The sequence below is a fragment of the Limosilactobacillus rudii genome (assembly GCF_014145455.1).
Lineage (GTDB): Bacteria > Bacillota > Bacilli > Lactobacillales > Lactobacillaceae > Limosilactobacillus > Limosilactobacillus rudii.
The window spans coordinates 57,672-115,342 of the sequence record NZ_JACIVB010000029.1; the positions used below are offsets into that span (position 1 = coordinate 57,672).

Annotated in this window: 57 protein-coding genes and 1 tRNA gene (2 of these 58 cut by a window edge); 53 read left to right on the plus strand and 5 right to left on the minus strand. The window is 37.7% G+C overall.

The features are described 5' to 3' along the window. The 9 genes from H5S39_RS01585 to holA all read left to right on the plus strand — a co-directional run. Positions 1-805, plus strand: the 3' portion of a protein-coding gene (locus H5S39_RS01585; protein WP_182595970.1) for an FtsW/RodA/SpoVE family cell cycle protein. The gene continues 419 nt to the left of window position 1, outside the view; only the last 805 of its 1,224 coding nucleotides appear in the window; its start codon lies beyond the left edge, outside the window; it ends in the stop codon at positions 803-805. Beyond that, a complete protein-coding gene (locus tag H5S39_RS01590) occupies positions 798-1,082 on the plus strand; it encodes a YlbG family protein (protein WP_182595971.1) in 285 nt (94 codons plus the stop codon). Before H5S39_RS01585 ends, H5S39_RS01590 begins: the two co-directional genes overlap by 8 nt. Beyond that, the gene (rsmD, locus tag H5S39_RS01595) at positions 1,079-1,636 is read left to right on the plus strand and encodes a 16S rRNA (guanine(966)-N(2))-methyltransferase RsmD (protein WP_182595972.1); all 558 of its coding nucleotides are present in this window, start codon (positions 1,079-1,081) and stop codon (positions 1,634-1,636) included. The genes H5S39_RS01590 and rsmD overlap by 4 nt, the downstream gene beginning before the upstream one ends. A 4-nt stretch (positions 1,637-1,640) precedes the next feature. Then, positions 1,641-2,162 carry a pantetheine-phosphate adenylyltransferase gene (gene coaD, locus H5S39_RS01600; protein ID WP_153930586.1) on the plus strand — a complete coding sequence of 174 codons (522 nt, stop codon included), beginning with the start codon at positions 1,641-1,643 and terminating at the stop codon, positions 2,160-2,162. Then, positions 2,146-3,195, plus strand: coding sequence for a SepM family pheromone-processing serine protease (locus tag H5S39_RS01605; protein WP_182595973.1), 1,050 nt, complete (start codon positions 2,146-2,148; stop codon positions 3,193-3,195). Before coaD ends, H5S39_RS01605 begins: the two co-directional genes overlap by 17 nt. Positions 3,196-3,333: 138 nt before the next feature. Beyond that, positions 3,334-3,975, plus strand: coding sequence for a helix-hairpin-helix domain-containing protein (locus H5S39_RS01610; RefSeq protein ID WP_182595974.1), 642 nt, complete (start codon positions 3,334-3,336; stop codon positions 3,973-3,975). Positions 3,976-4,034: 59 nt separating this feature from the next. After that, complete coding sequence (locus tag H5S39_RS01615) at positions 4,035-4,520, plus strand: ComE operon protein 2 (protein WP_182595975.1); 486 nt, start codon at positions 4,035-4,037, stop codon at positions 4,518-4,520. A gap of 42 nt (positions 4,521-4,562) precedes the next feature. Beyond that, entirely contained in the window at positions 4,563-6,800 is a 2,238-nt protein-coding gene (locus tag H5S39_RS01620; RefSeq protein ID WP_325064742.1) for a DNA internalization-related competence protein ComEC/Rec2, read from the plus strand. Then, the gene (gene holA / locus H5S39_RS01625) at positions 6,770-7,804 is read left to right on the plus strand and encodes a DNA polymerase III subunit delta (RefSeq protein ID WP_182595976.1); all 1,035 of its coding nucleotides are present in this window, start codon (positions 6,770-6,772) and stop codon (positions 7,802-7,804) included. The genes H5S39_RS01620 and holA overlap by 31 nt, the downstream gene beginning before the upstream one ends. A 127-nt stretch (positions 7,805-7,931) precedes the next feature. Here the strand turns inward: holA and rpsT are convergent, their stop codons facing one another. After that, the gene (rpsT, locus tag H5S39_RS01630) at positions 7,932-8,186 is read right to left on the minus strand and encodes a 30S ribosomal protein S20 (protein ID WP_003666832.1); all 255 of its coding nucleotides are present in this window, start codon (positions 8,184-8,186) and stop codon (positions 7,932-7,934) included. A gap of 262 nt (positions 8,187-8,448) precedes the next feature. Between rpsT and rpsO the strand changes: the two genes are divergently transcribed. From rpsO to H5S39_RS01670, 8 genes are all read left to right on the plus strand, one after another. Next, entirely contained in the window at positions 8,449-8,718 is a 270-nt protein-coding gene (gene rpsO, locus H5S39_RS01635; RefSeq protein ID WP_003666833.1) for a 30S ribosomal protein S15, read from the plus strand. A 295-nt stretch (positions 8,719-9,013) separates the two neighbouring features. Then, positions 9,014-10,795: a ribonuclease J gene (locus H5S39_RS01640; protein ID WP_182595977.1), complete on the plus strand. Its 1,782-nt coding sequence runs from the start codon at positions 9,014-9,016 to the stop codon at positions 10,793-10,795. A gap of 126 nt (positions 10,796-10,921) precedes the next feature. Beyond that, positions 10,922-11,827 (plus strand): hypothetical protein, encoded by a 906-nt coding sequence (locus H5S39_RS01645; protein WP_182595978.1) that lies wholly within the window; start codon positions 10,922-10,924, stop codon positions 11,825-11,827. A 178-nt stretch (positions 11,828-12,005) separates the two neighbouring features. After that, entirely contained in the window at positions 12,006-13,196 is a 1,191-nt protein-coding gene (gene tuf / locus H5S39_RS01650) for an elongation factor Tu (RefSeq protein WP_182595979.1), read from the plus strand. A 199-nt stretch (positions 13,197-13,395) separates the two neighbouring features. Further along, positions 13,396-14,706, plus strand: a complete 1,311-nt coding sequence (gene tig / locus H5S39_RS01655; RefSeq protein ID WP_182595980.1) for a trigger factor — start codon at positions 13,396-13,398, stop codon at positions 14,704-14,706. A 153-nt stretch (positions 14,707-14,859) separates the two neighbouring features. Next, on the plus strand, positions 14,860-16,110 hold the full coding sequence (gene clpX, locus H5S39_RS01660; RefSeq protein WP_182595981.1) for an ATP-dependent Clp protease ATP-binding subunit ClpX: 1,251 nt from the start codon (positions 14,860-14,862) through the stop codon (positions 16,108-16,110). Between the two features lie 26 nt (positions 16,111-16,136). Further along, entirely contained in the window at positions 16,137-16,727 is a 591-nt protein-coding gene (gene yihA, locus H5S39_RS01665; protein ID WP_182595982.1) for a ribosome biogenesis GTP-binding protein YihA/YsxC, read from the plus strand. Between the two features lies 1 nt (position 16,728). Further along, the gene (locus H5S39_RS01670; protein WP_182596021.1) at positions 16,729-17,028 is read left to right on the plus strand and encodes a nucleoside triphosphate pyrophosphohydrolase family protein; all 300 of its coding nucleotides are present in this window, start codon (positions 16,729-16,731) and stop codon (positions 17,026-17,028) included. 245 nt (positions 17,029-17,273) lie between these two features. Here H5S39_RS01670 and H5S39_RS01675 read toward each other — a convergent pair whose 3' ends face one another. Next, a complete protein-coding gene (locus H5S39_RS01675; RefSeq protein ID WP_182595983.1) occupies positions 17,274-17,414 on the minus strand; it encodes an SPJ_0845 family protein in 141 nt (46 codons plus the stop codon). A gap of 146 nt (positions 17,415-17,560) precedes the next feature. Between H5S39_RS01675 and uvrC the strand changes: the two genes are divergently transcribed. From uvrC to H5S39_RS01725, 10 genes are all read left to right on the plus strand, one after another. Continuing rightward, a complete protein-coding gene (gene uvrC, locus H5S39_RS01680; RefSeq protein WP_182595984.1) occupies positions 17,561-19,372 on the plus strand; it encodes an excinuclease ABC subunit UvrC in 1,812 nt (603 codons plus the stop codon). A 64-nt stretch (positions 19,373-19,436) separates the two neighbouring features. Continuing rightward, the gene (obgE, locus tag H5S39_RS01685) at positions 19,437-20,753 is read left to right on the plus strand and encodes a GTPase ObgE (protein ID WP_182595985.1); all 1,317 of its coding nucleotides are present in this window, start codon (positions 19,437-19,439) and stop codon (positions 20,751-20,753) included. Positions 20,754-20,785: 32 nt separating this feature from the next. Continuing rightward, positions 20,786-21,715 carry a ribonuclease Z gene (gene rnz, locus H5S39_RS01690; protein ID WP_182595986.1) on the plus strand — a complete coding sequence of 310 codons (930 nt, stop codon included), beginning with the start codon at positions 20,786-20,788 and terminating at the stop codon, positions 21,713-21,715. Between the two features lie 15 nt (positions 21,716-21,730). Beyond that, a complete protein-coding gene (locus H5S39_RS01695) occupies positions 21,731-22,564 on the plus strand; it encodes an SDR family NAD(P)-dependent oxidoreductase (protein WP_182595987.1) in 834 nt (277 codons plus the stop codon). A gap of 82 nt (positions 22,565-22,646) precedes the next feature. Continuing rightward, on the plus strand, positions 22,647-24,971 hold the full coding sequence (gene recJ / locus H5S39_RS01700; RefSeq protein ID WP_182595988.1) for a single-stranded-DNA-specific exonuclease RecJ: 2,325 nt from the start codon (positions 22,647-22,649) through the stop codon (positions 24,969-24,971). A 17-nt stretch (positions 24,972-24,988) separates the two neighbouring features. Beyond that, entirely contained in the window at positions 24,989-25,507 is a 519-nt protein-coding gene (locus H5S39_RS01705; RefSeq protein ID WP_182595989.1) for an adenine phosphoribosyltransferase, read from the plus strand. A gap of 102 nt (positions 25,508-25,609) precedes the next feature. After that, positions 25,610-26,227, plus strand: a complete 618-nt coding sequence (locus H5S39_RS01710; protein ID WP_182595990.1) for a DUF308 domain-containing protein — start codon at positions 25,610-25,612, stop codon at positions 26,225-26,227. A 336-nt stretch (positions 26,228-26,563) separates the two neighbouring features. Beyond that, positions 26,564-26,651 (plus strand) — tRNA-Ser (locus tag H5S39_RS01715). A gap of 93 nt (positions 26,652-26,744) precedes the next feature. Next, positions 26,745-27,422, plus strand: a complete 678-nt coding sequence (locus tag H5S39_RS01720) for a ribonuclease H family protein (protein ID WP_182595991.1) — start codon at positions 26,745-26,747, stop codon at positions 27,420-27,422. Between the two features lie 32 nt (positions 27,423-27,454). After that, positions 27,455-28,618: a hydroxymethylglutaryl-CoA synthase gene (locus tag H5S39_RS01725; protein ID WP_182595992.1), complete on the plus strand. Its 1,164-nt coding sequence runs from the start codon at positions 27,455-27,457 to the stop codon at positions 28,616-28,618. A gap of 32 nt (positions 28,619-28,650) precedes the next feature. On the opposite strand, the gene lexA is transcribed toward H5S39_RS01725, so the two are convergent. Beyond that, a complete protein-coding gene (gene lexA / locus H5S39_RS01730; RefSeq protein ID WP_182595993.1) occupies positions 28,651-29,277 on the minus strand; it encodes a transcriptional repressor LexA in 627 nt (208 codons plus the stop codon). Between the two features lie 128 nt (positions 29,278-29,405). Between lexA and H5S39_RS01735 the strand changes: the two genes are divergently transcribed. Continuing rightward, the gene (locus tag H5S39_RS01735; RefSeq protein WP_182595994.1) at positions 29,406-29,657 is read left to right on the plus strand and encodes a DUF896 domain-containing protein; all 252 of its coding nucleotides are present in this window, start codon (positions 29,406-29,408) and stop codon (positions 29,655-29,657) included. 74 nt (positions 29,658-29,731) lie between these two features. Then, a complete protein-coding gene (locus H5S39_RS01740) occupies positions 29,732-29,959 on the plus strand; it encodes a YneF family protein (RefSeq protein WP_003666855.1) in 228 nt (75 codons plus the stop codon). 49 nt (positions 29,960-30,008) lie between these two features. On the opposite strand, the gene H5S39_RS01745 is transcribed toward H5S39_RS01740, so the two are convergent. Continuing rightward, positions 30,009-30,647: a lysophospholipid acyltransferase family protein gene (locus tag H5S39_RS01745; protein ID WP_182595995.1), complete on the minus strand. Its 639-nt coding sequence runs from the start codon at positions 30,645-30,647 to the stop codon at positions 30,009-30,011. Positions 30,648-30,737: 90 nt separating this feature from the next. Between H5S39_RS01745 and H5S39_RS01750 the strand changes: the two genes are divergently transcribed. The 20 genes from H5S39_RS01750 to ribF all read left to right on the plus strand — a co-directional run bounded on the left by H5S39_RS01750 (position 30,738) and on the right by ribF (position 52,646). Continuing rightward, positions 30,738-31,493, plus strand: a complete 756-nt coding sequence (locus tag H5S39_RS01750; RefSeq protein WP_182595996.1) for a tRNA1(Val) (adenine(37)-N6)-methyltransferase — start codon at positions 30,738-30,740, stop codon at positions 31,491-31,493. After that, positions 31,483-31,782 (plus strand): GIY-YIG nuclease family protein, encoded by a 300-nt coding sequence (locus H5S39_RS01755; RefSeq protein ID WP_182595997.1) that lies wholly within the window; start codon positions 31,483-31,485, stop codon positions 31,780-31,782. Before H5S39_RS01750 ends, H5S39_RS01755 begins: the two co-directional genes overlap by 11 nt. Beyond that, positions 31,779-32,771, plus strand: coding sequence for a D-2-hydroxyacid dehydrogenase (locus H5S39_RS01760; RefSeq protein WP_182595998.1), 993 nt, complete (start codon positions 31,779-31,781; stop codon positions 32,769-32,771). The genes H5S39_RS01755 and H5S39_RS01760 overlap by 4 nt, the downstream gene beginning before the upstream one ends. A 168-nt stretch (positions 32,772-32,939) precedes the next feature. Then, positions 32,940-33,731, plus strand: coding sequence for a 30S ribosomal protein S2 (gene rpsB, locus H5S39_RS01765; protein WP_182595999.1), 792 nt, complete (start codon positions 32,940-32,942; stop codon positions 33,729-33,731). A 99-nt stretch (positions 33,732-33,830) separates the two neighbouring features. Further along, complete coding sequence (tsf, locus tag H5S39_RS01770) at positions 33,831-34,706, plus strand: translation elongation factor Ts (protein WP_182596000.1); 876 nt, start codon at positions 33,831-33,833, stop codon at positions 34,704-34,706. 81 nt (positions 34,707-34,787) lie between these two features. Further along, a complete protein-coding gene (gene pyrH / locus H5S39_RS01775) occupies positions 34,788-35,510 on the plus strand; it encodes a UMP kinase (RefSeq protein ID WP_182596001.1) in 723 nt (240 codons plus the stop codon). Between the two features lie 4 nt (positions 35,511-35,514). After that, entirely contained in the window at positions 35,515-36,078 is a 564-nt protein-coding gene (gene frr, locus H5S39_RS01780; protein ID WP_182596002.1) for a ribosome recycling factor, read from the plus strand. Between the two features lie 217 nt (positions 36,079-36,295). Then, positions 36,296-37,075, plus strand: coding sequence for an undecaprenyl pyrophosphate synthase (uppS, locus tag H5S39_RS01785; RefSeq protein ID WP_182596022.1), 780 nt, complete (start codon positions 36,296-36,298; stop codon positions 37,073-37,075). A gap of 17 nt (positions 37,076-37,092) precedes the next feature. Next, positions 37,093-37,878: a phosphatidate cytidylyltransferase gene (locus tag H5S39_RS01790; protein WP_182596003.1), complete on the plus strand. Its 786-nt coding sequence runs from the start codon at positions 37,093-37,095 to the stop codon at positions 37,876-37,878. Positions 37,879-37,900: 22 nt separating this feature from the next. Next, on the plus strand, positions 37,901-39,175 hold the full coding sequence (rseP, locus tag H5S39_RS01795) for an RIP metalloprotease RseP (protein WP_182596004.1): 1,275 nt from the start codon (positions 37,901-37,903) through the stop codon (positions 39,173-39,175). A 15-nt stretch (positions 39,176-39,190) separates the two neighbouring features. Further along, positions 39,191-40,921 carry a proline--tRNA ligase gene (locus H5S39_RS01800; protein ID WP_182596005.1) on the plus strand — a complete coding sequence of 577 codons (1,731 nt, stop codon included), beginning with the start codon at positions 39,191-39,193 and terminating at the stop codon, positions 40,919-40,921. 74 nt (positions 40,922-40,995) lie between these two features. Beyond that, entirely contained in the window at positions 40,996-45,321 is a 4,326-nt protein-coding gene (locus tag H5S39_RS01805) for a PolC-type DNA polymerase III (protein ID WP_182596006.1), read from the plus strand. Between the two features lie 154 nt (positions 45,322-45,475). Next, positions 45,476-45,949 (plus strand): ribosome maturation factor RimP, encoded by a 474-nt coding sequence (gene rimP / locus H5S39_RS01810; protein WP_182596007.1) that lies wholly within the window; start codon positions 45,476-45,478, stop codon positions 45,947-45,949. Between the two features lie 20 nt (positions 45,950-45,969). Next, on the plus strand, positions 45,970-47,169 hold the full coding sequence (gene nusA / locus H5S39_RS01815; protein WP_182596008.1) for a transcription termination factor NusA: 1,200 nt from the start codon (positions 45,970-45,972) through the stop codon (positions 47,167-47,169). A gap of 23 nt (positions 47,170-47,192) precedes the next feature. After that, the gene (gene rnpM / locus H5S39_RS01820; protein ID WP_182596023.1) at positions 47,193-47,492 is read left to right on the plus strand and encodes an RNase P modulator RnpM; all 300 of its coding nucleotides are present in this window, start codon (positions 47,193-47,195) and stop codon (positions 47,490-47,492) included. Next, positions 47,482-47,793: a YlxQ-related RNA-binding protein gene (locus H5S39_RS01825; RefSeq protein WP_182596009.1), complete on the plus strand. Its 312-nt coding sequence runs from the start codon at positions 47,482-47,484 to the stop codon at positions 47,791-47,793. Before rnpM ends, H5S39_RS01825 begins: the two co-directional genes overlap by 11 nt. Positions 47,794-47,806: 13 nt before the next feature. After that, a complete protein-coding gene (infB, locus tag H5S39_RS01830) occupies positions 47,807-50,068 on the plus strand; it encodes a translation initiation factor IF-2 (RefSeq protein ID WP_182596010.1) in 2,262 nt (753 codons plus the stop codon). Positions 50,069-50,086: 18 nt separating this feature from the next. Continuing rightward, positions 50,087-50,446: a 30S ribosome-binding factor RbfA gene (gene rbfA, locus H5S39_RS01835; RefSeq protein ID WP_182596011.1), complete on the plus strand. Its 360-nt coding sequence runs from the start codon at positions 50,087-50,089 to the stop codon at positions 50,444-50,446. 169 nt (positions 50,447-50,615) lie between these two features. Beyond that, on the plus strand, positions 50,616-51,521 hold the full coding sequence (gene truB / locus H5S39_RS01840; RefSeq protein ID WP_182596012.1) for a tRNA pseudouridine(55) synthase TruB: 906 nt from the start codon (positions 50,616-50,618) through the stop codon (positions 51,519-51,521). A 165-nt stretch (positions 51,522-51,686) separates the two neighbouring features. Beyond that, positions 51,687-52,646: a riboflavin biosynthesis protein RibF gene (ribF, locus tag H5S39_RS01845; protein ID WP_182596013.1), complete on the plus strand. Its 960-nt coding sequence runs from the start codon at positions 51,687-51,689 to the stop codon at positions 52,644-52,646. Between the two features lie 35 nt (positions 52,647-52,681). On the opposite strand, the gene H5S39_RS01850 is transcribed toward ribF, so the two are convergent. Then, the gene (locus tag H5S39_RS01850) at positions 52,682-53,053 is read right to left on the minus strand and encodes a hypothetical protein (protein WP_182596014.1); all 372 of its coding nucleotides are present in this window, start codon (positions 53,051-53,053) and stop codon (positions 52,682-52,684) included. A gap of 119 nt (positions 53,054-53,172) precedes the next feature. On the opposite strand from H5S39_RS01850, the gene hrcA reads away from it, so the two are divergent. The 4 genes from hrcA to dnaJ form a co-directional block, all read left to right on the plus strand. Next, positions 53,173-54,225 carry a heat-inducible transcriptional repressor HrcA gene (hrcA, locus tag H5S39_RS01855; RefSeq protein ID WP_182596015.1) on the plus strand — a complete coding sequence of 351 codons (1,053 nt, stop codon included), beginning with the start codon at positions 53,173-53,175 and terminating at the stop codon, positions 54,223-54,225. A 12-nt stretch (positions 54,226-54,237) separates the two neighbouring features. Further along, positions 54,238-54,804, plus strand: coding sequence for a nucleotide exchange factor GrpE (gene grpE, locus H5S39_RS01860; protein WP_182596016.1), 567 nt, complete (start codon positions 54,238-54,240; stop codon positions 54,802-54,804). Between the two features lie 23 nt (positions 54,805-54,827). Then, entirely contained in the window at positions 54,828-56,690 is a 1,863-nt protein-coding gene (dnaK, locus tag H5S39_RS01865) for a molecular chaperone DnaK (RefSeq protein ID WP_182596017.1), read from the plus strand. 128 nt (positions 56,691-56,818) lie between these two features. Beyond that, positions 56,819-57,671 carry the 5' portion of a molecular chaperone DnaJ gene (gene dnaJ, locus H5S39_RS01870; protein WP_182596018.1) on the plus strand. The gene runs 293 nt beyond the window's last position, so 853 of the gene's 1,146 nt are visible here — the first part of the coding sequence; it begins with the start codon at positions 56,819-56,821; its stop codon lies beyond the right edge, outside the window.

A 57,671-nucleotide genomic window follows, 5' to 3' on the forward strand; every position in this document is an offset into this window, starting at 1 on the left:
TGATCGAATGGATAAAATTAGGCAGCGAGGACAGCATTTTACTACTGATGCTAAGGGACCCTGGCTTATTATAATTGTTTTTCTTGGTTTAATTATGATTCAACCGGATATTGGAGGAATGGCAATCAACGCGGCTATTATTGCAATTATGTTATTAGCCGCTGATTATAAGTGGGGGGTAGGTTTAGGTATTATCCTTGTCTTACCTGCTCTTGGATATTTTGGATTAGAACGACTGGTAGAAAGTGGTATGTTACAAGGAGGAGGATACCAGGTTGCTCGGTTTGTTGCCTTTCTAAATCCGTTTGGAAATGCCAGTGGCTCAGGTAGTCAACTTGTTAATTCTTACTATGCAATTAGTAATGGCGGTGTATTTGGTGTTGGCTTAGGTAACAGTATTCAAAAAATGGGATATCTTCCAGAACCAAATACTGACTTTATAATGTCAATTACTAGTGAAGAATTAGGATTAGTTGGTGTGACACTCATTCTTGTGACATTATTAGTATTGATTTGTCGAATGATTCAAGTGGGAGTGCGAGCGAATAGTTTATATCAAACATTAATTTGTTATGGAGCAGCCACCTTCTTTTCAATTGAAACACTTTTTAATATTGGTGGTGTATTAGGATTACTGCCAATTACCGGAGTTACTTTCCCGTTTATTAGTTATGGTGGGTCGAGTATGTTAATTCTTTCAGCAACAGTTGGTATTGTGATGAATATTAGTATGCTGCAGAACCGTGAACGGCTTGTTATGGGAAGTCCATTTGTTCCAGAAAGTGGGGATCAGAAAAATGTTTGAATTAACGCCACGAAGGTCATTAGTTGTGTATACTAATGGCAATCGAGTAATTCGGGCTTTACGTCATTATGGTCAAATTGAGTATATTTCGCGACGAATGCATTACGTTATTTTATATGTTAACCAAAATGATATTGAAAAAGTAAGCGAAAAGATTGGTCACTTACGGGCGGTACGAAAGGTAGATATTTCGGCGCGACCAGACTTGGATCCGACTTTGGCCGATCTCGAATTAACTGGAGTATATCAATTACATGATGAGGATGAGAAGAAATGAGAATTGTTGCAGGAAAATTTGGTGGTCGTAAACTTAGTGCGGTTCCGGGGATGACTACAAGACCAACAACAGATAAAGTAAAAGAAGCGCTGTTTAATATAATCGGGCCATATTTTGATGGTGGTACAAGCCTTGATTTATATGCGGGAAGCGGTGGCTTGAGTATTGAAGCTGTTTCTCGTGGAATTAACCGTGCTGTACTTGTTGATCGTCAATACCAGGCAATCAAAACGATAAGAAAAAACATTGCTGTAACAAAGCATGAAGAACAGTTTGATGTCTACAAAATGGATGCACGTAAAGCGCTTAACCTTTTTCAGAAAAATGGCGAGAAGTTTAAGCTTGTTTTTTTAGACCCACCATATGCTAAGCAGCAAATTGTAAGTGACCTTGGTAAAATGGTTGAAAATGATTTGCTTTTGGATGGGGCGATTATTGTTGCAGAAACGAATCAAGAAGCAAAGTTACCGGAAAATTTAGCAGGTTTTAATTTCATTAAACGTCAAGAATATGGAATCACTGTTTTAACAATTTATCAACGCGAAAGGAAGTAGAAAAATGAAAGTTGCAGTTTTCCCAGGATCGTTTGACCCATTGACATTAGGACATTTAGATCTAATTAAAAGAGGCAGTGCGCTCTTTGATCAATTAGCAGTTGCTGTAATGACTAATTCAAGCAAGAATCCGTTATTCACTGTTGAAGAACGAGTAGCACAGATTAAAGAGGCAGTTAGTGGCTTGGATAATGTATCTGTTATTACAACAGATGGTTTAACAGTCAACTTAATGAATCGAATTGGTGCGGATTACCTAATGCGAGGTCTTCGAAATACAACGGATTTTCAATATGAACGTGATATTGCAGCAATGAATAATTTCTTAGATGACCAGTGTGAAACGGTATTTTTCCTTGCTAAGCCAGAATACCAGCATTTATCAAGTAGCTTACTAAAGGAAGTAACCTCTGCTGGTGGTGATATTTCTGCCTATTTGCCAGCCAATATTAATGAAGCATTGAAAAAGCGATTAGCTGAACGTGAATTATTACGGGTTAAGGAAGATAATGAAGAAGCAAGATAATATAATATTACGTCGAATTGGAATAGTTCTAGGGCTTGTCTTATTATTAGGGTGCTTTTTATTTTGGCCCTTAAATTCTTATATTGAAAGTCCGGGGACGGCTGCTGACCTTCAATCCTTTGTAAAGGTTAAGGGCCACCCAGATCGTTATAAAGGAAGTTTTATGTTAACATCTGTCGCAATTCAGCGTGCTCATCCTGCAACTTATTTGTACGCAAAGATGGTGCCTTATATGTCGATTGAGAGTGCCACTGATGTAACTGGAGGTCAGAATAGCGCAACGTTTGATCGTGTCCAAAAGTTTTACATGGATAGTTCAATCAATGAAGCAATTGCGGTTGCTTATAAGGCTGCTCACCAAGAGGTTACTCGTCGTTATCTTGGAATTTATGTTTTACAGGTACAACCTAATTCTAAGTTTAAACGCGATATTCATGTTGGCGATACAATTACTAAAGTGGATGGTCGCCATTTTAATACTGCGCAAGGATTCCAAAAATATATTGCTGCTAAAAAAGTGGGTACACCATTAGCAGTTACATATACAAGAGATGGTAAAACGAAAACAGTAACTCATCCTTTAGTTAAGATTGCTAGTACTAATAAAACAGGAATTGGAATAATTTTAACCAATAATATGCAGGTAAATACCAAGATTCCTGTAAAAGTTGATGCTGGTCAATATGGTGGGCCATCAGGCGGATTAATGTTTAGTTTGCAAATCTATCAACAAATTAGTGGTAAGGATCTCCAAAAGGGTCGTAAAATTGCTGGAACTGGAACAATTAGTTCGGATGGATCAGTTGGTGAGATCGGTGGAATTGATAAGAAAGTGATTGCAGCACATCGAGCGGGAGCAAAGATATTTTTTGCACCGTATATAAAGCCAACTAAAGAAATCCTAAAATATGAAGAAGGGCATATGACTAATTATCAGATGGCGAAAAAGGCTGCTAAAAAATATGCGCCAGGAATGAAAGTTGTGCCAGTAACTTCTTTTGATGAAGCGGTAAAGTATTTACAAACCAATTAATATAAAGAATTAACTATTTTTTAAATCAGTTAAGTATGAAAATCCAAGGCTTAAATTAGTCTTGGATTTTTACTTTTTACGCAAAAAGAAAGTGCAATTCTTATTTTTTTACGTATTTATATTAATAGGGGGGATGATATGCAACAATTAATGGAAATATGGAATAAGTATCGTATCTACCTACTTATCTTAGCTATAATTATAGTTATTACTGGCTATTTATTTATCGGTAAAGAGCAAAAAGACCGTTTGCCAATTTCAAATACCAATGCTGTTGTTGCTAGCAGCGTTAGTGAAAGTAATGGTGAGAGTTCAAGTATAAATTTGAATACTAAAGGAGTCGTTGCAATTGATATTAAGGGTGCTGTACAAAAGCCAGGTGTTTATCAACTAAAAGCAGATTCGAGAGTTAATGAAGCATTGACAGCAGCGGGCGGCCCATTAGTAAATGCAGATTTACGTCAGGTTAACTTGGCTAAACAGTTGACAGATCAACAGATGATTTACATTCCGACAATTGGGGAAGTGCCACCGATATCATCTTCAGCAGCGGATACGCTATCGAGCAATAGTGGCAATAGTAATTCGCCGATGGTAAATATAAATACTGCTACTAAAGAACAATTGTGTCAGATAACGGGAATTGGAGATAAAAAAGCCGATTTAATTTTACAGTATCGTCAAGAACATGGACAATTCAAAAGTGTCGATGAGCTTAAAGAAATAAATGGCTTCGGTGAAAAAACAGTTGCTAAGTTAAAAGACCATCTAACAGTCTAATTTTTAGTTTGATGAAATTATTTGCTATACTATATTTCAAATAAAGAGGAGTGACGAAAATGAAACAACGAATTGGTTGGGATCAGTATTTTATGATTCAAGCGGCTTTACTAGCTTCACGGAGTACTTGCAATCGACTTTCAGTGGGAGCAGTTTTAGTTCGTGATAAACGGATAATTGCTGGAGGATATAATGGTTCAGTTGCTGGGGATGATCATTGTATTGATGAAGGATGTTTTTTGCGTGATGGTCACTGTGTTCGGACTATTCATGCTGAAATGAATGCTTTATTACAGTGTGCAAAATTTGGTATTTCTGCTGATGGTGCTAGCCTTTATGTTACGGATTTTCCGTGTCTGCAATGTACCAAAAGTTTATTGCAAACGGGAATTAAAGAAATAAATTATATTCGTAATTATCACAATGATGATTACGCAATGAAGCTAATTCGATTAAAAAAAGTAGCACTTCATCAAATTCAATTAGACAGTGATATTTTAGAACAGGTAAATCTGGATCAATATATCAATCCAGATCAAAGATAACTTATCCAACATTTTTGGATTTTTCCAGCTTTAGGTGCTGGAGTGGTAACTGTTAGTTTTTTTGGTATACATTGGTTAGCATTATGCTTGCCCTTCTTACTTTGGCGACTTATTAGTTTGAAAAGACCGTCTGTATTAGTAACGGGAATATTAGCGTGTTTATTAGCATTTTGTCTATGCTTATGGACACAAAAAAGTTGGTTAAACACAACGGTAACAAGACAAGCAAATATTAAGCAAACGGTCCTGATTCTCCCTGATGAGATAAAAATAACGGGGAATACTATGACTGGAAAAGCAAGGGATATCAACACAGGGCAGCGCGAAATATTTATTTATCCGCTAACGCCTGAAAAAGCAAGTGATCCGGTGATGAGTAATCTCTCAATGCCGATGTTGTGGACAATTGAAGGACAGATCCAGCCAATTCTTCCTCGGACAAATGATAATCAATTCGACAATCAGCGCTATAATTACCATCAGCATATCTGTAATCAAATGCGAATAAAAAAGGTGGATCAAATGGTTGTACAGCGAGGCAGGGGAATAGTGATTTGCCATATTATACGTAAAAGATTATCCTTGTATTTTGCTCGTCTGCCACGCCCGCTTAGTACTTATTGTCAACAATTGATAATTGGTAGCAGTGATGATAATACAACAGAATTAATGGTAAGTGTAAAAAAGTTAGGTTTGTTACATTTGTTTTGCATATCGGGAATGCATATTGTCCTTTTGACTGTGATGGTTCGTTATCTTTTAGTCTACTTGTGGTGGTATCGGGAAAATATCGATATATTTTTGATAATTCTTTTACCATTTTACCTTATTATTGGAGGTGGCTCGGTTAGCTTGTTAAGGGCAACGATTATGGCAGAGATAGGGTTACTTCATAAGTACTTTCACCTTGATTCCCTTGATGGCTGGGCGATTAGTTTACTAATTGGCCTGATGATTGATCCCTTGGCATTACTGACTTTGGGTGGACAGTTAAGTTACCTATTATCATTTATGCTTCAGGTATTTCCGGTAACCCTTAGTAATTTAAAACAATCATTTTTTCTTAACTTGGTAAGTCTTCCATCAATGTTAAGTTATGTCTATGAGGTTCATATTCTTAGTTTTATTGTTAGTTACTTAGTAATTCCCTTTTTTTCAGTCATCATTTTTCCAAGTGTGCTTATTGGAGCAATTAGTTTTCGGTTAGTACCTACAGTGACTTATATAATTAATGCGGGATTAAAATATTTTCAATTATTACTAGATTGGCTATCCTTACTTCCGGGAACCATTCATTTTGGGAAACCACCGTTGATATTGGCGGTTGTTTTATTTATAGGAACATTAGTAATGGTCTATCGACAATTAGATTTGCGGGGATGGCTACTACTGGCATTAATATATGTTCTGACATTTTTAACGATTCATTTTCCAATAAATGGGGAAGTAACTTTTATTGATATTGGGCAGGGAGATTCAATTCTTATTCGTGAGCCGTTTAATAAAAAGGTGATAATGATTGATACTGGTGGTAAGCTTGTTTTTAATCAATTTCGTTGTGAACAAAAAAGACAACAAGATGATGCACAACGGGTAACTATTAATTACCTAAAAAGTAAGGGAATAAACCAAATTGATGTAATCTTCTTAAGTCATCACGATGCTGACCATATTGGGTATTTACCAACGATTTTGAGTAATATTCGGGTGAAACAAATTGTTGTTCCGGCAGGGATGGAAAATCAGCCGGCCTTTTTGAAAAAGTTTCATGGTGTGGCTAAATCTCAAGTCCCGCTTATAATTCCCGTAACGGATAATGATGATTTAAATAGATTCCCTTTACAGGTTCTTCATCCTTTTACAGCGGGTCAAGGGAAAAATGAGGATTCACTAGTTCTAGCAGGGACTTTTGGAGGCAAAAGATTTGTTTTTACGGGTGATTTAGATCAACAAAATGAGAAGAAGGTTATTCAAAAGTATCCACAATTAAAAGCAGATATTTTAAAAATTGGTCATCATGGTAGTAAGACAGCTAGTAATCCTGAATTTTTACAAGCCCTTGCCCCACAGTACGCAATTATTTCTGCGGGACGGTTTAATCGATATCATCATCCGGATGAGGTTACAATTAATACGTTACGGCAATTGAGTATAAATTATTTATCAACGCAACAGTTTGGAATGATAAAATATGTATATTATGGTGAACATGGAAAAATAAAGACAACATTGAAGGGAGATGAAACTAGATGGACATTACCCAACTATCTAATCAACTAAAAACGAAAACACCGGCAATGATATACCTTGTTTTAGGCACACAACAGGTTCTTCAGCAGCAAGCAATTGACGAGTTTGTTAGCTTGATTCCGGCTAATGAACAGGTGATGAATGTTGGCCGATATGATATGGAAGCGACCCCATTAGCCGTGGCTCTAGATGATGCAATGGCGGCCCCTTTTTTTGGAGAACGGCGGTTAGTCCTTATAAATAAACCATACTTTTTAACAGGTGAGAAAAAGCATTCAAAAATTGAGCATGACTTAAATAGTTTAAAAAAGTATTTAGAGCATCCAGAACCATCGACTATTCTAGTTTTTACGGCTCCCTACGAAAAACTAGACGGACGAAAAGCAATTGTAAAGCTTTTGAAAAAAAGTGCTGTTTTAGTTGATGCAGCACCGTTAAATGAACAACAAGCACGTCAAAAAATTATCCAGCAGTTGGCAACTGATGATTTTGAACTAGCGCCAGCTGCATTAGATGAATTGGTTCAACGAACAAACGCAGACTACGGAATGATGGCTGCTAATTTAACTAAATTAAAGATACTTGCATATCAAGAAAAAAAGATTAGTCAAAAAATGGTCCAAGCACTGGTTCCACAATCATTAGATGAGAATGTTTTTGACCTAGTGACAGCAGTGCTTCAACGTGATCAAGTTAGAGCATTAGACCTTTATCGTCAATTGTTAGTGGGTCAGCAACCTCCATTAAGGATTAATGCGGTGTTGGTTAGTCAGTTTCGTTTATTAATTCAAATCAAAGTTTTAAGCAAACGTGGCCTTAGTCAGGGAAGTTTAGCTAGTCAACTGAATGTTCACCCTTATCGAATTAAGATAGGCTTGAAAACAACACGCGGGTTTTCGCTGAAAGCACTTGAAGATGCATATTTAGGATTATTGCGGATAGAGCAGTCATTAAAAACAACTCAACGGGACCCAGCCTTACTTTTCCAATTGTTTATGCTGCAATATTCGCAACAAAATAGAAAAAGAGCATAATGATATTCTCATAAGTAAATAGGGCTTCGGAACTCGGCATTACCGGTCACTGAAGCCCTATTTTATAGTGCGATAGGTATTTTTGTATCAAAAAAGCAACTAGCAAAAAAATGCCAGTTGCTTTTTATTACTTAGCGTAACGTGCTGAAAGGCGTGACTTGTCACGTGCAGCCTTGTTAGCCTTGATAAGGCCCTTAGAGTGGGCACGGTCAATTGCTGAGATAGCAGCCTTGTATAAGTCATCAAGGTTATCTGCGCCAGCAAGCTTTGCCTTATCGAACTTCTTGATAGCAGTTCGCATTTGGCTTAATTGTGAAGCATTACGTGCTTCAGCTTTTTCACTAGTCCGAACACGTTCAATTGCTGATTTGATAATTGGCATGAGTTTCACCTCCGTTACCCGATTTTCAGTTGACCAGAATTTTCAACATTTGTCATTATACAAAAGACTGGCTAGCATTGCAATAGTTAACACGGATCAAGTCAAAAATTTCACTAATTTGGTTGCAACATCTAGAAATATTTTGTATATTTGTATAGGTTACTTAGTTAAAGTAGCTAATGCCTCTTCTCAGTTTAGCGATCCTCACCGACGCTATACTTAGAACTTAGGCGGATAGATAAAAGAAAGGTGGGAAAATAGCATGGCTATTTCAAAAGAACGTAAAGATCAAATTATCAAAGAATTTGCAACACACGAAGGAGACACTGGTTCTACACAAGTTCAAGTTGCTGTATTAACTGCAGATATTAACGAACTTAACGATCACCTTCGTACACACAAGCATGATTACCACTCACAACGTGGGTTAATGAAGAAGATCGGTCACCGTCGTAACTTGTTAGCTTACTTACGTCGTACTGATTTACCTGCTTATCGTGAACTTATCCAAAAGTTAGGTTTACGTCGGTAATATCTTTTTTAAGAGTGAGTGGAAATATTCTTTGGCATGGCAGTTTAGTACAAGATGGACTTATCTTTCGTACTTGGCTAGTCCTTGGAATCTATTTTGCGGCATCTTAATAAGAGTTTTGAAGTTAAAAGAACTAGTGAGGAATATAGCTTTCCGCTAGTTCTTTTTTCTATTCCATAATTATCATTGATTGTGTTAAGATATTTATAGCTATTATGAACGATACAAAATTCTTATTAGCATACGGTTAAGCTGATAAGAGGTTCAAAACTAAATATCTAAAGGAGCCAAATCAATGGATAATAATATTAAAATTATTCCTTTTGGCGGTGTACGGGAAAATGGAAAGAATATGTATGCCGTTGAAATAGAAGATCAAATTTTTATTTTGGATACAGGATTAAAGTATCCGGAAAATGAATTAATGGGAATTGATGTCGTTATTCCGGATTGGGAATACTTGCGCGAACATAAAGACAGGATTGTCGGTGTATTTCTAACACATGGGCACGCTGATTCGATTGGTGCGCTGCCATATTTTTTGATGGACTTTAATGTACCAGTGTTTGGTAGTGAAATGACAATTGCTCTTGCAAAACTCGCAGTAAAGAGCCATAAAGAAGTTAAAAAATTTAAGGATTTTCACATTGTTGATGCATCAACGGCAATTGACTTTAATGATGTAACTGTGTCCTTCTTCCCAACAACTCACACTATTCCAGAAACACTGGGAATTGTGTTAGAGACCAAGGCCGGTAATATTGTATATACTGGTGATTTTAAATTTGATCAGACTGCTAAAAGAGGATATCAAACCGATCTTGCACGTCTTGCAGAAATTGGTTCTCAAGGAGTGCTTGCACTTTTAAGCGATTCAGCTGGTGCAGAGATTACCGGTGCATCGGCCCGTGAGCAAGATATCGGGGAATACATTAAAGAAACCTTTAAATATCAAAATGGACGGATTATCGTTGCTAGTGTTGCTTCTAATATTATGCGAGTTCAACAAATAATTAATGCAGCAGTAGCCGTTGATCGTAAGATTGTATTGTCTGGTGAGGACATTGAACAAATTATTGATACAGCAATGAATCTTGGGAAGCTACATTTACCAGATGACCTCTTTATTAGCCGCAAAGAAGCTGAAAAGTTGGAACCAAATCAAGTCGTTATTTTAGAAACCGGTAAAATGGGTGAGCCAATTAAATCATTACAACAAATTGCTAATGGTGATAATCCTAACTTGCAATTAACTAGTACTGATCTTGTTTTTGTAACGACAACTCCTTCGTATGCTCAAGAGACAGAAGTTCAAAAAACTAAAGATATGATTTATCGTACAGGAGCAGAGGTTAAGTTTATTTCAGATGACTTGAATCCTTCTGGGCATGCAAATCAGAATGATGAACAGTTAATGTTAAACTTCATGAAGCCGAAATTCTTTGTACCAATTCAGGGTGAGTACCGTCTTTTAGACCGACATGCTGAGCTAGCAGAAGAAGTTGGTATCCCTAAAGATAATATTTTTATTCTTAATAAAGGTGATATCCTGACATATAAGAATGGGAAATTTCATGTTGGTGAGCATATTGATGTAAGCAACACAATGATTGATGGAACAGGCGTGGGGGATATTGGTAATATTGTCTTACGTGATCGTCGTGTTTTATCAGAAGATGGTATTTTTGTTGTTGTCGCAACGATTGATCGTAAAAAGAAAAAGATAGTGGCCCGTCCACAGATCACATCACGTGGATTTGTTTTTGTTAAAACAAATCGACAGCTTATGCAACAGAGTGCAGATCTTGTAGAAAAAATTGTTCAAGAAAATCTTGATCAAAAAGAATTTGATTGGAGTCATTTAAAGCAAGATGTACGTGACAAACTGAACCGCTTTTTGTTTGATCAAACCAAAAGACATCCTGTTATTCTCCCTGTGATTATGGAGATTAATCAGCATTCTAGAAAGAATAAGAGTAACACTGATAAAAAGGATGAAAAAAGTGTAAAACAGCATCCAGCTAAGGGACACCACCGTGGACGTGGTAAGAAACGGGCAGCAAAGCAAGAAAAATAATTTTAAATAAAGGTCAAGAAGATTGCAAAGACAGTACTCTTGACCTTTATTTTGTTAATATAAACTCAATGTGCCTATAATTAAAAATAGAAATTATGTTCTTAATACAAGAAAAGGGTGATAATAATGAATGAAGCCCAACAGGATAAGTATTTACAAGCGCAAAAACTAATTGCGGCTGAAAAATGGCAAGAAGCTAGCGATATTTTGGAAGAACTTATAAATAATGTTGAAGATTCTGAGGTTGGCAGACTGACGATTATATCTTTATATCATGCAAAACAATATACAAGAGCTTGTACATATTTGCTTGAGTACCTAGAAGTGATGTTTGATAGCCTTTCTGATGCCCAAATTGCGCTCAATATTTTAGTGCAAAATGAATTATTTATCTTAGCGCGTCAAATAATTAATAGTCTATCACAGTGGCAAAACGAATTAATGCCACTTGTAGTTACTGGTGAAGAAAAATCACGAAAAGAATACCAAGAAACGTTACAGGTACGTTTGCGTGACTTTTATCATCTGGGAGATTATTCTTTGTCTGAACAACAGACACGTTTACAGGCGGCTTTTAAGTTACCATTAGATGAATTTATTACTGGTGCAAAGTTTCTTTTACGCGATCCTTATACTCATCCGTTGGTAAAGTCGAGTTTGATTGAAATTCTATGTAAACTTCACGTGAAAGATCCGGTGACGATTTATTGGCTAGATAAAAAAGAATATACACTTATTCCAGATGATTTAATGCCCCTAAATGCCTTGCCAATTGTTAGTAAGGGGAAGCAGTTGATCTCTGAAAAATGTGGGAACCAAAACCCGCAAACAGAACAAATGGCAACTCAAGAATTTCAGTTGCAAGTGATGTTTCTATATCCACGAGTCGGTGAAGTTATTATTGATGTTAATCAATGGATTGATATTTTGATTGCCCGAATTGAAGGAGAAAAAATAAAAGAAAATTCAGTAATAAAACAGTGGCAAGGCCGTTTAGGAAAGATGATTGATGAATTAATAGAAAAACATTAGTCAAATACATTTACAAATGCGTAGATAGTTGATATTATATTTAAGAATTCTTCTTCAGAGCCTAAGATTAAAGCTTTCAATTGGCGAAAAGAAGTTGTACAATATGTATAAGGGTATGTCAGTCATTGATTATTATTGACTGGCATTATACTTGTAAATTATCAGGAGGTTTTCATTAATGGCTGAAAAAGAACATTATGAACGTACAAAGCCCCACGTTAACATTGGTACTATTGGCCACGTTGACCACGGGAAGACTACTTTAACTGCTGCTATTACTAAGGTATTGGCAGCCAAAGGTTTAGCAAAGGCAGAAGATTACGCTGATATCGATGCTGCTCCAGAAGAAAAGGAACGTGGTATCACTATTAACACTGCCCACGTTGAATACGAAACTGAAAAGCGTCACTACGCACACATCGATGCCCCTGGACACGCTGACTACGTTAAGAACATGATCACTGGTGCTGCACAAATGGATGGTGCTATCCTTGTTGTTGCTGCTACTGATGGTCCTATGCCACAAACTCGTGAACACATTCTTCTTGCTCGTCAGGTTGGTGTTCAATACATCGTTGTCTTCTTAAACAAGACTGACTTAGTTGACGATGACGAATTAGTTGACTTAGTTGAAATGGAAGTTCGTGACTTACTTAGCGAATACGATTTCCCTGGTGACGATGTTCCAGTTATTCGTGGATCTGCACTTAAGGCACTTGAAGGTGACCCAGAACAAGAAAAGGTTATCCTTCACTTAATGGATGTTATTGATGATTACATCCCAACTCCAAAGCGTCCTACTGACAAGCCATTCATGATGCCTGTCGAAGACGTATTTACTATCACTGGTCGTGGTACTGTTGCTTCTGGTCGTATTGACCGTGGTACTGTTAAGATTGGTGACGAAGTTGAAATCGTTGGTTTAACAGACGATGTTCTTAAGTCAACTGTTACTGGTTTGGAAATGTTCCACAAGACTCTTGACCTTGGTGAAGCTGGGGATAACGTTGGTGTTCTTCTTCGTGGTATTTCACACGACCAAATCCAACGTGGTCAAGTTTTAGCTGAACCAGGTTCAATCCAAACTCACAAGAACTTCAAGGGTGAAGTTTATGTTATGACCAAGGAAGAAGGGGGACGTCATACTCCATTCTTCTCAAACTACCGTCCACAATTCTACTTCCACACAACTGATGTTACTGGTACTATCGAATTACCAGATGGTGTAGAAATGGTTATGCCTGGTGATAACGTTACATTCACTGTTAACTTACAAAAGCCTGTTGCCCTTGAAAAGGGTCTTAAGTTCACTATTCGTGAAGGTGGACACACTGTTGGTGCCGGTGTTGTATCTGACATCTTAGACTAATTTCAAGTGCACATGCACTAAAAGACTTGGGTTTTTACCCAAGTCTTTTTTTCTTTATCTTGATTATTTAAAAATAACTAGGCGATCACCCTTTCAATGAGTTGCAATTAGTGGTCTCCTACGGTAAACTAATATAGTATGTAAAGACTAATTATGTTTATTAATTTAGTCAAATTGATTTGTTATTGGAGGAAATAAAATGTCAGCAAAATGGGAACGCGATAGCGATGCCAGCAAAGGTACATTGACATTTGAAATTGATGTCGACACTATTAATAAGGGAATTGACGAAGCTTTCGTTGAAACCCGTAAAAAGATTACTGTTCCGGGATTCCGGAAGGGTCGTGTCCCACGTCAAATCTTTAACCAAATGTACGGTGAAGAATCATTATACCAAGATGCTTTGAACAAGGTCTTGCCTGATACTTATAACGAAGCTGTTAAGGAAACAAACATTCAACCTGTTGATCAGCCTAAGATTGACATTAAGAGTATGGAAAAGGGTCAACCATGGGTTTTAACTGCCGAAGTTGACGTTATGCCAGAAGTTAAGTTGGGTGATTACAAGGGTATGGAAGTTCCAGCCCAAGATACCACTGTTTCTGATGCCGATGTTGATGACGCAATTGAAAAGAAGCGTCAACAACAAGCTGAACTTGTATTAAAGGAAGACAAGCCTGCTGAAAAGGGCGATACTGTTGTAATTGATTACAAGGGCAGCGTTGATGGTAAAGAATTTGCTGGTGGTTCAGCAGAAAATTACTCTCTTGAGTTAGGCTCAGGATCATTTATCCCTGGTTTTGAAGATCAGTTGATTGGTCACAATGCTGACGATGATGTTGACGTTAAGGTTACCTTCCCAGAAGACTATCATGAAAAGACACTTGCTGGTAAGGAAGCTTTATTTAAGGTAAAAATTCACGAAATCAAGGAAAAGCAGTTACCAGAGCTTGATGATGACTTTGCCAAGGATGTTGATGAAGATGTTGATACTTTAGCAGAACTAAAGGAAAAGACTAAGAAGCAACTTCAAGAAGAAAAGGATAACCAAGCTAAGGCTGCTATTGAAGATGCTGCTATCAACAAGGCCGTTGAAAACGCAGAAATTGAAGATATTCCGCAAGCAATGTTAGATGACGATACTAACCGTCAAATGCAACAATACTTGGCAGGAATGCAACAACAAGGTATCAGTCCTCAAATGTACTTCCAAATTACTGGTACTAAGGAAGAAGATTTAAAGAAGCAATTTGCTAATGATGCTGCTCAACGTGTGAAGACTAACCTTGTATTAGAAGCGATTGTTGACGACGCTAAATTAGATGCTACTGAAGATGAAATTGCCAAGGAAGTATCCGACCTTGCTAAGCAATACGGAATGGAAGAAGATGCTGTGAAGAAGGCATTATCAAATGACATGTTAACTCATGATATTAAGATCCGTAAAGCTGTTGACTTAGTTGCTGACTCTGCAAAGCAAGTTAAGGACGACAAGAAGTCTGACAAGTAAGCAATTAACTAAAAGATTACTAATCAAAATGTCCAATCACTTTGGTTGGGCGTTTTTTTTGCCAGTCTACTAACAAATAGTTAAGCTGATTTAGTCGAATTTAGATGATAATTTTGTTATTATGTGTTAATAAGTCTTAAAGGAGGTCCAATTATGTTTGAAGATACCAGTGGTATGGATTCAGTTCACTGTTCCTTTTGTGGGAAATCCCAAGATGAAGTGAAAAAGATTGTTGCTGGTCCTGGTGTTTATATTTGTAACGAATGTGTCGACCTTTGTAAACAAATTATTGATCAAGAATTGGCAGAAGATGAAGCAAAAAAGGCTTTTCGGGTTCCAACTCCAGCAGAGATTGTTAGCGAACTTGATGATTATGTGATTGGTCAAAGTGATGCAAAGAAAACATTAGCAGTTGCCGTTTACAATCATTATAAGCGGGTTAATGCGATGATGAGTGGCGATAATAATGATACGGAATTGCAAAAAAGTAATATTGCGGTAATCGGACCAACTGGATCTGGGAAAACCTACTTAGCTCAATCATTAGCACGGATTCTTAACGTGCCATTTGCAATTGCCGATGCAACCACATTAACTGAAGCAGGTTATGTTGGTGAAGATGTAGAAAATATTATCCTTAAATTACTCCAAGCAGCTGATTTTGATGTTGAACGTGCTGAAAAAGGAATAATTTATATTGACGAAATTGATAAGATCGCTAAAAAGAGTGAGAATGTTTCAATTACTCGTGATGTTTCCGGTGAAGGTGTTCAACAAGCATTGTTAAAGATTCTTGAAGGAACAATTGCTAATGTACCACCACAGGGAGGACGTAAGCATCCACAACAAGAATTTATTCAAGTTGACACTAAGAATATTCTTTTTATTGTCGGTGGAGCTTTTGATGGCATTGAAACAATCGTTAAGGAACGTTTAGGAGATAAAACGATTGGCTTTGGAACCGATTCTCGGGAAGCTGAAACAGTTACTGATAAAAACATTTTGCAGCATGTTATCCCAGAAGACTTGCTTAAATTTGGTTTAATCCCTGAGTTTATTGGTCGTTTGCCAGTTATGACTGCTCTTGAAAAGCTTGATGAAGATGACCTTGTTCGGATTCTTACTGAGCCGAAGAATGCTCTTGTTAAGCAATATAAGGAATTAATTCGCCTTGATGGTAGTGAATTAACGTTTACTGACGGGGCATTGCGTGCGATGGCTCAATTAGCAATTAAGCGTAATACTGGTGCCCGTGGATTACGATCAATTATCGAAGACGTTATGCGGGATGTGATGTTTGATTTACCAAGTCGCAAGGATGTTGAAAAAGTCGTTATTGATAAGCGGTGCGTAACACAACATACCGAACCTCGTTATATATTAAAAGATGAGAAGGCTTCCTAGTATGAGCGGAGTGGGGGGGTGTAGTCATGGAAGTAAATAATGTTGATTTAACAATTAGTGCTGTAAGTGAAGAACAGTATCCACAGACTGAAATTCCTGAAATTGCACTTGTAGGACGATCTAACGTTGGAAAGTCATCACTAACAAATGTTTTGATCAATCGTCGTAACTATGCTCATACTTCAAGTCAACCTGGAAAGACGCAAACATTAAACTTTTATAATGTAGAAGACAAGGTGTACTTTGTAGATGTTCCTGGATATGGCTATGCAAAAGTTTCTAAAAAAGAGCGTGAGCGATTCGGAAAAATGATTGAACAATATTTGACTCAGCGTGAGCAACTTCGCGGAGTAATTCAATTGGTGGACGCACGGCATGCGCCAACACCTGATGACGTTAACATGTATAATTGGTTACGTTATTATAATTTACCGACACTTATCGTTGGAACAAAGATTGATAAAGTAAAGCGAAGTGCTTGGAACCGTCAGCTAAGTACAATAAAAAAGACGCTAAAAATAGATAACACTACATCGCTTATCTTATTTTCTGCTACTGAAAAAAAGGGTAAAGATGATGTTTGGCGATGGATTGAAGAGCGAATGGGGAATAATTAAGTTGGACTTTAATGAGTATCAAAATGCGGCTAAAAGAACTTTATATGGGAATGAGCAAGTTTTGACTAACTGTGCATTAGGGTTGGCAGGTGAGTCAGGACAAGTAGTTGATTTAGTAAAAAATTATACTTTTCGTGGTCGAAAGCTTGATCGTAAAGAACTTATTCACGAAATGGGTGATGTCCTCTGGTACTTATCACAAATTGCAGAATGGGCAGATATTCCATTTGAAGAAGTTGCTAAAGAGAATATTGAAGAGTTAAATAAACGTTATCCAGCTGGCTTTAAAAAACAGGATTAAATGATTCAATAAGATGGCAATAAATTTATGTCATACTTTATCACTATTCTGATAGTTAATCATGAAACCAGCTTATTGTTCTTATGTTGCTAATGTTTGTATATAAAAAAGGAGGTTGGGAAATAACCCGACCTCTTAATTATTTTAAAGATAAAAATGCTATAACGCGGTAGCTGTCTGGCAGATTAGTATTGAACTAGTCGGTCTATAGGCTGTACCTCGTTATTTATCTCATAGTCATTTTCTTAATTGTTTTGCTCTTTATTTTTATCAGTTTTATTCTTATCTTTTTTCTCTTCAGTCTTTACCTTTGGCTTTTTCGGATCTACTGCAAATTGATCGAATAATTTATCTAACTGTTCGCTTCTTCGTGTTACAAGTCCCATAAGTCATACTCCTTTTACCTATTTGACAAAATGCTAGCATATATTTTGCTAAAAGTACAATTATTTATAAACACTTCTTTTGCCTTATAGGCCGTTTTTCAGATATAATATAGTGTTAATAATTTTTTTCAGAGGAGGGTACTGCTATGGCCAGTGAACATATAGAACATAAATTGGCGTTGTTACCAGATAAGCCAGGTTGTTACCTGATGAAAAACATTAATGATCAGATAATTTATGTTGGTAAAGCAAAAAATTTGAAGAATCGGGTCCGTTCCTACTTTAAAAGTAGTCATACTGGGAAAGTAGCCAAAATGGTTTCAGAGGTTGCTGATTTTGAAACTATTATTACCTCAACAAATAAAGAGTCGTTTTTACTTGAAATTACATTAATTCAAAAACACCAGCCATATTTCAATATTAAGTTAAAAAAGGGAACCGGGTACCCTTATATTAAAATAACTAATGAGCGTGACCCGCAGATTAAAATTGTTAGTAAGATAAAAAAGGATGGGGGATATTATTTTGGCCCCTATCCTAACGTTTATGCTGCTGAAGAAACCATGCATTTTATTCAAAAGGTTTACCCTTTGCGGCGTTGTAATGGTTACCAGGGACGACCATGCTTGTATTACCATATGGGTCAATGTTTAGGCGCATGTTTTAAGGAAGTCCCTACCGAAAAATATGAACAACAAATCAGAAAGATAAAGTCTTTTTTAAATGGTAATACATCAATGGTTAAGCAACAATTAATGGAAAAAATGCGTAAGGCTTCAGAAAAGATGGAATTTGAACGAGCGGCGGAGATTAGGGATCAAATTCACTATATTGAAGTAACCGTTGAGAAGCAAAAAATTATTTCGAATGATAAAACTCCTCGCGACCTGTTTAACTTCTACATGGACAAAGGATGGCTTTCAATTCAAATTTTCTTTATTCGCCAAGCCCGATTAATGAAACGGGAAAAGCGCCTTTTTCCAATTGTTGATACTGCAGTTGAGGAAATGACAAGTTTTATTTTGCAGTTCTATAATCGACGTAATAATATCCTGCCTCGAGAAATCCTTGTACCTAAGGGATTACCCAACAAAGAAATTAGTGAAATTCTGGGAGTCCCTGTCCGAACACCTATCCGTGGCGAAAAACGTGATTTATTGGCAATGGCACATGAAAATGCCCAGTTATCACTTAATGAAAAGTTTCGTTTACTTGAGATGGATCAAAGTAAAACAACAGGGGCAATGAAAGAAATTACAGATGCCCTCGGTCTTCCAGCTGGACATCGAATTGAAGCGTTTGACCATTCACATATCCAAGGGGCAGATCCGGTGAGTGCGATGGTCGTATTTATTAATGGAGAATCTGCTAAAAATTTCTATCGTAAATATAAACTAAAGACAGTTGTTAATCATGCTGATGAAGCCGCAAGTACTCGTGAGGTAATTCGTCGCCGATATACGCGGCTATTAAAAGAAGGCAAACCTATGCCAGATATGATTTTTATGGATGGTGGCGAAATTCAAATGGATGCGGCTAAAGATGTCTTAGAAAATGAACTTAATCTTGATATTCCAGTAGTCGGAATGGTAAAAAATGATAAGCACCAAACGGCAGATTTGCTTTTTGGTAATGATGATCGGCATATTAATTTGAATCCGCGCAGTCAGGGATTTTACCTTGTACAGCGAATTCAGGATGAGGTTCACCGTTTTGCAATTACTTTTCATCGGCGGGTCCATACTAAGCATTCTTTGAGTTCACGATTAGATGAGATTAAAGGTGTAGGTCCGCGAACAAGGACTAAACTTTTGCGAAAATATGGATCAATTACTAAGATTGCTCAAGCATCAGTTGATGAAATTCAGTCGTTAGGAATTAATCGGCCAACTGCACAGTTAATAAAGGTGTCACTGCAAAAAAATGCAGAAGTTGCTAAAGGAAGTAGTCATGATTGATTTTGACACGTTGAAAAATTTTAAATATACTAATTATATATACTAAAGAACGGAGACATTCATTATGAATATGTTTGTTGATCAAATAAAAATTGAAGTACATGCTGGTAAGGGTGGCGACGGAATGGTAGCATTTCGTCGCGAAAAGTATGTTCCTAATGGGGGACCTGCCGGCGGTGATGGTGGTCGTGGCGGTAGCATTATTTTAAAGGTTGATGAAGGATTGCGGACATTAATGGATTTTCGCTACCATCGTATTTTCAAAGCTAAAAATGGTGGTAACGGAATGAGTAAGCAAATGACAGGACCTAGTGCGGAAGATACCGTTATTTCTGTGCCACAAGGAACAACAGTACGGGACTTAGACACTGGTGAGATCATTGGTGATTTGGTTGAAAATGGTCAAAAATTAGTTGTCGCAAAAGGAGGCCGTGGTGGTCGTGGTAATATTCATTTTGCGAGTGCTAAGAATCCAGCTCCTGAAATTGCAGAAAATGGTGAACCTGGTGAGGACCACTATCTAGAGTTGGAGTTAAAGATGCTGGCGGACGTAGGTTTGATCGGTTTTCCTTCTGTGGGTAAATCTACATTATTATCAGTAGTAACTGGTGCTAAACCGAAGATTGCTGCTTATGAATTTACGACACTAACTCCTAATCTTGGCATGGTAATGTTACCAGATGGTCGTGACTTTGCAATGGCTGATATGCCAGGGTTGATTGAAGGAGCATCCAAGGGTGTTGGACTCGGATTAAAGTTTCTTCGTCATATTGAACGAACACGTGTCTTGCTTCATTTAGTTGATATGAGTAGCGAAGATCCCCATCAGGCAATTGAACGATATCAGCAAATAAATAAAGAATTAGCTAATTATGACCCAGAATTACTGAAACGTCCGCAAATTGTGGTTGCTACTAAGATGGATTTGCCAAACGCAATGGATAATCTGAAAGAATTTAAGAAAGATTTAGCAAAAGATAAGACTTTAAGTCAGCAACCGGAAGTTTTTGCAATTTCAGCTGTAACGCATCAGGGAGTTCAGCAGTTGATGCAGTTAACTGCGGACTTACTTGACAAGACACCAGCCTTTGATAGTGAGAGTCATGATAAAGAATTAATTGCTGAGTATCGAGCAGCTGCTCCTGAAAAGGAAGATACAGCTGACTTTACTATTACTAAAGACGAGGACGGCACATGGGTCCTTGGTGGCGAAAAGCTTCTTCGGCTATTTAAGATGACTGATTTAACTCATGAGGAGAGTCAATTGCGATTTGCCCGTCAGTTGCGTCACATGGGAGTTGATGATGCTTTACGAGCTAAGGGTGTTCAAGATGGTGACCTTGTAAGAATCGAAAAATTTGTTTTTGAATTCATTCAATAATAATTAATTGTAGCAAAGGTAGGAAAGTATAAATGCAACTAGAATTTTTAGGAACCGGTGCGGGATCCCCAAGTAAACAGCGAAATGTGAGTAGCGTTGCGTTACGTTTATTAGAAGAGCGGAATGCAATTTGGCTTTTTGACGTTGGAGAAGCTACACAACATCAAATTCTGCATACGACAATTCGTCCGCGTAAAATTGAAAAAATTTTTATTACTCATTTACATGGAGATCATATTTTTGGCTTGCCAGGATTATTAAGTTCACGATCGTTCCAGGGGGGGAATGAGCCGTTAACAATTTATGGTCCAGTTGGAATTAAAAAATTTGTTCAGGTAGCACTGCAAGTTAGTGAGTCGCGACTTAGTTATCCGCTTCATTTTGTAGAATTAACTGATGATGGAGAAATATTTAATGATCATGGCTTTCGCGTAATTGCACGAAAATTAGACCATAAGATTGCATGTTTTGGGTATCGGGTTGAAGAAGCAGACCATCCTGGTGAGTTGCAGGTTGAAAAGTTACGTGAACAAAATGTACCCTCTGGGCCAATTTATGGTCAATTAAAGGCAGGAAAAAAGGTTACCCTTTCAGACGGCAGAATTTTAGACGGACATGACTATATTGGAGAACCACAAGCTGGTCGAATTGTGACAATTCTTGGCGATACTCGTCAGACAAAAAATGCAGTTCTTTTAGCAGAAAATGCAGATGTATTAGTACATGAAAGTACCTTTGCCAAAGATGAAACTAAAATGGCAAGAAGTTATTATCATTCGACAAGTAAACAAGCGGCTGAAGTTGCTAAAAAGGCAGGCGTAAAGAAGCTTTTATTAACACATATTTCGGCACGTTATACTGGTAAAGCAGCTTATCAGCTGGCTTACCAGGTAAGGAATATAATCCCTGATACACGGGTTGTAAATGATTTTGATGTAATTGACATTCCATTTAAAAAATGAAAAGAGATGGCGAAAATGCTTAAAAGGGTAAAAATGTTACGCTTTTTGCGAAATGAAGTTGTATTGATTACTGGTGGTTCAAGTGGAATTGGTAAAGAATTAGCATTTGAAGCAGCACGGCGAGGAGCCATCGTTGTTGTAGCTGCACGAAATCTTGAAAAGTTACATGAAGTAGCTAGAAAGTGCTTAATACTATCTGGTCGACCAGCTTTTGCATACCAATTAGATGTTACGGATCCAGATCAGATTGATACTGTTCTTTCAAAAGTACAGCATGAAGTTGGGGGGATTGATGTCCTAATCAACTCTGCAGGATTAGGCGATTTTATTCCGGTTGTTAATGAATCGCATCGGTCAATGGAGCAGATGGTCCACGTTAATCTCTTGGCATTAATGTATATTAGTCGGTGCGTTGCTAAGCAAATGATGGATCAAGGATATGGCGCCATTATTAATATGGGATCGATAGCAGGAAAACTGCCAACGCCTAATAGTGCAGTTTATTCTGCAACCAAAGCAGGTGTTATCCAATTTGATAATGTTTTACGGATGGAGGTTGCTGATTATGGCGTCCAAGTTTTGACGGTTAATCCGGGACCAATTGATACGCCATTCTTTGACAAAGCGGATAGTAGTCATACATATCGCTCTCATCTTCCAAAATGGATGTTTATTTCTCCTGAAGATCTTGCTCGTCGCATTTGGAATAATGTCGGCTATAAGACACGAGAAATTAATGTTCCCGGTTACGTTGCTTATCTTGGTTGGGCATACCAGGTTGTGCCAGGTTTAGGGGACTGGGCAATTAAGAAGTTCTTTGATTTCCAACAGGATAAGAAGAATTTATAAATAAGAATTGTATGTAGATTTAAGAGACTGAGATATTCCCAGCCTCTTGTTTAATTTTGGCGTTGAAATGGTGGGATAACTGATGGTTGATTCAAAATTTAAGTGGAAACTGGCTGATAATACTTCGCCTGTAATTGCGACGCTTGCGAAGGAGTTAAGCGTTTCAAAAATATTAGCAACATTGCTTGCACAACGAGGAATTAGTGATGTTGAACAGGCAAAGAAGTTTTTAAAGCCGACAATGGACGAAATTTATGATCCACAACTTCTACATGATATGGACAAAGCAATCGCGCGGATAGAAGAAGCGGTCGAAAAGCAAGAGCTAATTACGGTGTATGGTGATTATGATGCAGATGGCATTACTAGTACAGCAGTTATGTATGAAACCCTAATGGCAGTTGGAGCCAACGTTAATTATTATGTTCCTAATCGTTTTACAGACGGATACGGTCCTAATTTGGCGGCTTACCAACGGTTAATTGATAAAGGGACGCAGCTTTTCATCACTGTTGATAACGGGGTTAGTGGCAAAGAAGTTATTGATCAGGTAATAGCAAGTGGGATTGATGTTATAATTACAGATCATCATGAACTACCACCTGATTTACCTGATGCAACTGCAATTGTACATCCACGCTACCCGGGGAGTAATTATCCTTTCCCTGACCTTTCTGGAGTAGGAGTTGCGTTTAAGGTTGCATGGGCTTTAACGGGTGAGTTTCCTGTTGAACAACTTGATTTAGTTGCAATTGGTGAGATAGCAGACGTTGTTAACGTAACGAATGAAAATCATGCTCTAATTTCATATGGAATTCAACAGTTACGACAAGGAATGCGTCCAGGATTAGCTGCTCTTATGAGATTAGCCAATATTCAGCCGGCAAGTCTTACTGATCAAGATATTGGCTTTGGAATTGCACCTCGTTTAAATGCTCTTGGACGAATAGCTGATGCTAATGATGGAGTGCGACTAGTAACCAGTTTGGATGAGAAAGAGGCCGAGCAATTAGCAAAGGCGGTTGATCAATCAAATAAGAAACGTCAAGAATTGGTGGCCAATATAATGACCGAGGCTTATCAACAAGCTAAAGATATAAAAAATCAAAATAAGAAAACATTGGTTATTATCGGAAAAGGCTGGCATCAAGGAGTACTAGGAATCGTTGCAAGCCGAATAATGAACGAAACTGGTAAACCAACGATTGTCGCATCTGTAGATCAAAGTAATCCAGAATTAGTGAAGGGATCAGGAAGAAGTCCAGAGAAATTTAACCTTTTTAAAGCGTTAGATGTTCATCGAGAATTGTTTTCATCGTTTGGAGGACATCCAGCGGCGTGTGGATTATCGCTTAGCACTGATAATATTAACCAACTTCAACAGGTACTAGAAGAAGAAGCTGAAAAGCAAAAATTTGATCCATCCATAAAACAAAATTTACCAATTGCATTAACTTTAACCCCTACAGAAATAGGTAAGCAGCTTTATAATGATATTCAAAATATTGCGCCCTTTGGTCCAGGAAATGATGAGCCGATCTTTAATATGAATGATGTAAAAATTGCTAATGTTAAGACAATGGGACAGGAAAAACAACACCTCAAATTTTCAATTCTTGGCAGCAAAGAAAGTTTGTCTGTTGTTGCTTTTGGTAAGGGGAGTATTGCTCCATTATTATCATCACCAACTGGTAAAATTAATATTGCTTTTAAAATCGGAATAAATGAGTGGCGTGGAAAAAGAAGTATTCAACTTATGCTTGAAGATCTAAAAATTGACGGTACTGTTATTATCGATGAACGAACTAATAAACTAACACCACAATTATTTGCTGGAAAAGAATTTTATGTAATTAAAGATTCACGATTACGGCAGAATATTGCGCCCCATGTTATGCCAAACCATGTTTTATCTATTGAAGAGGCTGTACAAACTGATTTTACCAACCAATGCGTTACATTAGTTGATTGTCCAGCGAGTGAGACGATGCTAAAAAAGATTTTTGTTCAAGATCAAGGACACCCGGCAGTTATTCGACTATTACTATATCAACGGCATAGTGCATATTTAGCTGGTTTACCTTCTCGTCCAGATTTTGCTCAGTTATATCGTTTCATTCATCGGCAGCAGGAATTAAAGTGGCCAGCCCAATCCCAGGCAGTTAGTCGATATCTAAAAATCAATGTGGAAAAATTAAATTTTATGATTAATGTGTTTTCTGAAGCAGGATTTGTTACAATAAAAGATGGTGTGTTAAAGTTTAATAAACATGTTATTAAGACTGATCTAACACAAACAAACCAATATAAAAAACAATTAGCACAGTATAAGATCGAACAGCAGCTGTTGTTCAATGATGCAGCGACTGTCGCAAAGTGGCTATTACATTATCTTAATTTAGATTAAAGGAGACAGTTTATCTCATGGCTTTAGACCTTTATAAATACGTTGCTAGTGTCCCAGATTATCCTGAAAAGGGAATTGTATTTCGGGACATCTTACCATTAATGGCTGATGGTGCTGCCTTTAAGCAGGCAACTGACGAATTAGTTGATTATGCTAAGGACAAAAAAGTAGATATGGTAGTTGGCCCAGAAGCACGAGGCTTTATCGTTGGTTGTCCTATTGCTCGTGAATTAGGGGTTGGCTTTGCCCCAGCACGAAAAAAAGGAAAGTTACCACGAAAGGCAATTAGTGCTACCTATGATTTAGAATATGGAACTGCCACTCTACAAATGGAAGCTGACGCAATTAAACCAGGTCAGCGGGTTTTAGTTGTAGATGACCTTTTAGCAACTGGGGGAACAATTTCCGCGACAATTGATATGGTTGAACAAATGGGCGGAATTGTTGTTGGTTGTGCTTTCTTAATCGAATTAAAAGATCTTCATGGTCGTGATAAAATTAAGGATTATGATATGAAGGCACTAATGGAATTCTAATTAAAAGGAGGCCAATGTCGGCCCCTTTTTTAATAGTTATTGTTTATTTATCCTTAATACGCGACAATGACAGTATGTAAATAAAAAGGAGTAGCTTAATTTATGATTTTTCTAGTAATAATGGGTGCACTATTTTTAATTCTTGGTGGATTTTATTTAGCCAATTCATGGCAACAGTATCGGGAATGGAAAAGTGGAACAATTATAGTTGTCCTAAGTATTATCGCAATCATTTATGGGACAATTAACTTACCTTATTTTCATCATGATAAGTCTGCCTCTTCTAATCAAGGTACTTCGTCTTCCAAGGTTACCCAATCGAGCAGTTTTTCTTCATTTTCTAATAAGTTTGCAATTGGTAACTCAAGTGCTAATGAAGCACAACAAGAGAATAGGACAATGGCAGTTTTACGTCAGATGCAAAAGGGATATTCAAAATTAGGTACTGTTGACTACAATGAAGATAATAAAACCTTCCAGATTACGCCGACAGATGATAATACAGTTGAAGCATTGAAAGCACTAGCTCAGGATCCCAGTCAAGCAGATCAAATGGGGTGGCCTAACTTGACTAAATCAATTAAAAGTAATTCCGGCCAAGTGTCTAAGGCGTTGGGAGATGGCTATTCAATTAGTATTATGAACCCTGGCGATAGCAGCAAGGCATTATATACCGCTAAGGATGGACAAACTACGTATGATATTGCCAATCAAAATTAAAGAGTACTAGAGTAATTTAGTTTATCAGAGTAATTAAGCCTGATAAATTCGATGAAGAATTATTATAAACGGTATATGTGTATGCAACTAGCTCAATAAGTAGAGGGATAGTCTGAAGGCAAGAAAAAAGTTTAGCGAAATAAGAATTGGAATGAAATTTAAAATCGAGTAATGATTGATTTACCCTAAGAGTTAAGCTGCCAGCCTAGCACTTAGGGGCTTTTTATATACTATTTAACTTTTAACAATAATCAATTATAATTTTTACATTTAGTGCTAACTTTGATAACCGCTTTACGTCATATTCTTTTTTTGTTACAATAATAAAGTTGATATGGAGACATACTCAAGTGGCTGAAGAGGACGGTTTCGAAAACCGTTAGGCGTGTAAAAGCGTGCAGGGGTTCAAATCCCCTTGTCTCCTTTTTTAAGTTTGCTGATATTCAATGGTTGTTAAGACGTTGATATATCAGCGTTTTTATTTTTAAGCCATATACATTATTTTAAGGGGGCCGTTATGACAAGAAAATATTATGTAGTAAAAAAGGGAAGAAAACCAGGAATTTATCAAACTTGGCCCGAATGTCAAAAGCAAGTCAGTGGCTATCCTAATGCTCGGTATAAAAGTTTTACGACTTTAACAGCAGCTGAGACTTGGTTTTATGATCAAGAACAAAAACTGCCGCCTAAGCAAAATACTGTTAGTAATTACTCAGCTAATGTTATTCGCCTATACACAGACGGGGGATCAAGAAATCACGGAAATAAACTTGGTCAACATGTAAAAAGTAATGATAAGGCGGCATGGGCATATTTAATTTGCTATGAAGGTCAAACTTACACCGATACAGCAGGCGAATATGGAGCAACTAATAATAAAATGGAAATAACAGCTTTGGTTCAAGCATTAACTAAGCTAGTTATGCTTGGTTTACAAACAAAGCCGATTGTTGCAACCTTGGACTCGCATTATGTATTAGACCCTCTTACAAAAGGATGGTTAGTTAATTGGCAGCGACGTGGGTGGATGACTGCTAGTGGAAAAACGGTGGCTAACCAAGATTTGTGGAAGAAACTTGTAAAAATATTACCTAATTTTACTGATCTTCATTTTGAATGGACAAAAGGTCATGCTATTAATGCTGGTAATAATCGGGTTGATGAATTGCTGAATCAAACAATGGATCATATGTAATTATAGTATTAGAAACAAAGGTGAATGAGAAAATGAGAATTGGTATTGATAGAATGGCTTTTGCAACAACGAATGATTATCTTGATCTTGTGGAGTTGGCTAAGGCGCGTAATGTTGATCCTAATAAATATACTATTGGGATTGGGCAAGACCAACAAGCGGTTGTGCCTCCAACCCAGGATATTGTTACCTTGGGAGCGGCAGCAGCACAAAAACTTTTAACGCCAGCATTAATGAAAAATATTTCAACACTGATTGTTGCAACTGAATCCGGAATTGATAACTCTAAGGCAGCGGCAATTTATATCAAACGTTTATTGGGATTAAATGATTTTGTCCGAACGGTTGAAATGAAAGAGGCTTGTTATTCTGCTACGGCTGGAATACAGTTTGCCAGAGGAATAGTGGCGCTTAATCCGCAAGAAACAGTTTTAGTAATCGCTAGTGATATTGCGCGTTATGGCTTAGATACACCGGGGGAAGTAACGCAGGGAGCGGGAGCTGTTGCGATGCTTATCTCTCAAAATCCGCATATACTAAACCTTGAAGATACAACGGTTCCTTATAGTAAAGATATAATGGACTTTTGGCGGCCTTTATATGCGACAGAAGCATTGGTAGATGGCAAATATTCTACTAATGTATATATTGACTTTTTTAAGCAGACTTTTACTCGTTATCAACAGCTTACTGGACGTGATTTAGCTGATTTTGCTGCTATTGCTTTCCATTTGCCATTTACAAAAATGGGTAAAAAGGGATTGGAATCACTTTTAGGAGAGCGTAAAGATGAAGTAGCAAGTCGATTACGTCAACAACTAAAAGCAAGTCAGATTTACTCACGGAAAGTAGGGAATCTTTATACCGGATCATTATATCTGTCTTTAATGTCGCTCTTACAAAATGGAAACCTTAATGTTGGTGATCGAATTGGGTTATTTAGTTACGGCTCCGGAGCAGAAGGAGAATTTTATACTGGTATTTTAGAAGAAGGTTATCAAAACTACATGAGTAATGTAGAAATGGACCTAGCTCGACGTCATAAAGTATCAGTAGCTAAATATGAGCAGCTATTTAATAATCAATTAGGAATGAAGAGTGAAGATGTTGAGTTTGATGATAGAAACGATCCATTGCCGTTTGTTCTCAAAGGACAAAAAAATCATCAACGAATTTATTTGATAAAAAAAAACTGATTAGACCGGACGGCAAATCAGCTTCGTCATGATTAGAATATATGATCACGAAATAGTCCAATTACTTTTCCTAGAATTCGTACGTTATCTAGAAAAATTGGATCCATCGTATCATTCTCTGGTTGTAAACGGAATCGGTTTTTTTCTTTGAAAAATCTCTTACAAGTTGCTTCGTTATCGTCATTCATTGCAATAACAATGTCACCATTTTTAGCTGTAGATTGTTTACGCACAATAACTTGATCGCCATTTAGAATACCAGCTTTTATCATACTTGTTCCACGAATAGTGAGCATAAAAAGGTCATTGTTGTCTTGAATAGAAGGAGGTATCGGGAAAAAGTCCGTTGCGTTTTCTACAGCTAAGATTGGTTGTCCAGCCGTCACGACACCAAGCATTGGGATTTCTTTTTGCATTGGTTTTACCCCTAAAATATCCAAACCCTTAGGCGTAATCTCAAGGGCTCGTGGTTTTGAAGGATCTTTTTGTAGAAATCCTTGTTCAATTAGGCGGGTAATATGACCGTGAACAGTTGAAGTAGAAGACAATCCGACAGCGCTGCATATCTCACGAACTGTTGGCGGGTAGCCATGATCCTCAACTTGTTTATGAATATAATTAAGTACGGCCATTTGTTTATTTTTTGCTGGCTTTGGCATATTGACACCTCATTATTATTAATTGTGTTAAGCTTATCATAGATGAGGATATTTTTCAAACGTACGTTCGTGATTTGCCTTGACTTTATAAAATGAGTAAAATTAATTTTATTAAGGAGATGGTATTAATGGCTGAATCAAAAGAACAAGATGAACTTTTAAAACGGATAAATGAACTTGCTCATAAAAACAAAGAAGAAGGTTTAACTGAAGAAGAAACTAAAGAGCGTGAGCGTTTGCGAAAGGAATATTTAAAGAATTTCCGCGAAGCAATGCGCAGCAATATTGAGATGATGCGTATTTTTGATAAAGATGGTAATGAAGTAACACCAGAAAAAGTTCGGGAGGTACAGCGTAAGAAGGGCCTTCGTGACGATTAAAAAAAGATTTGGTCTTTTCAAAAAATGCTCTTTCGTGTAAGATGGATAAGTAACGAGCAAAGGAGGAAGTAATTGTGGGTATGACAATCATGCTAATGATTCTTGCATTATTAGTCGGATTAGTAATCGGCTTCTTTGGTGCACGTAAATACATGGAAAACTACCTCCGCAATAATCCACCGATTTCGGAAGAGATGCTGCGGACAATGATGCTTCAAATGGGGCAAAAACCATCAAGTCGCAAACTACATCAAATGATGCAAGCGATGAAGGCACAAGCAAAAAAGTCAAATCGAAAGTAACATAAAAGGATGTGATTTTTATCACATCCTTTTATGTTACCTCGTTTATTTAGAAATCATCGTTTTTCGGCTTAGGGGGCATAACGTATTTGTATTGCGGATTAATTTGTTTGTCTAAGCTATCAAAAGCTGCTTGCATCTGCTTTTCTAAGTCAGCTTGTACTTCAGGCGTGAGACGTTGTTTGCGATCAATATAGATTGGTTTACCAAAGGCGATATGACGTGGCTTGCGAGAAAAAAGCTGCCCAAACTTTAATGGTCCCTGGTAAACAGCTGGCACTAACGGTACATTAGCCATTTTGGCAATAACGGTAGCCCCTCCCTTTAATTTTGAAGAGTAACGTGATCCACTAGGGAAAATAATTGTTGAAAGGTTAGTTTTGCGCAACATTGTGACTGGCTTTTTTATTGCAGAGGGACCAGGATTCTTACGGTCAACAGGATAAGCGTTAAGGGCTCTCAGAAATTTATTAGCAAGTGGATTCTTAAATAATTCTTTTTTTGCCATAAAACTAAATTTCTTTGGCCAAACGGCAAGTGCTAATAGGACAGGATCCATCCATGTCCGGTGGGGAGCAACAATAATATAATTTCCCTCAGGAATATTTTCTTGATTGTATATTTTAAGACGACCGTTAATCAGGGTTAAAAAAGGGTTAACAATCTTTACAAGGAATGTATAGAGCATTTTAATCTTCCAATCTATAATAGTATTTTCGTTCATCAGTATGACTAAAAAAAAACAAACTTGCAAGTAGAAAAAATATATGGAGATAACATGGAAAGTAGAAATATTTTGAAAAATGGCGAACGAATCGACCAATTATATAGTCAAGACGTCCAAATAATTCAAAATCCACAATGTTTTGCTTTTTCGTTGGATGCAGTATTATTGGCTGATTTTGTACGCCCCAATCATCGTCATAAATTGAAAGTGGTTGATCTTTGTGCCGGCAATGGCGCTATTGGCATTTTTTTGCATAATAAACTTGGTGGTCATTTTACAGAGGTAGAATTACAACCGCCGATTGCTGACATGGCTAAGCGAACGATTTTGTTAAATAATCTTCAAGATCGTTATACAGTTATCAATACTGATATTGCTAATATAAATAATTATATTCCTAAAGACTCGGTGGATGTTGTCTTATGCAACCCTCCCTATTTTCCCGTTACGCCACAGAGTCAAAAAAATCCTAATAGGGCTTTAGCAATTGCCCGTCATGAAATTGCAACTAATTTAGAGATGGTTACTAGACAGATGAGCGGCTTATTAAAAATGAATGGTCACGGCTACCTTGTTCATCGTCCTGATCGTTTGGCAGAAATTATTGCTATATGTCAAAAAAATAGGTTAGCTCCTAAACGATTACGATTTATTCACCCTAAGCCGGATCGCAACGCAAATATATTATTACTTGAGGTAATTAAAGATGGAAGGCCAGGAGGAGTAAAGGTAGTTCCACCTTTGATTGTCCATGGAAAGGACGGAAAATACATGCCGGCTATTCAGGAGCTTTTGTATGGTAAATAAAGATTATTACATTTATATATTGTACTGTGCTGATGACAGCCTTTATTGCGGCTTTACTGATAATGTTGATCGACGGGTTCATATGCATCAGAGTTACCGGGGTGCAAAGTATACGCGTGTAAAAAAGCGTCACCCGCTAAAGCTTATTTATTCAGAAAAATTTACGTCAAAGCATGATGCACTGCATGCTGAATATTGCTTCAAACATCAAACTCGGCAACAAAAAGAAAACTTTTTAATGGAACATGGCATTGATCTACTGAAAGAACGGAGGAATTTAAATTTATGAAGATTTATGTGTATGGTGTTTATAATGATGAGGTACCTTATATTAAGGAGTGGCAACAGGAACACCCTGAAGTTACGGTTGAAACAACTACCAAATTATTGAATGAAGAAAGTGTTGATTTATCAAAGGGAAGCAATGGTGTTGTTGTTTTTCAACAAGAGCCGTATTCTGATGGCACATTAAAAAAATTAGCGTCTAATGGTATTACAAAGATGTCTTTACGGAATGTAGGTGTGGATAACATTAACCATGAGCTTGCAAATAAATTAGGCTTTCAAATTACTAATGTTCCTGTCTATTCGCCAGCAGCAATTGCTGAGTTTTCAGTGACGCAGGCTCTCAATCTTTTACGACGGACGAAAGAGTTTTATTTGAAGCTAGGTAAGGGAGATTATAATTGGGCACCACATATCGCTAAAGAAATGAATAATCAGGTTGTTGGAATTGTTGGAACAGGTAATATTGGATCAACAGCCGCTAAGATGTTCGCTGGCTTTGGAGCAAAGGTGATTGCATACAGTCGTCATAAAAATCCAGAACTAGAAAAAATTGTTGAATATGTTGAATTAGAAGAACTATATAAACGTTCAACTATTATTTCTCTATACTTGCCACATGTTCCTGCAACTAGTAAGATGCTTAACGAAGAGACTTTTTCAATGATGAAAGATGGTGTTTTGATTATTAACACCGCTCGTGGCCCGTTAATAGATGAGAATGCATTGATTAAAGCGTTAGATAGCGGCCGTGTAGGAGGAGCAGCTCTAGATGTTTTAGTTGGTGAAACGAAGATTTTTAATCAACAGATTGATGAAGATCAGGTTGATTATCCAGAATTTAAGAACCTTTTAAAACGACCAAATGTTTTAATTACTCCTCATATCGCTTTCTATACAGATCAGGCTGTTAAGAATATGGTTAAAATGAGTTTATCTGCAAATCTAGATTTGATTACCAAAGGAACCTCTGATAAATTAGTTGAGTTTTAATTAACAAATAAGTTGAGAAAAAAGCTTGTCAGTAGGTAAGCTTTTTTGTATACTATATTTCGGTGTTACACGCCAATTTCACACTCAGGATGATGGTGATGAGGGTGCTAAATTAAGTCCCATTGCCAGATGAAGACTGGGGAGGAAAAAACAATTTGGAGGTATATTATGTCTGTTGTATCTATGAAGCAATTGCTTGAAGCCGGTGTCCACTTTGGTCACCAAACTCGTCGTTGGAATCCTAAGATGGAAGAATACATCTTTACTGAACGTAACGGTATTTACATTATTGACTTGCAAAAGACTGTTAAGTTGATCGATACTGCTTACAACTACATGAAGGATGTTGCTGCTAACGGCGGTGTTGCTTTATTTGTTGGTACTAAGAAGCAAGCGCAAGATGCTATTGAAGAAGAAGCAACTCGTGCAGGCCAATACTACGTAAATCACCGTTGGTTAGGTGGTACTTTGACTAACTGGAAGACAATTCAATCACGGATTGCCCGTTTGAAGGAACTTAAAAAGATGGGTGAAGATGGTACTTTTGATGTTCTTCCTAAGAAAGAAGTAGCTGTTTTAACTAAGCAACGTGAAAAGCTTGAACGTTTCCTTGGTGGTATTGAAGATATGCCACGGATTCCAGATGTTATGTTCATCGTTGATCCTCACAAGGAACAAATTGCTGTTAAGGAAGCACAAAAGTTGCATATTCCAATCGTTGCCATGGTTGATACAAACACTGATCCAGATGACATTGATTACGTTATCCCATCCAACGATGACGCTATTCGTGCCGTTCGCTTAATCACTTCAAAGATGGCTGATGCTTTCGTTGAAGGTAAGCAAGGTCAAGATGACGCTCAACAACCAGAAGTTGCTGATGACGATACCGCTAACGAAACTGTTACTGAAGATTCATTAAAGAACTTAAAGAACAGTGTTGAAGGTAAAGAAGACTAAAATTATTAATTCTTGGGCTGTTTTGTACGGACCATTCTGGCCTAAGTACTAAACAGCCTTTTTTCAAAAAGACAATTAATTCAAAGGAGAGATTTCATCATGGCTGAAATTAAAGCTGCTCAAGTTATGCAATTACGTAAGAAGTCCGGTGCTGGTATCATGGATGCTAAAAAGGCATTAGTTGCTAGTGATGGTGACATGGATAAGGCGATGGATTATCTTCGTGAAAAGGGTATTGCAAAAGCGGCCAAGAAGAGTGACCGTGTTGCAGCTGAAGGTTTAGCAGATATCGCTGTTAATGGTAATACTGCTGCAATCGTAGAATTAAACTCAGAAACTGACTTTGTTGCTGCTAGTGAACCATTTAAAGAATTATTAAACAAGGTTACTAAGTTAATTAGTGAAAACAAGCCAGCTAACGTAGAAGAAGCATTGGCTATTAAGACTGAAAATGGTACATTAAATGATGATATCATTAGTACTACTCAAAAGACTGGTGAAAAAGTTAGTCTTCGTCGGTTTACTGTAGTTGAAAAAGAAGATGGCGACAGTTTCGGTGCTTACTTACACCAAGGTGGACAAATTGCCGCATTGGTTGTCTTAGAAGGTGCTGACGATGCTACTGCTAAGGATGTTGCAATGCATGTTGCTGCTATTAATCCTGAATTCATGACTCGTGATGATGTTTCTCAAGAACGTCTTGACCATGAACGTGCTGTATTCAAAGAGGAAACTTTAAACGAAGGTAAGCCTGAAAAGATTGTCGATAAGATTGTTGAAGGTCGTTTAAACAAGTTCCTTTCACAAATCTGCTTGGCTGATCAAGATTTTGTTAAGGATTCAGACCAAACTGTTGAAGAATATGTTTCAAGTAAGAATGGTAAATTAAAGTCCTTCATTCGTTATGAAGTTGGTGAAGGAATCGAAAAAAAGCAAGATGACTTTGCTCAAGAAGTTAAGGACCAAATGAACTAAGCGTTCGGTCGTTAGGAGGACGTACTCAGTGTAGTGCGTCCTTTTTTAAAAATTAGCTTGTAAATTCAAGGAGGATATCGCATGGCAGACATTAAATACAAGCGAGTTATTTTAAAACTCAGTGGTGAAGCATTAGCTGGAGAAAAAGGTTTTGGAATTAATCCACCAGTCCTAAAGGATGTTGCAAAAGAATTAAAAGAAGTACATGACTTAGGCGTACAAATTGCGATTGTTGTTGGCGGTGGTAACATGTGGCGTGGTGTTACTGGAGCAGAATTAGGTATGGAACGTGCGCAAGCCGATTACATCGGTATGTTAGCAACAATTATGAATGCTCTATCATTACAAGATGCGCTTGAATCAATTGATGTTCCAACACGAGTGCAAACATCAATTGAAATGCGTCAAATTGCAGAACCGTATATTCGGCGAAAGGCAATCCGTCATTTGGAAAAGAATCGGATTGTTATTTTTGCTGGTGGTACAGGAAGCCCTTATTTCTCAACAGATACTACAGCTGCATTACGAGCTGCTGAAATTAATGCTGATGCGATTTTAATGGGTAAGAATGGTGTTGATGGTGTTTACTCTGCTGATCCAAATAAGGTAAAGGATGCTACAAAGTTTGATCGTTTAACTCATATGGATATTATCGAAAAGAATTTGCATGTTATGGATACAACAGCTAGTTCATTGTCAATGGATAATCATATTCCATTGGTAGTCTTTAATTTAAATACACCAGGTAATATTATGAAAGTGGTAACTGGTGAAGAAGTTGGAACTACAATTGAGGGAGACTAATAATATGGCTACAGGAAAAGAAATTTTAAATGATGCCAAACAAAAAATGGCTAAATCTGGTGATGCTCTACAACGGACATTGGCAGATATTCGTGCAGGACAGGCTAATGCTAGTTTATTGAACTCTGTAAAAGTTGAATATTATGGTGCACCGACTCCATTAAATCAAGTTGCTTCAATTACTATTCCTGAAGCGCGGCAACTCTTAATTACACCTTACGATGAGAGTGTTCTTGAAGAAATTGAAAAGGCAATTTATGCTTCAAATCTTGGTTTAACACCACAAAATGACGGAAGTTCTATTCGGCTGATCATTCCACAATTGACAGAAGATCGCCGAAAAGAATTGGTTAAAGATGTTAAAGCCGAATTGGAGAAAGCAAAAGTTGCAGTTCGTAATGTTCGCCGTGAAGCGATGGATGACCTGAAAAAGGGTAATAAAAATGGTGACTTTAACGATGATGAGTTCCATGATCTAGAAAAAAAGGTCCAAAATGAGACTGACGCTGGTATTAAAAACCTTGAAGAGATTGCAAGTGCAAAGGAAAAGGAATTAATGGAAGGCTAGCTAAAAGGGGTTGTGAACCTAATATGTGTCCACAATCCTTTTATTTTTCTGTTGTTAATTTTGTGTAGTTATACTAAAACTATGTAACAAATTAAAGCAGATTAACAAAATGAATTTTGCCTCTGGTATAATAGAGGCTATAATTAATTGGCAGGGTTTGTATTATCAGCGATGGTGCAAAGCAGCTTCGTTGTCTAATCCTAAGTACATGATAAAAATGGAGGAACGATTAGTGTTTTCTAAAAGTAAAGATGATAAGACTAATCAGCAAATTGATATGGAAAGGATTCCAAATCATATTGCAATTATTATGGATGGTAATGGGCGGTGGGCGCAAAAAAGACATCTTCCGCGGGTTGCCGGTCATAAACAAGGAATGCAAACAGTAAAAAAGATTACGATTGCTGCTAGTGAGTTGGGAGTAAAAGTTCTGTCATTATATGCATTTTCGACAGAAAACTGGAAGCGTCCTTCTTCGGAAGTGAGTTATCTTATGCAATTACCGGTTCGCTTCTTTTCAACGTTTGTTCCAGACTTAATTAAGCATAATGTTAAAGTGATGGTAATGGGTGATATTACACAATTGCCAGAAGCAACGCAAGAAGCTGTTCAAAATGCAATAAAGGATACTGCTGATTGTAATGGTATGATTCTTAACTTTGCCTTAAATTATGGGAGTCGTGATGAAATTACCCAAGCTACAAAGCAAATTGTGGCAGAAGTTAAGGCCGGAAAACTTAACATTGATGATGTGGATGAAGATACAATAAATAATCATTTAATGTCAAAACAGCTAGGTGAGTTTGCGGACCCAGATCTTTTGATTAGGACTAGTGGGGAAGAACGAATTAGCAATTTTATGTTATGGCAAATTGCTTATAGTGAGCTCGAATTTGTGTCAGAACATTGGCCTGACTTTGATGGTGAATCGTTAAAAAAAGCGATTGCCTCATTTCAGCGTCGGCATCGTCGTTTTGGCGGTTTACAAAATCAATAAAATAAGGGGATACTGTTTTGAAAACAAGAATAACGACTGCGGTAATTGCACTTGCAATTTTTATACCGCTTATTATATATGGTCATTGGCCACTTACAATTGCAGCAGTTGCTTTGGGCATTGTTGCAATGTCTGAAGTATTAGTAATGAAAAAAATGTTTGTGATTTCGTTTGAAGCACTAGTTAGTTATTTAGGGGTTGCTTTACTGATATTACCCGATAGTTGGCTAGATTTCTTACCAAATGTCGCTACTCGATGGTTTGGTTTCTATATTTTAGTCGTTTTATTATTATTACATACAGTTATTCGTAAGCAGCGATTTACTTTTGATGATGCTGGTGTTTTAACATTAGCAATGCTTTATATTGGGATTGGGTTCCATTATTTTATAGCAGCTCGAGGAATTAATTTTCAGACCTTGCTGTATGGAATGTTAATTGTATGGATTACTGATAGTGGTGCTTATCTTATTGGTCGTCAAATTGGTAAAAATAAATTAGCACCCAAAATTAGTCCAAATAAAACATGGGAAGGATCAATCGGTGGAACTGTTGCAGCTGTTATAATCCTTGCAATATATTGTTACTTTATTCCAGTTGGTGCGAGTTGGGTAACAATGCTGTTCGTTACTTTGATTCTTTCTATTTTCGGTCAATTTGGTGATTTGATTGAATCATCGTTAAAGCGTTATTACGGAGTTAAAGACTCAGGGAAGATTCTTCCTGGACATGGGGGAATTTTAGACCGCTTTGATAGTATGTTGATTGTTATGCCAATGCTTCATTTACTAGGAATCATTTAATCATATGTAAGGAAGAGATTTTTTGATAACAACAATTATTACATTTATTATTGTTTTTGGAATCCTTGTCCTTGTTCATGAATATGGTCATTACTATTTTGCCAAACGGGCAGGTATTTTGGTTCGTGAATTTTCAATTGGCATGGGACCAAAAATTTGGTGGAAACGGAAGAATGGGACAACTTATACTATTCGGATTTTACCATTGGGTGGCTATGTTCGTTTAGCCGGTGCTGATGATGAGGACCAAGATGAATTAAAACCGGGGACGCCACTAACCATTCAATTAAATGATCAAGATAAAGTTACTAGCATTAATGCGAGTGATAAAACAACCTTATTTCAAGGAGTACCTCTTCAATTAGTTGCCTGCGATTTAGAAGATGGTCTGTGGATTAAAGGTTATATTAATGGTGATGAAGACCAGCTGAAAGTATATAGTGTAGATCATGATGCAATGATAATCGAGCGCGATGGAACTGAGGTACAAATTGCACCTCGAGATGTACAATTCCGTTCAGCAAGTTTACCAGCTCGGATGATGACTAATTTTGCTGGTCCAATGAATAATTTCATTCTATCCTTGGTTGTATTTATCATCCTTGGTTTTACCTTAACAGGCGTCCCAACTAATAGTAATCAATTGGGACATGTTAATACGGGTTCCGTTGCAGCTAAAGCTGGCCTGGTTGCTGGTGATCGAATCGTTAAGGTTAATAATCAAAAAATAAGTGACTGGACAGACCTTTCGACTAATATTTCTAATAAGCCTAATAAGACTATAGCTATTACATACGAGCGTGGGAATCGAACTTACCAAACTAAGCTTAAACCTAAGGCCGTAGAACGTGGTCATCAAAAAGTAGGGCAAATTGGAATTGTTGAACAACAAGAAACCGGTCTGGCAGCACGGTTAAAATTTGGCTGGCAACAGTTTATTCAGGCTGGTACATTGATATTTAGCGTTCTTGGTCACATGGTAACCCATGGCTTCAGCTTAAACGATTTAGGAGGACCAGTTGCAATCTATGCTGGTACATCTCAGGCAACGTCATTAGGAATTAACGGTGTTTTAAACTTTTTAGCATTGCTTTCTATTAACTTAGGAATTGTTAACCTGTTGCCAATTCCTGCATTAGATGGGGGAAAGTTATTGTTAAATATTATTGAGGCAATTATCCGTCGTCCTATTCCAGAAAAGGCTGAGGGAATTGTTACAATGATTGGGTTCTTAATCTTATTAACATTAATGGTTCTAGTAACATGGAACGATATTCAAAGATATTTTATTCGGTAATAAAGGAGTATTTTTATGAAACAGTCACAAATTTTAATACCAACGCAAAAAGAGGCTCCAAGTGATGCGGAAGCCTTAAGTCACAAAATGATGATTCGTGCTGGCTATCTTTACCAGATTTCAGCGGGAGTATGGTCTTATTTACCACTAGCATATCGGGTTATTCGTAAAGTAGAGAACATTATCCGTGATGAGATGGATAAAGCTGGAGCAGTGGAAATGATGATGCCTGCACTTGTTCCTGCTGATCTATGGAAAAAATCAGGCCGTTATGAGAGTTATGGGGATAACCTATTTAAATTAACGGATCGCCGTGATCGAGAATTTATTTTGGGTCCCACACATGAAGAAACTTTTACGGAAGTAATCCGTGATAGTATTAAGTCATACAAAAAGTTACCTTTAGTTGTTTACCAATTACAAGATAAGTTCCGTGATGAAGATCGTCCCCGTTACGGGATTCTTCGGGGAAAGGAATTTGAAATGCTAGATGGGTATTCCTTCTCTGCAGACCAAAGAGGCCTTGATGAAGCATATGACTTACAAGCTAAAGCTTATCGTAATATTTTTGATCGGGTTGGGCTAAATTATAAAGTAATTTTAGCTGACTCTGGGACAATTGGTGGTAAAAACTCACAAGAATTTTCTGCACCTGCGGAAGTAGGAGAAGATATTATTGCTTATACCGATGGCGATTATGCAGCTAATCTTGAAAAGGCGGTAAGCAAATTTGCCGGTGTTCAACAAACGGATGAGCCAGCACCATTAGAAAAGAAGGCAACTCCTGGAGCTCATACAGTTGATGAAGCGGCTGAAAGTCTTAAGATGGATCCTAATCAGGTAATCAAGTCAATGTTTTATATTGCTAAAATGGGTGAAGATGAATATCAGCCAGTATTAGTGTTAATGCGGGGTAATGATGAAGTAAACGAAGCAAAGGTTACTAATGCACTAGATTGTGAAGACCTCGAATTAGCTAGTGAAGAAGATGCAATGAAATATCTTAATGCTCATCCTGGTTCATTAGGTCCAGTTGGTGTCGGGGAAGATGTAAAGATACTTGCTGATAATTACGTTAAAGTTTTAGTCAACATGGCCTGTGGGGCTAATGAAGATGGTTACCACTATATCAATGCTAATATTGATCGTGACTTCCGCGTTGACAGTTTTGGTGATTTTCGTAATGTTAAAGAGGGTGAAATAGCTCCCGACGGAAAGCCAATCAAATTTACTAATGGAATTGAAATTGGTCATATCTTTAAACTTGGAACACTTTACTCGCAAAAGTTAGGGGCACAAGTCTTAGATCAAAATGGTCGGTTAACAGATGTAATCATGGGATGTTATGGAATCGGAGTTACCCGTTTATTATCTGCAGTTGCAGAACAAAATGCGGACGAAAACGGCTTAGTATGGCCTGACAGTATTGCACCGTTTGATATTCACGTTATTCCGGTTAATGCTAAGAACAAAGACCAAATGGAAATGGCTGAGGAAATTGATCAAAAATTAACTGAAGCAGGTTATGAAGTCTTAGTTGATGATCGAAAAGAACGGGCTGGTGTAAAATTTGCTGATTCTGATTTGATTGGTATTCCAATTCGGGTAACTATCGGTAAAAAGGCCCAAGATGGTATTGTAGAAATAAAGATTAGAAAGACCGGTGAAACTGTTGAAGTAAAGCAAGAAGAGCTAATTAATACAATTAGTATTTTGCTTAAACAGTTAAACGAAGAGAATAAGTAATTTAAATTAATGTGGTTGCGATGTTGTAAGAAAAACTTTTTTCGCACCACATTTTTAAGTAGGAGGATTATAGTGTGGGATTAAATCGCCAAGAATTATTTGAAAAATTATTAGAGCAAATTCACTTTCCTGAAAAAGACAATTCAGCATTTAAGAATGCGGCAGTTCAATCCGTTGTTGTTCATAAGCAATCTCAACATTGGGAATTTCACTTAATTTTTAATAAGGCGTTACCCTATGACCTTTTTTCACAGTTTGTTCAAAGTCTTGAATTAGGATTTAAGGATATTGCCAAGATAAGCGTTAAAATTAGTACACCAATGACAGAAATCAATGGGGTGTTAATTGCTAATTACTGGCAATATGTAATAAATCATTCAATTAGTGATTCGCCAATGTTACAACAGGTATGTTTGCAAACAGCGCCAGAAGTTAAAGATGGGCGAGTAACATTAGTAGTTGAAAACGAGGTTATTAAGGATCTTTTAGCACAAAAAGCGTTAGAAACGATTGAAAATTCTTATCAAGAACTTGGCTTTCCAAAGTTTCGTATCCATCCTTTTGTCGATCAATCAGCATCACAGGCTAAAATTAAGGAGCTTAAAGCTAAGCATGAAAAGGCAGATGCTGCTTTAGCTGCTAAGGCTGCTGCACGAATAAAAAAGAATGAAGTTAAAGCAACCAAAAAGAAAAACGCACCGGTTGCTCCAGCAGATGGACCGGTTCAACTAGGACGGCTAATTGATAGCAAGCAAAACACTATTCAAATGAAGGACATAAAAGGAGAAGAACGGTCCGTAGTAGTCGAAGGGTATGTATTCAATGCTGAAATCCGTGAATTACGTTCTGGGCGGCAACTATTAACCTTTGAAATCACCGATTATACTTCGTCATTTGCAGTTAAAAAGTTTTCTAGAAATAGTGATGATGAAGCACAATTTGCAAATATCAAAGCAGGAATGTGGTTAAAAGTCCGCGGACCTGTTCAAGAGGATACTTGGATGAGGGACTTGGTAATAACTGCTTATGATGTTAATCAGGTCAGCCATGCCGAACGTCAAGATAAGGCAGCAAAAGATGACAAACGTGTGGAACTTCATGCTCATACAACAATGAGCCAAATGGATGCAACCAATTCGATTACTGAACTTGCTACGCGGGCTCATAAATGGGGACATTCAGCAATTGCAGTGACCGATCACGGTAATGTTCAGGCGTTCCCAGAAGCATTTAGTGCAGCGCAAAAAACTGGAATTAAAATGCTATACGGGATGGAAGCAAATGTCGTTGACGATGGCATTCCGTTAGTATATAACGAAAATCACCAGGTACTCGCTCATCAGACTTATGTAATTTTTGACGTTGAAACAACGGGGTTATCCGCAATCTATGATAAAGTGATTGAGCTTTCCGCTGTTAAAATGCAAGACGGGAATGTTATTGAACGTTTTGATGAATTCATTGATCCTGGTTTTCCACTTTCAGAGCAGACAACCAATTTAACTAGCATTACAACCGAAATGGTGCGAGGCTCTAAGACAGAAAAAGAAGTCTTTCAAATGTTCCAAGATTTTTGTAAAGGAAGCATCATTGCCGGACATAATGTTTCGTTTGATATGGGATTTATGAATACCGGGTATCAACGGCATAAAATGAAAAAAATATCAGAACCAGTTATTGATACTCTTCCATTAGCACGCTTTTTGTATCCTGATATGCGTGGTTACCGGTTAAATACACTTAGTAAAAAGTTTAAGGTTGCATTGGAACATCACCACCGAGCTAATTATGATGCCGAAGCTACTGGGCATTTGCTTTACAAGTTTTTAAAAGATGCAGAAGCTCGTTATGATATAAAGTATGTTGATGACCTTAATAAATATATGGAAGAAAACAATGCTTATCGGCATGCCCGCCCATTTCATGTTACAATTTTCGCGCAAACACAGGCGGGGCTTAAAAATCTGTTTAAATTAGTATCCTTGTCAAATGTTGAATACTTCTACCGGGTTCCGCGAATTCCACGAACGGTTTTGACAAAGTATCGCGAAGGACTACTATTAGGGACTGCTTGTTCATCAGGTGAAGTTTTTACTGCGATGATGGAAAAGGGCTATTCCGAAGCAATGGAAAAAGCGCGGTATTACGACTTTATTGAAGTTCAGCCTAAGCCTAATTATTCCCCACTGTTAGAGCAACATGTAATTGCTGACGAAGCACACCTTGAAGATATTCTGAAGAACATGGTTAAATTGGGGGATGACCTTAATAAAACGGTAGTGGCCACAGGGGATGTTCATTACCTTGACCCACATGATGGGATTTACCGTAAAATTTTAATTAATTCTCAAGGGGGAGCAAATCCGTTAAATCGGACAGAAAGACCGGAAGTTCATTTTCGGACAACCGATGAGATGCTAAATGAGTTTGCTTTCCTTGGGGAGAAAAAAGCCCATGAGATTGTGGTGGAGAATAGTAATAAGATTGCGGATGAAATAGGTGATATTCGGCCAGTGAAAGATAAGTTATATCCTCCACATATGAAAGGTGCCGAACAGGAAATTCAAGATCGAACATGGAATACTGCCCGAAAATGGTATGGAGATCCCTTGCCGCAATTAGTCAAGGACCGAATTGAGCTAGAGTTGAACAGTATTGTTAAAAATGGTTTCTCTGTCCACTATTTAATAGCACAGCGTTTGGTTGCAAAATCAAATAAAGACGGATACTTGGTTGGTTCACGTGGATCTGTTGGTTCAAGTGTTGTTGCCACGCTTTCAGGAATTACGGAAGTTAATCCATTACCACCACATTATCGGTGTCCTAAATGCCAGTACAGTCATTTCTATACGCAAGGTGAGTATAGTTCTGGATTTGATTTGCCTGATAAGAAATGTCCCAAGTGTGGTACATTAATGGTTAAAGACGGTCATGATATTCCATTTCAAACTTTCCTCGGTTTTAAAGGAAATAAGGTTCCTGATATTGATTTGAACTTTTCTGGTGACTATCAACCGATTGCCCATAACTATATGAAAGTACTTTTTGGTGAAAAAAATGTGTTTAGGGCTGGTACAATCGGAACAGTTGCAGATAAGACGGCATATGGATATGTTAAAGCTTATGAGCGGGATACCGAAAAAGAATTTCGCAAAGCTGAAGAAGATCGTTTGGCTAAGGGTGCCACCGGAGTTAAACGGACAACCGGACAGCACCCCGCGGGGATCATTATCGTTCCGGATGATATGGATATTTATGATTTTACGCCGGTTCAATATCCAGCTGATGACCAAACTGCTGCCTGGGAAACAACCCACTTTGATTTCCACTCTATTCACGATAATATTCTTAAAATGGATATTTTAGGTCATGATGATCCAACAATGATTCGTGCACTTCAAGACCTTTCGGGAATTGATCCACAGTCGATACCGATGGATGATCCTGGAGTGATGGCACTGTTCTCTAGTCCCAAGGTCCTAGGGGTAACAGAAGAACAGATTCAAAGTAAAACCGGAACTTTAGGATTGCCTGAATTCGGAACTCGCTTTGTTCGCGGAATGTTAGAAGATACTCATCCAAAGAATTATTCGCAATTACTACAAATATCTGGTTTATCTCATGGTACAGGTGTGTGGTTGGATAATGCTCAAGAATTGATTAAGCAAGGAATTGCAACAATTGCCAATGTGATTGGATGTCGTGATAACATTATGACCGATTTAATCCACTATGGTTTAGATTCTGAAATTTCGTTCCAGATTATGGAGCACGTCCGAAAGGGGCGGGGGATTCCAGAAGATTGGCAAAAGAAGATGCATGAAGCAAACGTGCCGCAATGGTACATGGATTCGTGTCTGAAGATTAAATATATGTTCCCGCGCGCCCACGCAGCAGCTTACGTCTTAATGGCCTTACGGATTGCTTACTTTAAAGTTTACTTTCCATTAGTTTATTATTGTGCATTTTTCTCAGTCCGTGCTGACGATTTTGATGTTGTGGCAATGTCGCATGGGAAAGATGCTGTAAAACAGCGGATGGAAGAAATTAACAATAAGGGAAATGACGCAAGTGCAAAAGAAAAGAACTTATTAACAATACTCGAACTAGCAAATGAAATGTTGGAACGAGGTTTTAAGTTTAAGATGGTTGATATTGAAAAATCTGATGCCTCTAATTGGCTAATTGATGGTGACTCATTAATTGCACCATTCCGAGCTGTTCCTGGTTTGGGATTAAATGTTGCCAAGCAAATTGTTGCAGCTCGAGAGGAAAGACCGTTCCTTTCAAAAGAAGATTTAGCCGAACGAGGGAAGGTTTCACAAACACTTATTGACTTTCTAACCGATAACCATGTGCTAGATAAATTACCTGATGAAAATCAACTTAGTCTATTTTAGTTTTAGAAACTGAAACTACTTGTTTAAATATCTAGTTTATTGTCATTGCTTGCCAGTAGTAAGCATACATGCTATAATTATACATGGTAAATAACTCGTGGGAGTGAGCAGAGATGCTCGCTCTTTTTATTGCAGACATATGGAGGTGACACGTTTGAGCAGTGTTGTTGAGACTGTTACAGATCTTGTAACGCCAATTTTACAGGACCATGGATTTTACCTATATGATTTAGAATTTGTAAAAGAAGGTAAAAGCTGGTACCTCCGCGTTTACATTGATAAAAACGGCGGAATTACAATTGAAGATTGTGCAATAGTCAGTGATGAACTGAGTGAGGCATTAGATAATGTTGAGCCTGATCCTATTCCACAAGCTTATTTTTTAGAGGTTTCTTCGCCGGGTGCAGAACGACCATTGAAGAAGGAAGCAGATTATCAGCGTGCTGTTGATCATTACATTCATGTTTCTCTTTACCAACAGATTAATGGTCAAAAAGCATATGAAGGTACATTGACTCAATTATCTGAGAAAGAAATCACGTTGGATTACTTAGATAAGACTCGCCATCGGCAGATTACGATTGATCGTAAAAAGATTGCCCAGGCTCGATTAGCAATTAAATTTTAATATTAAAGGAGTGTCAAAAGGTGAGTAAGCCAAAAATTAATACTGAAATGATTGGCGCCCTTGATTATCTTGAAAAAGAAAAGGGTATAAAAAAAGAAATTGTCATTGAAGCACTAGAACAAGCATTGGAATCAGCATATAAGCAAAATTATGGTGACAAGAATGTTGAAGTAGAGTTTAATTCATTGACTGGTAACATCAAGGTTTATGCTGTTAAGACAATTACAGATGATGAAGAAGCAGTTGAAGCGGATAGCAATGAATTTATGAGTCTTGCTGATGCGCGAAAACTTCCTCATGGACAAGGGTATGATATTGGTGATGAAATTCGAGAGGAAGTAACCCCTCGTGACTTCGGAAGAATTGCCGCACAGACAGCTAAGCAGGTTGTAATGCAGCGCCTTCGTGAGGAAGAACGAAAGATTATTTATGATAAATATAAAACATATGAAAATGAGATTATTACCGGGGAAGTTTCCCGTGAAGATAAACGCTTTACATATGTTGATTTAGGTGATGGTGTTGAAGGTGCAATGGGCTTTCGGGATAAGATGCCGAATGAACATTATCACGTTCATGATCAAATCCAAGTGTACGTATCAAAGGTAAATGATGATCGTCGTGGACCGCAAATTTTTGTTAGCCGGACTGCTCCTGAGCTGTTGAAGCGACTATTTGAAAGAGAAGTTCCAGAAATTAAAGATGGAACGGTATTGATTGAAAATATCGCTCGTGAAGCAGGAGATCGAGCAAAAGTAGCCGTGTATTCCAATGATCCTAATGTTGATCCTGTTGGGACATGTGTTGGTCCACGTGGTTCCCGAGTTCAAGCGATTGTTAATGAACTCGATGGAGAAAACATGGATATTGTAGAGTATGTTAAGGATCCCGCTAAGTTTATTGCTAATGCCTTAAATCCAGCAGAAGTATTAGATGTCATCTTCAATGAAGAAAAGCCAGCACAAGAAGATGAGATGTCTGGTACTGATGAAGAGTCTGTAACTGAAGAACAAACAGAGCGTTCATGCACGGTAGTAGTTCCTGATAATCAATTATCTCTAGCTATTGGTAAGCGTGGACAAAATGCGCGGTTAGCAGCACGTTTAACTAAGTATAAGATTGATATTAAGTCTGCTTCAGAAATGGAAAATCAAGATACAACGGAAGACACTACAGTTGATTTAGCGGAAACCGAAAGTACGGACGAAGATGAAAACTAATAATTAGGCAGCGGGGTGAAATGATGAAAAAGAGAAAAATACCGATGCGTAAAGATATTGTTACCGGCGAAATGATGCCAAAGAGACAGCTTATTCGGGTAGTAAAGAATAAGGAAGATCAAGTTTCTTTAGATCCAACCGGGAAAAAGCCTGGACGTGGAGCATATATTGCAATTAACGTTGATATTGCCAAACGCGCTAAAAAAGAGAAAACTTTTGAAAAGGCTTTTCATGTTCAGCTAGATGATACGTTTTATGATGAACTAATTAAATATGCTGATCATTTACAGGCTCGGCAAGAGTTATTTGGCAATGACAAATAATGAGCAAAAGATTCTTAATCTACTTGGAATAGCTCGTCGTGCACGGCAACTTCAAAGTGGAGAAGAGATCGTATTAAAAAATATTCAAACTCAAAAGGCAAAGTTTGTGTTCTTAGCTTCAGATGCAGGAAAAGCTAGTAGTAAAAAGATCAGTGATAAATGTAATTTTTATAATATTCCTTTTTCAACATTATTTACTAAGAACCAGCTCAGTCAGGCAGCGGGACAATCTCGAACCGTTTTTTGTGTGATGCAATCAGGTTTTGCAAGAAAGTTTGAGGAACTATTAACAATGGAATAAGGAGCGTGAGCATATGGCTAAAGAACGAATTTATGAATTAGCTAAGGAATTAAAAATGCCTAGCAAGGACTTAGTTAATGTGGCCAATCGACAAGGTATGGAAATTAAGAGTCACATGTCATCCGTTACGCCAGATCAAGCACAACAACTTCGAAAAATTATAAAGGGCGGACAAAAGCCGGTGAATAAACAATCAGTACCCCAAAATGACCATCATGATGCTAACAAGAAACAAGAAAACAAGCATAAGCACAGTCATGATCAACATCGTGAAAAAGTGCAAAATGAACGGGCACAAAAGAAAAATAATCACCAACATAATGGTGAGACAAAAGATAACCACCAACGCCACAATAGTAGTAAAGGTGGACGTTTCGGCGGCAGTTTAAGTAATGACCAAGGGCGCAACGGCAAACGGTTTAATAAGAAGAATAAGAAAAACAAGAAACATAATAAGAATAAGCGTCTTAGAGAAGTTGCTCATAAGCAACCAACACAACGTAAGGATAAGCCGCTTCCTGAAGTACTCGAATATACTGATGGGATGAATGCACAAGATCTTGGAAAAATTCTTCACCGTTCACCAGCAGAAATCGTTAAAAAATTGTTTATGCTTGGTGTTATGATAAATCAAAACCAATCACTTGATAAAGATACGATTGAATTATTAGCAACTGATTATGGCATTGAGGCAAAAGAAAAAGTTCAAGTTGATGTTTCAGATATTGATAAGATGTTTGAAGATGAACAGAATAATACTGAAAATCAAGTTTCACGGCCTGCAGTTGTTACTGTAATGGGACATGTTGACCATGGTAAAACCACTTTACTTGATAAGTTGCGTCATTCGCATGTTACCGAGCATGAAGCAGGAGGAATTACTCAAGAGATAGGTGCTTATCAGGTACACTATAATGATCACCTAATTACGTTCCTTGATACCCCAGGACATGCGGCCTTTACTGAAATGCGTGCACGGGGAGCTAATATTACTGATATCACTGTTTTAGTTGTGGCGGCTGATGATGGAGTAATGCCACAAACTGTTGAGGCTATTCACCACGCGCAAGCGGCTAATACGCCGATTATTGTGGCAGTTAATAAGATTGATAAGCCAGGTGCTAACCCAGATCGAGTAACAGAAGAATTAGCTAAATATAACTTAATTCCAGAAGACTGGGGTGGAGACACCATTTTTGTTAAGATTTCTGCTAAGTTTGGTAAAAATCTTGATGAATTGCTCGACATGATTTTATTGCAAGCTGAAATGATGGAATTAAAAGCAAATCCAGATCAAAATGCCGCAGGATCTGTTGTTGAAGCTCGATTGGATCAGGGCCGTGGATCAGTTGCTACTATTCTTGTTCAGCAAGGTACTTTGCATGTTGGAGACCCAATTGTTGTTGGTAATACTTTTGGTCGTGTGCGGACGATGACCAATGAAAATGGTCGTCGGATTAAAGAAGCAACGCCATCGACACCAGTTGAAATTACAGGATTAAATGAAGTCCCAGAAGCTGGTGACCGTTTTGTGGTCTTTGATGATGAAAAGACTGCTCGTGCTGCCGGTGAAGAACGTGCAAAACGGGCAATGGACAAAGAGCGACAAAAGACTTCTCACGTGACATTAGATAATTTATTTGCCACAATGAAGAAAGGCCAGATGAAGACTCTTCCAATTATTATTAAGGCTGATGTTCAGGGTTCAGTTGAAGCTTTGAGTCAAAGTCTTCAAAAGATTAAGGTTGATGGAGTCAGAGTAGATATTATTCACCAAGCGGTTGGTGCGATTAACCAAAGCGATGTTACATTAGCCGAAGCTTCAAATGCAGTTATTATCGGGTTTAATGTTCGTCCAACGGCTGTCGCTAAGACACTAGCTGATTCTAATAGTATTGATATTCGTCTTCACCGAGTTATTTATGATGCTATTGAGGAAGTTGAAGATGCGATGAAGGGAATGCTTGAACCAGTTTATAAAGAAGAAACAATTGGTCAAGTAGAAGTTCGGCAAATTTACAAGGCTTCTAAAGTAGGTACTATCGCAGGGGGAATGGTTACATCTGGTAAAATTACCCGTGATGCTAAAGTACGGTTAGTTCGTGATGGTGTTGTTATTTATGAAGGTGAACTAGGCAGTCTTAAGCGTTTCAAAGATGACGTTAAAGAAGTTAAGCAAGGATACGAATGTGGTTTAACAATTGAAAACTACAATGATATTAAGGAAATGGATGTTATTGAAGCCTACAGAATGAAAGAAGTTCCAGTTAAATAAAGCTGAGGAGAGATAAAAATGCCAAGTAAACAATATCGAGTAGATCGTCTTGCTCAAGAGATACAAAGAGATGTTGATGAAATCTTGTTAAAGCGGGTTAGAGATCCACGAGTGCAAGATGTTACAATTACCGGTGTAGATGTTACAGGTGATCTTCAGCAGGCAACAATATACTATAGTATTTTGTCTGACCTTGCTTCAGATGCTGAAAAGGCACAAGCAGGACTAGATAAAGCGACAGGCCTGATTCGTAGTGAATTAGGTGCTCGTCTTAATATCTTTAAGACTCCAGAAATTAAATTTGTAAGAGACCCATCAGTTGCTTACGGAAGTCGAATTGATCAACTTATTAATGACTTACACAAAAAAGAAAATTAACTAAGAGAAGGGAGCTTGACGAAAGCTATTTATGCTTCGTTTCATGTTCCCGCAAGCACAAATAGGCATCTAGGGTTCGGCGTCACCGAACTTTAGATGCCATTTATGTACTGTGCTGTTCACTTTTTATATCAGTAATGGGGTTTAGCCCTTTTTGGAGGATTAATAAATGGATGGAATAATTCCTTTATATAAAGAACGCGGAATGACAAGTTTTGCGTGCGTTAGTCGTTTACGGCAAATTTTAAAAACAAGAAAAATTGGTCATTCTGGAACGCTTGATCCAAATGTTGCAGGAGTTTTACCAATTTGTGTTGGTAATGCGACAAAGGTGGTCGATTACTTAATGCAGTCTGGTAAGCAATATCAGGGTGAGCTATTAGTTGGCTTTTCAACCACAACGCAGGATCTTGATGGTGAAAAAATTGCTGAAAAGCCAGTTGAAGATGAAATTCCGCTAGAAAAAATTAAGGCAACTATGGAAAAGCTAACTGGAATTATTACACAAATTCCGCCAATGTATTCTGCAGTAAAGGTAAATGGAAAAAAACTTTATGAATATGCTCGTGCGGGTGAAACTGTTAAACGCCCTAAGCGTCAGGTAGAAATTAAGAAGTTTGTATTGCTAAGTTCAAAGTATGATGGAAAGAATAAACAACAACGAATCCGGTTTAATGTGGAATGCAGTAAAGGAACTTATATCCGAACACTTGTGGTAGAATTAGCCCGACAGTTAGGGTATCCTGGAGTGATGAGTATTTTAACCCGACTAAAAAGTGGTGGATTTACTCTTGAACAGACGCTTAGTTTAACTGATATTCAAGATGCCGTAGCCACACAGACACTACAACAATATATGTATCCTCTTGACTACGCTTTAAGAGGATATCCGCGGATAGACCTGCAAACACCTCAGTGGAAGAAAGTTCAAAATGGTGGTTGGCTTTCACCAAGTGAGTTGAATACAAGTAAATCAGAAATTGTGTTATTATTTGATGGTCAGGTAAAAGCGTTATACCATTTTGATGCAAAAAACAAATTATATAAACCAACAAAAATGTTTGCCGTTAAGTAAGTAGAGAATGACCTTTTTAATAGGTGCTTTTGATATATTATGTTAGGCATTGGTTATTTTCATATATTTGTTAAAAGCAAGGGTTGAAGGAGAAAATAATTTTCGGACCCGCAGAAATGTAGTAAAATTCACAAAATATTTATGAATACGAGGAGAGTAGAGTGTATGCAGGTTATCAAAATACGCCATCCCTTAAGAAAAGAATTAGTTCCAGCAGGTGACGTTGTCTTAGCAATGGGTTTTTTTGATGGTGTTCATCGCGGGCATCAAGCTGTAATTGCGCGTGCACGTAAAATTGCTAAAGAAAAAGGGTTACCGCTTGCTGTTTTAACCTACGACCATGCTCCAGGGATTGTTTATCGTCAATATGAGGGTGGGTTTAAATACTTATCGACGGTAACAAGAAAACTCGAATTATTAGAAAAATTAGGTGTTGATATTGTTTACTTGATAAGTTTCACATCTTCATTTGCTAATTTAGCACCGCAGCATTTTGTCGACCAATATTTGATCGGTTTTCATGCTCAGATTGTAGTTGCGGGATTTGACCATACATATGGATTGGCTGAGGTTGCCTCAATGGATTTACTACCTAAATATGCGGCTGGCCGTTTTGAAGTGGTGACAGTCCCTAAACTTACAGAAAATAATGGTTATGACAAAATCAGTTCACACGAAATTCGGCAGTTTATTGATAAGGGGAGTGTAAAAGATGCTAATCAAGCATTAGGCTACACCTATCAAACTACGGGCCTGGTAGTTCACGGCTTGGCGCGAGGACGGACGCTTGGCTTTCCAACAATTAATGTTGAACATCCAACAGAAGAACGGATTCCAGGAATTGGTGTATATGCGGTAAGGGTAAAAATAGGTAACAATTGGTATGGTGGAATGGCTAGTGTAGGCCATAATATAACTTTTGGCGATAGTAATCAGTTAACGGTTGAAATTTATTTATTTGATTTCCATCAAATGGTATATGGTGAAGAAGTGTTGGTTCGCTGGCATGATTACCTTCGTGGGGAAGAAAAATTTGCGGGTGCTAAAGAATTAATAGAACAGATGAAACAAGATGAACAAAATGCTCGTCAAATATTAAATAATATTAAAATTAAAGAGATTTGAGGTACTTAATATCATTAGACTCTCAAATCTCTTTTTTAGTGACGACTTCCGTGATGGTTAGTCGTTTGATTAATTTTGTGAATATTACGTTCAAATTTAAACCCGCCATCAGTAACTAATTTAAAATGTCGCATTTTGCCATTAAAAGGCTTGCCATTTAAACGTATTGTAGTCCAGCTTTGCATAATTTTTGTCATGTTAGCCAATGCTTTTAATTGTGTGGGATTATTTTCTTTAATGGCAGCATCTTTGATATCTGATTGTAACCGATAAATAAGATTATTATGATAATCTAGTATTTCATTTGTGAGTGGAGCATTTCGATACTTATTAAATAATTTTTGAATTAATAACATGGCTTCCTTAGTGTTTTGCGGTTGAATATAACGATGTTCTTTGTGTTTCATTCTAGAAAACTCCTTTAAATTGTTTGACGTTTCTTGACTTTTAGACTGGTAGTTGGTATATTATACAGTGTGTTTAGCACTTGACCCTAATGAGTGCTAAAAAGGGGAAGTGATATTTGATGCTAACACAACGCCAGAAAAAGATTCTGCAAGCGATTGTACGTCAATATACGTCAACTGGTCAACCGGTTGGATCCAAACATCTCGCAGAAAAATTGCCGTTTAAAGTCAGCTCAGCAACTGTCCGTAATGAAATGGCAATTTTAGAAGACAATGACTTGATTCTAAAAGAGCACTCTTCATCGGGTCGTATTCCTTCTAAGCAAGGTTACCGTTATTATGTTGATAACCTGTTAGATCCGCAGGCTGTTACGGATAATGACCTAGTAGTGATTCAAAACTCATTAGGAACTGGATTCCAAAAGATTGATGAAATTGTTTCGCATTCAGCAGATATCTTATCAAACTTAACTTCATATACTGCATTTACTCTTAAGCCAGAGCAAGAAAGTGTTCGTTTAAGCGGGTTTAGAGTTGTACCTCTTGGTAATCACAAGGTTATCGCGATCTTGGTTACTGATAGCGGAGAAGTTGAAAGTCAATCATTTACATTGCCTAAAGACATTGATACTGATGCTATGCAAGCAGTTATCAGAATGATTAACGATCAATTAGTCGGCTTACCGCTTTCCGAAGTAGTAAAGCGTTTGAAAGATGATATCCCATTACGGGTTGTGCACTATATGCATAGTCCCGATGGTTTCTTAGATATCTTTAATAATGTTTTATCACAGGCAGCACGAGAGCGGTTCTTTGTTGGTGGGCGATTAAATCTATTGGATTTTGCAAGTACAAATAACCCTCATACTATTCAGGCACTCTATGGTTTGCTAGATAGAAATGATAATCTATCAGACCTACTGGATCCTACTCTGACATCGGAAAATGGAGTTAATGTTAAAATCGGTCAAGAAATCTCAAAGAATAAGCTTCTTGATGATTATAGCTTAATTACAGCAAGCTATAATGTTGAACAGTATGGAAAAGGAATTATTGCCGTACTTGGACCAACACGAATGCCATATTCTCGAACAATTGGGATCGTGAATGCATTTCGTCAAGAATTAGCAAAACGACTATTAGATTTCTACCGTCACTATTATGATTCATAGGAGGCGAGTTAATTGGCCAAAGAAAAACAAGAAAAACAATCTAAGCCTACAAAAGACAATGAGGCTCCGAAAACTGAGAATAAAAAGGAAACTTCTGATAAAAAAATTGATCAAGTTTCCAAATTAAAAACTGAAATTGCTGATTTAAAGCAGCAGCTTGCTGATAAAGATGATAAGTATTTGCGAGCTGAGGCTGAAATTCAAAACATGACTAACCGCTTTAACAAAGAACGTGCTCAATTGTTAAAGTACGATGGTCAAGACTTAGCAAAATCGATTTTACCTGTTTTAGACAACCTTAAACGTGCATTGGCAATTGAAGTTGTTGATGAAAATGGTAAACAGTTAAAAAAGGGAATTCAAATGGTTCATGACCATTTAGTAAAGGCATTAATTGATCATGACATTACCGAAATTGAAGCTGAGGGAAAACCATTTGATCCAACGCTACATCAAGCGGTTCAAACCGTGCCAGTGGAAGAAGGACAAAAACCAGAAACAGTTGTTAATGTTCTGCAAGCTGGATATCAATTGAAAGATCGAGTATTACGACCTGCAATGGTAGTTGTAGCTCAATAAATTTATGAGAGAAGGAAATAATTATGGCAAGTAATAAGATTATTGGTATTGATTTAGGTACTACTAACTCTGCGGTTGCTGTTATGGAAGGTAACGAACCAAAGATCATCACTAATCCAGAAGGTAGCCGGACTACTCCATCTGTTGTATCATTTAAGAATGGTGAAACACAGGTTGGTGAAGTTGCAAAACGACAAGCAATTACTAATCCCAACACAATTTCTTCAATTAAGAGTCATATGGGTGAAGCAGGATATACTGTCGAAGTGGACGGTAAGAAGTATACTCCACAAGAAATTTCAGCAATGATTCTGCAATACATCAAGAAGTATGCTGAAGATTACATTGGTGATACTGTTACTCAAGCGGTTATTACTGTTCCTGCTTACTTTAATGATGCACAACGGCAAGCTACTAAGGATGCTGGTAAGATTGCTGGACTAGATGTTAAGCGGATTATTAACGAACCTACTGCATCTTCATTAGCTTACGGTCTTGATAAGAAGGACAAGGATGAAAAGATTCTTGTTTATGACCTTGGTGGTGGTACTTTTGATGTTTCCATCCTTGAATTAGGTGATGGGGTCTTCCAAGTACTTTCAACTAATGGTGATACTCACTTAGGTGGGGATGACTTTGACCAAAAGATTATGGATTGGTTAATTGAAGGATTCAAGGAAGAGCATGGGGTTGACCTATCTCAAGACAAGATGGCCCTCCAACGGTTAAAGGATGCTGCTGAAAAGGCAAAGAAAGACTTGTCAGGTGTTCAAGAAGCACAAATCAGTTTGCCATTCATTTCTGCTGGTGAAAATGGTCCATTACACCTTGAAAAGACCTTAAGTCGTGCACAATTTAACCAATTAACCAATGATTTGGTAGAACGGACGAAACAACCAGTATTGAATGCTTTGAAGGATGCTGATCTTTCATTTGATGATATTGATGAAGTTATCTTAAACGGTGGATCTACTCGTATTCCAGCTGTTCAAGAAATGGTTAAGGAATTAACTGGTAAGGAACCTAACCACTCAATTAATCCTGATGAAGCGGTTGCTCTTGGTGCTGCTATCCAGGGTGGTGTTCTTACTGGAGATGTTAAAGATGTTGTCTTACTTGATGTTACACCACTTTCACTTGGTATTGAGACTATGGGTGGCGTATTTACCAAGTTAATTGACCGTAATACAACCATTCCTACTTCAAAGAGTCAAATCTTCTCAACGGCCGCTGATAACCAACCAGCTGTTGATATTCATGTTCTCCAAGGTGAACGTCCAATGGCTGCCGATAACAAGACACTAGGAAACTTCCAACTTACAGACATTCCAGCTGCTCCTCGTGGTGTTCCTCAAATCAAAGTTACATTTGATATTGACAAAAACGGTATTGTTAACGTTTCTGCTGAGGACCAAGGTACCCATAAGAAACAAAACATCACAATTAAGTCTAATTCTGGTTTAAGTGATGAAGAAATTGAACGAATGAAGAAGGATGCCGAAGAACACGCTGAAGCTGATAAGAAGAAGAAGGAAGAAGTAGACTTGAAGAACGAAGTCGACCAAGAACTCTTCCAAGTGGACAAGACCTTAAAGGAAGTTAAGGGTAAAGTTCCTGAAGATGATATCAAAAAGGCTGAAAGTGCTCGTGATGATTTGAAGAAGGCTAAGGAAAGCGGTAACCTTGATGATATGAAAGCTAAGAAGGATGCTTTAAATAAAGTAATCCAGGATCTTAGTGTAAAGCTATACCAACAAGCTCAAGGAGCACAGGGCAATGCTGCTAATGGCCAGCCTGGTGGTAACAACCAAAATAACGACAATGGTAAGGATGATAATACTGTTGATGGTGATTTTAAGGATGTTACACCAGATGACAAGAAATAGTCTGAGGTATAAACAGTCTTAAAATGTAGTGTAAAAGCCAAAGGCCAATTAAAAAACGGACTTTGGCTTTTACTTTCGTTTACTAGCTGTGGTATAACTAAACAAGCAACAATTAATGAGGTATTTATATGGCAGAACAAGATTATTATGACATTTTAGGTGTCTCGAAGGATGCATCCGAGAAAGACATCAAGCGCGCATATCGTCGGCTTGCGGCAAAATACCACCCAGATGTTAACCACGAGCCTGGTGCAGAAGAAAAGTTTAAGAAGATTAATGAAGCATATGAGACATTAAGCGACAGTCAAAAACGTGCTCAGTATGATCAATTTGGATCCGCTGGTCCGCAAGCAGGGCAAGGCTTTGGCGGCTTTGGTGGTAGTCAAGGTTATTCTAACTTTGGTGGCGGTTTTGATGATATCTTCAGCCAATTCTTTGGTGGTGGCGGTCGTACTCGTCGTGATCCTACTGCACCACGGCAAGGCCGAGATCTTCAATACTCAATGACACTTGATTTTATGGATGCAGTTTTTGGGAAAACAACTACAATTAAGTATGATCGAGATGCGGAATGTAAAACTTGTCACGGAACTGGAGCTAAGCCTGGTAAGTCTCCTGTAACGTGTCCTCGTTGTCATGGTGCAGGAGTTATTACAAGCGTTCGTCAAACACCACTTGGTAACATGCAGACGCAAACAACATGTCCAGAATGTAATGGTACTGGTAAAATTATTAAGCCAGAAGATCGTTGTAATACTTGCCATGGCGCAGGTCATGTCCATGAACGGCATGAATTAGAAGTTAAAGTGCCAGCTGGTGTTGATGATGGTCAACAGATGCGTCTCCAACACCAAGGTGATGCAGGTGAAAATGGTGGTCCGGCGGGAGATTTATACATTGTTTTCAGAGTAACACCAAGTCGAGAATTTAGACGAGATGGTTCCACAATTTACGTTGATCGTGACATTTCTTTTGCCCAAG

Excerpts from the sequence above, each read along its gene's own strand:
- dnaK (WP_182596017.1), top strand. The coding sequence starts at position 54,828 with ATGGCAAGTAATAAGATTATTGGTATTGATTTAGGTACTACTAACTCT.
- rnz (WP_182595986.1), top strand. The coding sequence starts at position 20,786 with ATGCAACTAGAATTTTTAGGAACCGGTGCGGGATCCCCAAGTAAACAG.
- holA (WP_182595976.1), top strand. The coding sequence starts at position 6,770 with ATGGACATTACCCAACTATCTAATCAACTAAAAACGAAAACACCGGCA.
- truB (WP_182596012.1), top strand. The coding sequence starts at position 50,616 with ATGGATGGAATAATTCCTTTATATAAAGAACGCGGAATGACAAGTTTT.
- tig (WP_182595980.1), top strand. The coding sequence starts at position 13,396 with ATGTCAGCAAAATGGGAACGCGATAGCGATGCCAGCAAAGGTACATTG.
- H5S39_RS01615 (WP_182595975.1), top strand. The coding sequence starts at position 4,035 with ATGAAACAACGAATTGGTTGGGATCAGTATTTTATGATTCAAGCGGCT.
- ribF (WP_182596013.1), top strand. The coding sequence starts at position 51,687 with ATGCAGGTTATCAAAATACGCCATCCCTTAAGAAAAGAATTAGTTCCA.
- uvrC (WP_182595984.1), top strand. The coding sequence starts at position 17,561 with ATGGCCAGTGAACATATAGAACATAAATTGGCGTTGTTACCAGATAAG.
- rpsT (WP_003666832.1), bottom strand. The coding sequence starts at position 8,186 with ATGCCAATTATCAAATCAGCAATTGAACGTGTTCGGACTAGTGAAAAA.
- uppS (WP_182596022.1), top strand. The coding sequence starts at position 36,296 with ATGGAGGAACGATTAGTGTTTTCTAAAAGTAAAGATGATAAGACTAAT.
- yihA (WP_182595982.1), top strand. The coding sequence starts at position 16,137 with ATGGAAGTAAATAATGTTGATTTAACAATTAGTGCTGTAAGTGAAGAA.
- lexA (WP_182595993.1), bottom strand. The coding sequence starts at position 29,277 with ATGCCAAAGCCAGCAAAAAATAAACAAATGGCCGTACTTAATTATATT.
- H5S39_RS01705 (WP_182595989.1), top strand. The coding sequence starts at position 24,989 with ATGGCTTTAGACCTTTATAAATACGTTGCTAGTGTCCCAGATTATCCT.
- H5S39_RS01850 (WP_182596014.1), bottom strand. The coding sequence starts at position 53,053 with ATGAAACACAAAGAACATCGTTATATTCAACCGCAAAACACTAAGGAA.
- H5S39_RS01750 (WP_182595996.1), top strand. The coding sequence starts at position 30,738 with ATGGAAAGTAGAAATATTTTGAAAAATGGCGAACGAATCGACCAATTA.
- H5S39_RS01645 (WP_182595978.1), top strand. The coding sequence starts at position 10,922 with ATGAATGAAGCCCAACAGGATAAGTATTTACAAGCGCAAAAACTAATT.
- H5S39_RS01800 (WP_182596005.1), top strand. The coding sequence starts at position 39,191 with ATGAAACAGTCACAAATTTTAATACCAACGCAAAAAGAGGCTCCAAGT.
- rsmD (WP_182595972.1), top strand. The coding sequence starts at position 1,079 with ATGAGAATTGTTGCAGGAAAATTTGGTGGTCGTAAACTTAGTGCGGTT.
- H5S39_RS01610 (WP_182595974.1), top strand. The coding sequence starts at position 3,334 with ATGCAACAATTAATGGAAATATGGAATAAGTATCGTATCTACCTACTT.
- H5S39_RS01640 (WP_182595977.1), top strand. The coding sequence starts at position 9,014 with ATGGATAATAATATTAAAATTATTCCTTTTGGCGGTGTACGGGAAAAT.
- clpX (WP_182595981.1), top strand. The coding sequence starts at position 14,860 with ATGTTTGAAGATACCAGTGGTATGGATTCAGTTCACTGTTCCTTTTGT.
- H5S39_RS01755 (WP_182595997.1), top strand. The coding sequence starts at position 31,483 with ATGGTAAATAAAGATTATTACATTTATATATTGTACTGTGCTGATGAC.
- rpsB (WP_182595999.1), top strand. The coding sequence starts at position 32,940 with ATGTCTGTTGTATCTATGAAGCAATTGCTTGAAGCCGGTGTCCACTTT.
- H5S39_RS01760 (WP_182595998.1), top strand. The coding sequence starts at position 31,779 with ATGAAGATTTATGTGTATGGTGTTTATAATGATGAGGTACCTTATATT.
- H5S39_RS01590 (WP_182595971.1), top strand. The coding sequence starts at position 798 with ATGTTTGAATTAACGCCACGAAGGTCATTAGTTGTGTATACTAATGGC.
- hrcA (WP_182596015.1), top strand. The coding sequence starts at position 53,173 with ATGCTAACACAACGCCAGAAAAAGATTCTGCAAGCGATTGTACGTCAA.
- H5S39_RS01745 (WP_182595995.1), bottom strand. The coding sequence starts at position 30,647 with ATGCTCTATACATTCCTTGTAAAGATTGTTAACCCTTTTTTAACCCTG.
- H5S39_RS01735 (WP_182595994.1), top strand. The coding sequence starts at position 29,406 with ATGGCTGAATCAAAAGAACAAGATGAACTTTTAAAACGGATAAATGAA.
- tsf (WP_182596000.1), top strand. The coding sequence starts at position 33,831 with ATGGCTGAAATTAAAGCTGCTCAAGTTATGCAATTACGTAAGAAGTCC.
- obgE (WP_182595985.1), top strand. The coding sequence starts at position 19,437 with ATGAATATGTTTGTTGATCAAATAAAAATTGAAGTACATGCTGGTAAG.
- coaD (WP_153930586.1), top strand. The coding sequence starts at position 1,641 with ATGAAAGTTGCAGTTTTCCCAGGATCGTTTGACCCATTGACATTAGGA.
- H5S39_RS01710 (WP_182595990.1), top strand. The coding sequence starts at position 25,610 with ATGATTTTTCTAGTAATAATGGGTGCACTATTTTTAATTCTTGGTGGA.
- rnpM (WP_182596023.1), top strand. The coding sequence starts at position 47,193 with ATGAAAAAGAGAAAAATACCGATGCGTAAAGATATTGTTACCGGCGAA.
- frr (WP_182596002.1), top strand. The coding sequence starts at position 35,515 with ATGGCTACAGGAAAAGAAATTTTAAATGATGCCAAACAAAAAATGGCT.
- H5S39_RS01605 (WP_182595973.1), top strand. The coding sequence starts at position 2,146 with ATGAAGAAGCAAGATAATATAATATTACGTCGAATTGGAATAGTTCTA.
- H5S39_RS01675 (WP_182595983.1), bottom strand. The coding sequence starts at position 17,414 with ATGGGACTTGTAACACGAAGAAGCGAACAGTTAGATAAATTATTCGAT.
- H5S39_RS01825 (WP_182596009.1), top strand. The coding sequence starts at position 47,482 with ATGACAAATAATGAGCAAAAGATTCTTAATCTACTTGGAATAGCTCGT.
- tuf (WP_182595979.1), top strand. The coding sequence starts at position 12,006 with ATGGCTGAAAAAGAACATTATGAACGTACAAAGCCCCACGTTAACATT.
- recJ (WP_182595988.1), top strand. The coding sequence starts at position 22,647 with ATGGTTGATTCAAAATTTAAGTGGAAACTGGCTGATAATACTTCGCCT.
- pyrH (WP_182596001.1), top strand. The coding sequence starts at position 34,788 with ATGGCAGACATTAAATACAAGCGAGTTATTTTAAAACTCAGTGGTGAA.
- H5S39_RS01720 (WP_182595991.1), top strand. The coding sequence starts at position 26,745 with ATGACAAGAAAATATTATGTAGTAAAAAAGGGAAGAAAACCAGGAATT.
- H5S39_RS01725 (WP_182595992.1), top strand. The coding sequence starts at position 27,455 with ATGAGAATTGGTATTGATAGAATGGCTTTTGCAACAACGAATGATTAT.
- H5S39_RS01695 (WP_182595987.1), top strand. The coding sequence starts at position 21,731 with ATGCTTAAAAGGGTAAAAATGTTACGCTTTTTGCGAAATGAAGTTGTA.
- rbfA (WP_182596011.1), top strand. The coding sequence starts at position 50,087 with ATGCCAAGTAAACAATATCGAGTAGATCGTCTTGCTCAAGAGATACAA.
- rpsO (WP_003666833.1), top strand. The coding sequence starts at position 8,449 with ATGGCTATTTCAAAAGAACGTAAAGATCAAATTATCAAAGAATTTGCA.
- infB (WP_182596010.1), top strand. The coding sequence starts at position 47,807 with ATGGCTAAAGAACGAATTTATGAATTAGCTAAGGAATTAAAAATGCCT.